We start from the raw sequence: 57,671 nt of genomic DNA, 5'->3' as shown, positions 1-57,671 counted from the left end.
AAGTTCATTTAGTATGTTTGGATTAAAGTACTGCTGCGTTAATGCCAGCGTCAAGTATTGCTTCTTTCATTGGCACTAATTCTTCTTCTGTGCCTTTTTTTACTGAGCACTTACCTTTATAATGGATAATTAGCGTGCATTGTTCTGCCTGATGCTTGCTATGTTTGCATACTTTAATGAGTGTGTCGATTACATGATCGAAGGTATTTACTTCATCATTAAATACAACTAGCTCTTTGTCATCAACCAGTTCAAGGGTTTCGGTGACTACTTCTTCCTGATATTTGGTTAATTCGATTATCATATGAACTATTTATTGGCAAAATTAAAGAAAAATGAACAATTTGGCCGCTTTCTAATTCGCAAATGAATCCACTCGTTACATTATCTATACTTGCAGCCTATTTTGGAGTATTACTCCTGATATCTTATTTCACTGGTAAAGGTGCTACAAATTTAACCTTTTTTACTGCCAATCGCCAAAGTCCTTGGTATTTGGTGGCATATGGGATGATTGGAGCATCACTTTCAGGAGTTACTTTTATCTCAGTGCCCGGCGAAGTTGGTGCTACAGCCTTTTCATATTTTCAAGTAGTGTTGGGCTACATGGTAGGCTATTTTGTAATAGCGACTGTATTGATGCCGCTGTATTACAGAATGAACACGCTCACAATTTATGGGTATTTGGAGCAGCGATTTGGTTTCTGGGCATATAAAACAGGTGCTTTCTTTTTTATTTTAAGTAGAGTTGTTGGTTCTTCTTTTCGATTGTTTTTAGTAGCAAGCGTATTGCAATTAGCTGTTTTCAATGCTTGGGAAGTTCCGTTTTGGGTTTCGGTTTTGGTTACGGTAATTCTTATTTGGCTTTACACCTTTCGTGGTGGCATCAAAACCATTGTGTGGACGGATACATTGCAGACCACTTTTATGCTTTTGGCCGTTCTGGCAAGTATTCGCTTAATTTCCAATGAGCTTGATTTCAGTTTTACAGAAATGATTTCCTCCGTAAGAGAAAGTGAATATTCTCAAATCTTCTTTTGGGATTGGAAGGATGGCAAGAGTTTTTTCAAGCAATTCACCTCTGGTGCTTTTATAGCTATTGTGATGACAGGATTGGATCAAGATATGATGCAAAAAAACTTGACCTGCCGCAATCTGAAAGATGCTCAGAAAAACATCTTCTGGTTTAGTCTCACACTAATTATTGTCAACTTATTTTTCCTAGTATTGGGTGTATTGCTATATCAATATGCATTTGCCAAAGGAATTGATATCCCCCTTCGCACGGACAATCTGTATCCAATGTTGGCATTAGATTATTTTCCTACGGCAATAGGTATTCTCTTTTTGTTGGGAATTACTGCTGCAGCATATTCTAGTGCTGATTCAGCTATGACTGCACTTACAACTAGTTTTTGTGTAGATATTCTGGGATTGGATGGAAAAGAGAATGAAAATGCAGGTCAGAAAACAAGGATGAAAGTACATGTTGGTTTTACTATTGTCATTTTTGCTGTGATAATCCTCTTCGAAATAATGAATGACGAAAGTGTAATCAATTCGATATTCAAAGCTGCCGGGTACACATATGGGCCACTATTGGGTTTGTATTCATTTGGCTTGATGATGAAGAGAAATATTAAAGATAAATGGGTGCCATTGGTTTGTATAATCTCGCCTATTATGAGCTTTATTATCAATCTTAATTCTGTAGAATGGCTAAATGGCTATCAATTTGGGTTTGAGATTTTAATCCTCAATGGCTTGCTCACATTTATAGGCTTGCTATTTATATCAAAAAAAGCGGGAGGTTGATAGGATTGGAATAATCTGACCCAATTACAACAGCTCAATGGCTGGATCCCAAAAATGCTTTTCGAAATCTACTACTTGGTCGTTTTCTACTTTCACACCTTCAGCTTCTAGTAATGCTTGCATTGCAGTGGGTGTTTGGAAAAAATGCTTGCCAGTAAGTAGACCAATTCTATTCACTACTCGTTGGGCTGGCACATCGGGATGTGGGTTTTTATTTAATGCCCAACCCACCATGCGAGATGAACTTTTGGCACCGAGATATGCTGCTATTGCTCCGTAGGTGGTTATCCTCCCGCTCGGGATGAGCTTGGCTACATCTAAAACAGCTTGATAAAACTCTTTACCTTTCATTCTCTATCTGTTCAGAATTTTTTATCACCGTTTGGATCACCTCTTTAATCTTTCTCAATATTTTTCCCTTAGCCTGATCATTTTTCTGACTTAGCTCCACCGAAAACTCATAAGCTATACCTTCCTTTTTTATTTCTTTTATTAAAAGGTTATCTGAATTTTCTACCAGTAAAGAATTGTGTTCAGAGATGCCTTCCAAAATGGCAGCGTTAAGAGCCTCATCCGTAATGGAATGATTACTTGGAAGCTCAAATCCGAAAGTGACTTTTCGAAGGCTCAATTCTGAATAACTTATTAATTGTCCTGTGATGATTGCACTATTGGGGATCAATATTTTGTCTCCATCGATATTTTCCAATACGATATTGAGGAAATTGATATCGATGATTTTCCCATTGTATTCACCTATTTTAATGTAATCGTTTAAAGCAAGCTGATCACCAAACATCATGATAAGTCCATTGATCATATTGTTAATGTAATCTTTCGAAAGGATTGCAATTGCTGCTGCTACAATAGTGATGGAGGTGAAAAATTTCTCTACATCCACCCCAGATGTAATCAATAATGCCAGTATTAAAATGAAATTGGTTAGGAAAGAAGCAATTCTATTGATGCCAAGTAGAAAAGTGTCTTTAAATTCTGAATTTCTGTTTTTGCGTTTCAGATAGAAATAAACCAATACAATACGCCCAATGGAGATAAGCAATGCACCAGAAAGATAAAATAGCAAGCCATCGATAAGACTTGATGGAATATTCCATTCTCGCAATTGATTTGAATAGCTATTTCTAAAATAAAGTAAGCTAAAAAGGATAATTAATTTCAGTATAAAAAAGCCTCTTCTTCTAAGCTCTTTTTTGTTAAAAAGGTCACTTTTGCTCTTCATAAGAGTATTAATTGATTTTGAATTCTGTACGAAATTGGTTCTTTGTTATAGCTATGAACCCTTTACATTATAATTGCTGTTAATCGTTATCATTAAAAGCAAAATGGACTTACTTTTGCAGTCTAATTTAACTCCAGCGTTCAGTCCGGTAAATATACTGAACAATAATAGAGCAAATGGCAAATACCCAATCCGCACTTATAAGAAAAACTGAAAAATTATTAGTAGAAGTTGGCCTTATCACGCGCTTTATTGGTCGCTACTTTAGGGAAGTTTTCACTGGGCCGTTCGAACTACGCGAAACGGTAAGACAATGCTATGAGGTTGGCTACAAAGCCCTCCCGCTCATTAGCGTTACTTCACTAATTGTAGGCTTGGTTTTTACAAGACAATCGAGACCATCACTTGAAGAATTCGGTGCAGCTAGTTGGTTGCCGGCTTTGATTTCTATTGCAATCGTAAGAGCATTAGGGCCGCTGATTACAGCCATTATTTGCGCAGGTAAGGTAGGTTCTCAAATAGGAGCAGAGCTTAGCTCGATGAAAGTAACTGAGCAAATAGACGCAATGGAAGTGAGTGGTTCTAAGCCATTTAGATATTTAGTGGTTACGAGAGTTACTGCTATGACATTGATGCTGCCAGTATTGGTTGCCTATGCAGATACAGTCGCTTTATTTGGCGGTTATTTGTCTGTAAGTGGGACAGAGCTCACTTCGATACAGTTATACTTTAATCAAGTATTTGAGGCAGTTAGTTTTTTGGATGTAGTGTCCTCATTTATTAAGTCTTTATTTTTTGGGATGTGTATTGGTTTAGTAGCCTCGTATAAAGGCTACAATTCTACTAAAGGCACCGAAGGAGTGGGTAAGGCTGCCAATACATCTGTTGTAGTCTCCATGTTTTTGATATTCATATTGGAGCTATTTGCTCTTCAAATCACTAATCTTTTCCGTTGATAATGACTCCAGCAGCAAAAGATACTAAAGAAACAGTAATTGAGATCAAAGGTCTAAAGAAGGCTTTTGGAGACTTAGTAATACTTAGGGATGTAAACTTGAGCCTAATGAAAGGTGAAAACCTTGTGGTGTTGGGTAGATCAGGACAAGGTAAATCTGTGTTGATCAAGTGTATTGTAGGTTTGTTGCAAGCAGATAGCGGTAGTATAAATGTATTAGGTAAAGAAGTAACTCAGCTTAATACCAATGAGTTGGATCAATTACGATTGAAAGTTGGATTCAATTTTCAGAATAGTGCGCTTTACGATTCAATGACAGTACGTGAAAATTTAGAATTTCCACTTGTACGAAATGGATTGCGAAAATCACGCAAAGAAATGGGCAAACTGGTGGAGAAATCATTGGAAGATGTAGGTATGCTACCAGCCATCGATCAAATGCCTTCGGAGCTTTCTGGTGGCATGAGAAAGCGGGTGGGTGTAGCACGAACACTAATTTTGCAACCAGAAATTATGCTTTATGATGAGCCTACTGCAGGCTTAGATCCTATTACGGCAAAGGAAATTAATGACCTGATATTAGAGGTGCAGGAGCGATTCCAAACCTCATCCATAATTATTACTCATGATATCACTTGTGCAAAAGACACAGGAAATAGAGTAAAAGTACTAATGGATGGTCTGTTTCAGGCGGAAGGTTCATTTGAAGAAGTTTCCAAAACCACAGACCCTAGAATAAAACCATTCTTCGATTACAACGCTTAAATTATATGGCAAACGAAAATAAAAATAGAGTTAAACTGGGCATATTCGTTACTGTAGCGATTATTTTCATCACCATTGGTGTGTTCAGTATTGGTAATAAAAGTAAGCTTTTCGTGTCCACAATTACAATTCATGCAGAATTCAACGATGCTGGTGGATTGATGGGAGGTAATAACGTTCAGTTTTCTGGAGTAAAAGTCGGTACTGTTAAAAAGGTGACTATAATTGCCGAAAACCAAGTGAGCGTAGAAATGGCAGTGGAAGAGCGCTTGAAAGATTTTATTAAAAAAGATGCAAATGCGAAAATTGGATCTGACGGTCTAATTGGTAATACTATAGTTGTAATTACTGGAGGATCCTCATCTAGTCCTGGTGTGGAAGAAGGAGATTTTCTTACTGCAATTCAAAGTGTAGATACAGAGGACATGATGGCCACTTTGCAAAAAAACAATGAAAATCTTGTTGGTATCACCGAGCAATTGGGCGTTTTACTAGAAGGCTTGAATAAGGGAGAAGGAACTTTGGGTAAACTATTTAAAGATACGACCTTATATACCAACCTTAATCAGACAGTAGAGGGCTTAGACGAAGTGCGTAGAAGTAGCTTGGTTGTAACAAACGAATTGCAAAAGTTAACTACCAAGCTTAATTCAGAGGACGGTTTAGTACATGCCTTGTTTGAAGATGAATCAATGGTAGTAAGCTTGAAAGCTACGTTGGCCAATTTGGAAAAAACTGCTAATCAAGCTGATGCAATTACAGCAGATGTGAAATTGCTTACAGAAAAACTCAACCAAGGAAATAATGCCTTAGACTTACTTACCAACGACCCTGAATTTGCAGAGTCTTTAAGGTCTATGATGCAATATTTGGAGTCAAGTTCTGTTAAACTTGATGAGAACATGAAGGCATTGCAATCGAATTTTCTATTCCGAGGCTATTTCAGAAGACAAGAGAAAGAAGCAGATAAGGAGAACAATTAATTTGAAATAGTGCGTTTGCCTTTCGTCTTTTAAAAAATGAAAACCATGAAAGCCATTTTCACATTTTGTCTAGTGCTTTTTTCAAGTACTTTGTTGTTTGCGCAAAACACAGAAAGTAGACCTCTTGCAGATTTTTTCGAAATAAGAGTAAATGATGGCATTGAGGTCGAACTTATAAAATCTGATAATCCCAGAATAGAAATTGAAACGGAAGGAGTAAGTACCGATAAGGTAGTCACAGATTTGTCTAGCGGGAGGTTAAGAGTAAGAATGCGTATTGGGGTATATCCTGGTGTGCAAGTGAAATGTAAGGTATATTATCAAGACTTGACTTTGATTCAGGCAATGGCTGCGGGCGAAATTACTAGCAAGGAAAATTTTGAAGTGGACAGATTGAGCATTACGGCAAATGCGGGAGGAATTGTAAATCTTCATGTAGAAGCTCGTCGATTATCGTTAGAGACAATGGCTGCAGGTAGAATTTCCTTAAGTGGTTCCGCCGATTTGGCCATGATAAATGCTGGTACAGGCGGTTTAATCGAAGCCTTTAGCCTTATGGCAAATGAAGCTGAAGTAAGAGCTAATACAGGTGCATCTGTAAATGTAAATGTAAAAGATGGCCTAAGCGGTAGGTCTAGCACAGGAGCGCAAGTGAATTATAAAGGTTCGCCTTCAAGTTTATCAGTAGAAACTCAATTGGGTGGTACAATTAATCGTGCTTATTAGTAAATTGAGAGATTAAACGCTGAAGCCATGAAAATCCTAAAGTCTATAATTCTAGCAACGCTCATTATTCTTGTTACTAATGTTTCTCAAGCACAATCATCAGATGCTGATCAAGTAAAGGAGCTAATTGAAAAACTATTCGATGCCATGCGAGCTTCAGATGCTGAGTCGCTTAGCAGTTGTTTTCATGAATCAGCCAAAATGCTCACTGCGATGGTTGATGAGCAAGGAAATACCCGATTGGCAGAGTCTATTGTAAGCGGATTTGCAGATGCAATTTCAAAAGCGGAAGAGGGAACTTTGGACGAACGAATTACGGGTTGGGATATCAAGGTAGATGGCCCAATGGCAATGGCTTGGACGAATTATGAGTTTTATAGAGGAGATACATTTAGCCACTGTGGAGTAAATAATTTCACGCTTTTCAAGGATAATGGTAATTGGAAAATCATCCAAATAATAGATACAAGAAATAGAACTGGCTGTAAATAATAGCTGGGATTAAATTAGAAGAACCAAAGCTTAATGGCCAATGTGAATACGGTTACCACTAGGAATCTCTTGATCCAAACATCGCCTTTGTTCACCGACCATCTTGAGGCCACCCAGCCACCACCTGCGCTTCCTCCCGCCAATATCAACCCCCAAATCCAGTTTACCTGATCTTCATAAATAAATACAACCAATGAGGATAATGTAAAAAATAAGGCTACGAAAACCTTAGCGCTGTTCGTTTTTACCAAGCTAAATCCATTGATCATAGTAAGCGCTGGAATCATTAAAAAGCCAACTCCTGCTTGAATAAAACCTCCATAGATTCCAATAAAGAAGAAGACAATAACTCCATAAGCCTGATGTTTGAAATCTAGTTTTTCCACTTGAGTTTTTACTGACTTACTGCTGAAAACGGTTAATAGAATTACTGCCACCATAATTACGGCGAGAATTCGGTTGAATACTTCTCCATCAATATTCACGGCGAACATTGCTCCCAATAACCCTCCAAAAAACGATGAAATACCCAGCCATATGCTATAAGGGTAAGCAGAAACGCCTTTACTTTGAAATCCGGCAACACTAAAAATATTTTGTATGAATACGGCAACTCTGTTGGTGGCATTTGCGACTGTAGGAGGCAAGCCAAGAAATATAAGTAGAGGTAAACTAAGGAGCGATCCTCCTCCGGCAATGGTATTGAGGAAGCCTGAAGCAAAGCCAACTACGAGCACCAAAAGAATTTCCCAAAGCTGCATGATTTACTTGCTTTGTATTTCTTCTAGCCTTTCAATTAATAGAGTGCAGTATTTTTCAACGTAATCTGCAAGCTGCTCAATTTGTGCTTCATCAAATGATGGGCCTTCTAATAATAATTTCCCATCCTCTAATTTGTCAGCTAACTCTGGTAAATCTAGCATGTCGATATTTGCTTTATGCTTATGTCTAATTTCGCGCAATCGAGTTAAATTATGTTCCCTTAAATACTGGTTATATAAGATTCTTAATTCATGCAGTGAGCTGATATAGAGCTTAGTGAGCTCTTCCATAAAGAAAGTATCGCCTTGAGTAAGCTGCGTAATTTTTTCTTTAATTTTATCCTTTGGTAATATAATCTTATTAAACTGAGACTCTTCATTTAGCACTTCTTTACCTTCAGAATATTTGGAAATAATATCCATTAGCTCAGTGGGACTGAAAGGCTTGGTAATGAATTCATTCATTCCAGCATTTGCTACTTTCTCTTTAATTTCGCCGTAAGAAGCTGCTGTAAGTGCAATAATTGGTATTTCAGCATAATGAGAATTTATTTGCCTAATAGATTTGGTGGCTTCATAACCATCCATTTCAGGCATTTGCAAATCCATTAAAATAATGTCGTATGTATTCGCTTGAGCTTTTTCTAAGGCGATTCTTCCATTATCAGCCAAATCTGGGTAGATTCCCCATTTTTGTAGATATTTAGAAGCTACCAGTTGATTGACTTCGTTGTCCTCTACTAATAGTACATTCAATGAAAAAGTTAAATTGCTAGTCAAGCTCAATTGATTGTTTATTTGATTTAAAACTTCTTTTGGGGTTGGTCTGCAAGATATAGTTTTTCTAATATTATTGGTCAATTGTTTTCTTCAAATTGTGGTTAATGGTAATTCTCCTCATTTTTCAAATCAAAAAAGCTGATATTGTTGTTTATACTTAAATTTATGATTGATAATTTTCAACTAGATTGAATGTGTCATTTAAGGTGAACTTTATTTTGGGTCAAATAAATCATGAAAAATATATTACCCCTTACAATGCAAAAAATTCTAATTGCGATTTCAATTATTATTTGTACAAGTTTGAACTCATCATTGAGTGCTCAACAAAAAGCTATAACAACTTTAACTGCAGGAGGTAATGTATCAATTTTTAAAATTCAAGACTCAGGAATGAGTCCTGTTCAATACAATGGAGTTATACCTGGTTTACAAATGAGTTTGGAAAGAATAAAACCAAATTCGATTTCAACGTTGCAGATAAGTGTTGCAAAGGGCGTGATAAATGCTAAAGGTAGGAGAGATGGAAAAGTCAGCCGTGTAAATCAAGATGGCTTCGAAGTGTATTATTCTTATTTGAGGAAATTACCAAATAGAGATCAAGACAGATGGAGAATTTTTGCGGGGTTGCAAATTGGAACAATGCTTAGATATCGAATTCATAATAAATTGGCAAACAGTGCTAGATTATATGAAAGTATAAGTTTTGTTGGGCCATCTGTAAAAGCAGAAAGAAGTCTCAGACTCTTAGGTCTGCCATTGTCATTTGGTGTACGACTTCAAGTGCCTGCTTTTGCGGCAGTTCTAAGGCCTTCTATTACCAATTTGTCTAATTATTTAGGTCAAGATAATGATGAATTTAAAAGTCGTTTTGAAGAACATGGTTTTACCTCCTTTAATAATTTGTTAATGATTCAGTCTGCATTATCATTGAAATACAAATTGAAAAACCTTGATGAAATTCAATTAAATTATAATTGGGAGTTTATTGATTATACTAAGCCAAATGAGATGCAAAGTGCTAATCATTTGATAGGTATTGGTTATGTCAAATTATTTGGAACTAGACTAAAAAAGGTTGGGAATGAATAAAATGAATCTTGTGATGATTTTTGAGCGGTTAACAAGAAAGTTGATATTAACAATATTTTGTTTTTATATATTATGTTTTTCTGCCTGTGAAATGGTGCTTTTTGATGAAACTGTGCCTAATGATCCCGTTTCAAATTTCGAAATACTTTGGAATACGATGAATGACCGATATGCTCTTTTTGAAGTCAAAAACATTGACTGGGATAGTGTATATCAGATTTACCGTCCCTTAGTCAATAGTAGTATGAGCAATAATGAATTGTTTGATGTCTGCTTCGAAATGCTCTCTACTTTAGAAGATGGGCACATTTACTTAAGAGGAGATAGTGACAGAAGAGAATATGTTTTTTTGCCAAATGTAGATCAAACTGTGTTCAACAAATCAGCTTTATTCGCCTACTATCTAAGCAATAAAAGTGAAACTGTAGATGGAATGATATATCGTGACTTTGAAGATATTGGCTACATTTTCTACGAAAGTTTCACAAGTAATCTTACTGATAAAGGGCTCGATGAGGTTTTTGAAAAGTTCAAGGATAAAAAGGGTTTGATAATAGATTTACGAAACAATTCTGGCGGCAATCCTGATAATGCTTTCAAACTTGCAGAAAGGCTTGTTACTGAAAGACGAGAGGTAATCCATTCTAAAGTGAAAATTGGATCCGGTAGGAGTGATTTTTCAGCGACGGAGATTTTTAATGTGGCTCCTAAGCCAATTGGATTTGATGGTCCCGTAATTATTCTCACAAGTGGCATCACTTTCAGTGCGGCTAATTTGTTTGTAGCGATTATGCATAATTACGATCATGTTGACTTAATTGGAAGAACGTCTGGAGGAGGTGGAGGCATACCTGCTGTTTATGAATTACCAAATGGCTGGACATTCTCTTACAGTGCATCACTTATTACTATGCCTGATGGATATGTAATTGAAAATGGCTTCAATCCTGATATTTTCGTCCAAATTAGCTCTGGCTTTATTTTGATAGGCAGAGATACAATTCTTGAATATTCAATCAATAATTTGCGCAACAGATCCAATTGAAATTAGCATTTTACATATCTATAATCACTTGTTTATTAGTGTCTTGTTCAAAGTCAGAGAACTTGAGGATAGAGCTGCGAAATGTGGATTTTGATAGATTTGGAACCTATTGGTATCAGGGAAAAGCCGAGCTTAATTCTTATGAGCTTACTCAATATCGATATGGTGAATCAGTGCAAGGAGAGGCAGTGCTCATTTTTGTGACTGAAGATTTTTCTCGTAGCAAAAAGGTGAAAGTAGATAAAATTGATGCTGAGGATGAAGGTCAGGTAAAGGTGATGAAGCTAAATTCCACCCGCGATTTTCTTACAGGAATTTATCCTTATCATATGATGTCCTCTACTTTCACACCTATTTATAATGATGAGCAAAGTCTTAAAATCACTGCTTCGTCGCAGGAATGGTGTGGACAATCCTTTACATTGCTAGAGCGGGAGGATATTGGGTTCGAAGCGACCCTTCATTCTTATTTCGAATCAGAAGCAAATTTTACATCTACTGTTTCTGGCGTGTTAGAAGATGAGTTATGGAATCTTATTCGATTAAATCCTAATTTATTGCCAGAAGGAGAATTTATGGCTGTGCCAGGGGCCTTATCCCAACGAATGTCCCATGCCGAATTGAAAGCCTATAACGCCAATGCAGAGTTAGTAGATTCAAAAATTGAATTTATGAATGTGGATCGCCTAACGAAGAAATACAGTATCAATTATCCCGAAATTGGCCGAGAGTTAATGATCTATTTTGATGCGGAATTTCCTTTCGAAATTCTGGCTTGGGAGGAAAAATCATCCTCCCGCGATCAAGGATATACCCGAGCTATTCGCAAAGGTAATTTGATGCTGGATTATTGGAAACGCAACTCACCAGCAGATACCGTTTGGCGAGATTCTTTGAATTTGAGGTGATTTATTTTTCCACCTCTAATACGGATTTAATCAAATTGTAGTCATCCAATAGATCTTGTTCCTTGATTACCACATCGGTCATGGTGATGCCTAGAAACTGGGCTACTTTTCGCATACTTTCAGGTATATTATTCAAATCCATGTTTAGTAAACTAGAAAGCATCATATTTCCATAATCGTTATAGTCATTTTGTAATGTGTAAAGCTGGTTATTTCATTTTCTGGTGTCAGCCCAGTTTGAAACTACAAACCCGAGATAAACGCCGATCATTACAGGAATAATTTGGATGAAAATATCACCTATTTTCCGCTTCATTGTATTTGTCCTTTTAGGGCTTTTGGCCACAACTAGTAATTTTGAATTACTCCTAAATGATATATTACCTTTTGATTATAAGGGTAATGGGAAAGCAATAGCTATTACAAATTAATAAACCAACAGCAATTCTTTGAGCTAATAAATAGAGATTTTTCTTTCTGAACCACTGATTTGTTTAAGAAGATTAATCTTTGCCTAAAGAAGAGTCTAAAAACCTTGAGCTAGCAGGAAGTAAATAGGCATTCCAATAGTAATGTTGATAGGGAAGGTAACGGCTAAAGCCATAGGCAAAAATAGCCCTGGGTTCGCTTTTGGTACTGATATTTTCATTGCGGCTGGCACGGCAATGTAGGATGCGCTAGCGGCTAGGATAGCAAACATAAATCTATTGCTGACATCTGAGGTTATTGCAGAACTTAATATTGCAATGACACTACCATTTACTAACGGTAAGATAATAGCGAATAGAAGCGGAAACCAGCCAAAAGAAAAGAAGGCTTTCAACTTTTTGCCACTAGTTATACCCATATCCAAAAGGAAAATGGCAAGGAAACCTTTGAATAGATCATTGGTAAAAGGCTCTATACCCTCTGCTTGTTTGGCATCGGCAAAGTACCCAATGACTAAACTACCCATTATGAGTAATACGCTTCCATTGGTAAATGAGTGTTTGAGAACAGATCGTTTGTTAATGCTATTCACCTTGTCCTTATTGAAAACTGTGAGAAGCACTAGACCAATAATGATTGCCGGAGACTCCATTAAAGCCATAATTGCAACCATATGCCCATGTGCTACCATTTGTTGTGATTCCAAAAAGGATACTGCCGTAACAAAAGTAACTGCGCTAACTGAGCCATAAGCGGCAGCAACAGCAGCAGCATCATACACATTCAGTTTGATCTTAAGTATAAAAAAAGTGTATAATGGAATTAAGGCTGCGATTGCAATACCAAACAACATAGACCAGCCGATTTCGCTGGTGATGGTTTCATGTGATAATTCTTGACCTCCCCTAAAACCAATTGCAAAAAGTAGGTAAAGCGAAATAAATTTTGAGGAGTTTGGTGGAATTTCTAAATCACTTTTCAAATAAACTGCAATAATACCTAACACAAAAAACAGTAAAGCCGGATTGGTTAGGTTTTCGATAAGTAAGTTGAAATTCATTTATTTTTGTAGAGGGTAAAGAAGTCTATTTGAAAAGTGATTTGGAGAAAAGGCTATGACAATGAAATGTTTATTTCAGAGTTTATAGTGATTTGCTTGTTGGTAGCTCTAGCTTCTGCCAATATTTTCGTAAGCTTTTCTACCTCTCGCTTCAGATCGGGAATTCTTTTCTGAGCAGTGGCATCAACCTCACCAAATCGCTCTATGGAGCTGAAGTTTTTCACTTCATGAAAATTGACTTTAGTAGAGAAAATATTCATCAAAATTTCTTTGGCTTCTTCATCAGAAAAAGTGCCTTCAATCAGTGTTAACTTTTCTGTTTTATTCATTTTAATCTTGATTTTGATTGTTTAAAGAACGAGTTGACATTGCTGCAAAAATTATTGAAACCGCTACAAACAGTTGGCTATTTGCCGGGTTTTCAACTATGAATGCAACGCAAAGAGAGATTAACAGTAGTCCTAAATGAATGGCAGCTCCAATAGATAAAGCCTGTTTCTTTTTTGAATGAGCCTTTATAAAATCTACCGTTTCACGAGTCTGATTTTCATTTTCGCTGAAGCCGTCTATTTGCAGATTTTTTAGTACGGAATCCACATATTGTGAATTTGCTTCATGTTGGCCATTACCAATATTTTGCTCTTTTCTGATTTGACTTTTGCTTGGTTTCGACTCAAGTATATTTCTCGAATCATTTCGGGTGTTGTTAATTTTCTCTTTCATGATTTTTGATTTATTGTCCTTGTCCTAATGAAAAGCCGGTTTTGCCATCAAATCGATAAAGATTTTCAGTTTTGATAGTATCCACATTTTCTTCGATGGCTTTATTTAATAGATCGGTAATGCGAGCTTTATTGACCGCCGCACCATTGGATTGAGTGAATCGACAACGCCAATGATCGGTACAGAAGGTTTCTTTAAATCCATTTGGCCATACTTTAATGCCTCTATTGGTGATCATCGAAAGTTTGATTTCCTCATTTTCGATGTTTTTCAGTTTGTCGGCAAGCTCATTTGGGTTTAGTCCATTCCAATGCACAAATACATCTACTCCCACCAATTCTTTAGTCGCAGATTGTCTTCTTTCATATTTTGGAAGTTTGATCACCGAATTGCCAGCAAAAGAGACAGGTTTTAAGATTTTTGGCTTTTTGTCAAGATTATTAATTACCATATTGGCAAATTCCATTGTCCCTACTTTCAAGGTGCTCCAGCGCTCTTTGTAAATATCTGCGGTATGAATTCCTTGCTCTAAAGTGAGTAGCCATGCATTTTGGATCGTTTCGGCAATGTCCGTTTGGCCGATGTGATTCAGCATCATAATTGCCCCTTGCAATAAGCCTGATGGATTTGCTATGTTTTTACCTCCTATATCAGGTGCTGTGCCATGGATAGCTTCGAACATTGCGCACTCTTCGCCAATATTGGCCGATCCGCCTAAGCCTACCGAGCCAGTAATTTCTGCTGCGATGTCTGAGATGATGTCCCCGTAGAGGTTAGGCATTACAAGCACATCGAAACTCTCAGGTGACTCTGCCACTTTTGCAGCGCCGATATCTACAATCCAATGTTCATTTTTGATTTCAGGATATTCTTTTGCGATTTCATCGAATACTTGATGAAACAAACCATCGGTCTGTTTCATGATATTATCCTTGGTAAAGCAGGTCACCTTTTTGCGGTTATGCTGCTTAGCATATTCGAATGCATATCGGATAATTTTCTCGCAGCCTGGGCGACTTATCAATTTAAGGCATTGTACTACCTCATCGGTTTGTTGATGTTCAATTCCCGCGTATAAATCTTCTTCATTCTCCCTCACAATCACCATGTCCATTTTGGGATGTTTCGTTTGAATGATGGGATGCAAACTCATGCAAGGTCTTACATTCGCATACAATCCGAGAGATTTGCGGGTGGTTACGTTTAAGCTTTTATAACCTCCACCTTGTGGAGTAGTAATTGGCGCCTTCAAGAAAATTTTATTGCGCCTGATAATGTCCCAAGACTCAGCACTAATGCCGGAAGTGTTTCCGCTTAGATATACCTTTTCTCCGACCTCAATCTCATCAATTTCAATTTTTGCTCCTGCGGCAAATAAGATTTTTAATGTGGCGTCCATGATTTCAGGACCTATTCCATCTCCTTTTGCTATTGTGATTTTTGTCATTCGTTTTGCTTATTTGGAAATTAACTGACGCAAATTTGGGTAGTTTCAAACATTAATTTTTATTTATAGTTATAATGAAAAGCATAAAATAAATTAATGAATTACACACTCAATCAGCTTAGAGTTTTCCTTAAGATCGTTCAAACACAAAGTGTTACGAAGGCCTCTGAGGAGTTACATTTGACCCAACCTGCGGTGTCAATACAGTTGAAAAATTTTCAAGAGCAGTTTGAAATACCACTTACTGAGGTGGTGGGAAGGAAAATTTATATTACCGAATTTGGGAAAGAGATTGCAGAAGCGGCAGAACGCATCATCAACCAAGTGCATGAAATCAATTACAAAACCTTAGCCTACAAAGGTCAAATGATTGGTCGCATGAAGTTTTCGGTGGTCTCTACAGGCAAATATGTAATGCCATATTTTTTGACTGATTTTATGCGTAAGCACGAAGGAATAGAATTGGTGATGGATGTGACTAACAAAAATATGGTAGTAGAGAGCTTAGAAAATAATGAAGTTGACTTTGCCCTTGTTTCTATTTTGCCAAGCAGCCCGCAGGTGGATAAGTTAGACTTGCTTCAAAACAAACTGTATTTGGTAGGCAATACTAAGACTAAGCTCAAAAAGCGATTGAGTGTAAGTGAGGCTTTTCAAACCCTCCCGCTGATTTTTCGAGAAAAGGGCTCTGGTACGAGGCAAACCATGGAAAATTTTATTCAACGAAATGATTTCAAGGTTATGAAGAAAATGGAGCTAACCTCAAATGAAGCGGTAAAACAAGCATTGCTGGCTGGTTTGGGATATTCAATAATGCCTTTAATTGGGATTAAAAATGAGTTGCATAACAATGAACTCCAGATCATTCCGGTCAAAGGATTGCCTATTACAACTACATGGAGTTTGATTTGGCTGAAAGGCAAAAAGCATTCGCCAGTTTCACTTTCCTTTTTATCTTATTTGGAAGCGCAGAAAGAACAAATAGTGCATGATACCTTCCATTGGTATGAGCAGTATTAAATGGCTTGCCTAAGCTTATGTATCTACAACCTGTAAAATAACATTGCCTGTTTTCTTGCCTGATTCTACATATTTATACGCTTCTACAATTTCATCAAGACGATAACTCCTGTCAATCACAGGTCTGAATTTCCCTTGTTCTACGAGAGATTTCAAGAAATTCACATCTTCTTTGCTGATGCTTGGCAGTGGAAAAAGTACCCGTTTCCCGCCAAATATTGGTGTAATAAGCGCATAGAAAATGTTTTCCGCATTTTTGCCTAATTCAGTGGAAACATAAATGCCTTTATCCGTAAGCAATGGCTTGCATTGGCCGAATGAACTCTTACCAACAGCATCGAATATAAATGGAAATTTTGTGGAGGTTTTGGTGAAATCTTGGGTTTGGTAATCGATGACGATATCTGCACCAAGAGATTTCACTAGTGCTACATTTTTAGTGTTGCATACTGCGGTAACATGCGCTTTATAGTATTTCAGCAGTTGTACTGCTGCCGAACCTATGGCTCCTGTAGCTCCATAAACTAGCACCTCTTGATTGAGCTGAATATTCAAGGCTTTGATATAATTGAGTGCATAATGTCCGCCTTCGGAAATAGCTGTCGCTTCGTAGAAATCGATATTATTCGGTAGGGTTGTGATGGCGTCATTTTCTGCAATGGTCATATACTCAGCATGCCCTCCAAAATGCACATCATTAAAGCCAAAAACTTTATCGCCAATGTTAAAATTTTGAACATCTGCTCCAATTGCTTCAATTATTCCGGCGAATTCACATCCAAGGGTTTGCTGTTTAGGTCGAAATAGACCACTCCAAAATCTTGATATAAAATAATTCGCACTGCGAAAACCCGAGTCTGTTCGGTTAACAGTGCCGGCATATACTTTTACCAAAACCTCATGTACTTTGGGTGTGGGCTTGGGTATTTCCCTTATTTGCACTACCTCAGGAGGTCCATATTTGGTGTGAACAGCGGCTTTCATGGGTGTCAATTTCTTTTCATCAAATTTGTTACCATCAATAATATAGGGATAAAATTGATGAGGAAATGAAGGATGAAAGTCAATAAATTTTAAATGGCAAATATCAAACTCTTAACGCTCCACGAAAGCCGCGAGCGCCATAGTAAGATTCGGCTCCATTGTGATAAACAAATACAGACCCGTAGCGCCAATCGCCGAAAATGGCTCCACCCAGTTTGCGCATGGCGGGAGGTGTCTTGAGCCAACTAGAAGTCTTGGTGTCGAAAGGGCCTAATTGCTGTAATTGATGATATTGCTCTGCAGAAAGTAATTCTATGCCCATTTCATCAGCCATACCTACTGCACTATGCTCAGGTTTGAATTTCTTGCGGGACTCCAAGGCCTCCGGATCGTAGCAAATACTCCTTCTTCCACTAGGGCTTTCAGCCGAGCAGTCGCAAAAGAGATATTCATCAGACTCTTCGTAGTAAGCCACTACATCAGGCTCGCCGCCTGTTTCTTCCATTTGCTGTAGAGCCCAGAGCTTTTCAGGCATTTTTTCAAGCTTGGCTTTTATCTCAATCCACTCCATATCAGGGTGGCGTTTTAAATTCCTATCAAATCGATCTTCTAATATCTTGAGTAGACTTTCTTTTTGATTTTGGCTTAGGTTTTTGGAGAGCATTTTTTTATTGGAAATTTAGCAATATTTTTTTTGTTCACAGATTCTAGCTGCTCACGTTACGTGAACAAAAAAAATGTGAACATATTTATTGTAATCAAAAGTCTTTTTTAAAGGCTTTATTGAATTTGTTTGCTTTTATGGGTGCATTTCAAGATATCGGATTGCAAATCCTTTTTATCAGGCTTTGAGATTTAATAGTGTCTCAGAAATGTCCTCCCGCAGTTTTGGGCTGATGCCTACTTCATTGGCAAATGTCTTCCATTGATTTACTGTGTCGTTAATTTCATCTATGATTTCAGCTGCTTTTTTACAACGTATGGATTTTCCAACGATCAGCAAATCTTCTTTGGTAATTTCTTTCCGCTTACCATTTATACTCAATGCATGTTGACTCACCCACTCGCTGCCTGGACGATAGGCATGGCATATATCATAGGCAGGAGCCAATTCCCAATTCCCATTTTCTTTAAGCAAAAAGGAGAAATTCTTAGTGTGGTCGTCACAATTACGTGCGATTACATTAAAAACCATCCTTCGAAACATCTGTTCTGCATCTGTATAGCTCAGTTTGAGTTCGCGCATACATTGGAATAATTGCTCATAACTGAAGCTATTTACAAGGTTAAAATCGAAATGCTTTAATGCACAAAAAGTTTGCACATGATGCTTGGTATCTCCACCCGCTCTATCGAAACGCTTGGTCATAAAATGCGCCCGACCATTTTCTTCCAATAGCCGAGAGGGCATCATCTTTATCCCGCATTTGATAGCCATATTGTAATAAGCCATTTCTACTTTTCCGTATCCTTTGCTTGCGCCCAGTTGTACATCGCTCACACCATCTAGTTTGATTAACCAATGCTCAAACTCCTTAGGAGCTTTGGTTTGGCCAGATTTTACTACGCCAGTTTTTTCATTAAATGCAATTACAGCTTTGGGTCTTGCACCTCCAGCCGAAGTGCCTATTTTTAAAATTTCTCTTATAGCATCTTCCTCGTTCTTATTCAGATTAGTAGAAAATTGCTCTCTTTGGTTAAGCAGTCTTTGGGCAGTATTCACCAAGCTGTCAATCTCTACAGAAAAAGTATTTTTGTTTTCTTTAAATATTGTGGGTTCAAATTCGAGGGCTCCCATGCCACGAGTGCCAATAAAGCAAAGCATTTCTACAGGGTTCATGCTGCCCTGCGGGCGACCTTGCTGAGCCAGCCATAGATTAATAAGCTGATTTCCGTATTTGTCGGGAAGGGTGTCGGCAAGTAAGCCGGGCAAGCCTTTGAATGTGTCGAATTCTGCGTTTTTATCTTGTCTAAGTTCGGGAAAGGAAAATATCTTTTTTGAGTCTTCAATAGGCATTTTTAGTGGGGATAGCTGCCAGCCTAATTCCTTAAACCGCGGGTGGTATTCAAAAGTAGCATAGCCCGACTTTTCATCCCACGCGACTGCGCCTACTAATTTGCCCCATATTTTTACTTCAGCTACTTGCATGTCTTACCAATCTATTTCGTCCGATTCTTTCGTTTTCTTTGCCGACTTTCCTCTCGCTCTTTGGCGTTTATCTTTTTGTAATTTAGCCAATGCTAAAGGGCTTATACTCTCTCTGATAGCAAATGCATTCATCACCTGCAATTGATCCAATACCCGTAGCACTTGTATTAGCGTACTAATGGTGACCGTCTCTCCGCGTTCGAGCAAACTTAATGTAGAGCGACTAATACCAGCAGCTGTGGCAAGTTCATCCTGCGTTTTGTTTTGCTCCATCCGCTGATACTTTACAAATTCACCAATATGCGCAATCAAAGCCTTATCGCTCATTGATGTCCAATCATTAAATGATTTATCAGTCATAAAGTGTTTTTTTGCTTATAGTGAATTAAATATCATGCAAATATAACGTGAATAATGATAAAATAATTAGGTATGAATGATTATTCATTCATAAAATCTCTTTTTGGCTTTTAGTGAATGATATTTCATTCGGAATGACTGAGAAATTTAATATTTCTGTTTGTTTGGAATTAGCCCTTTAGAAAATTGATTTTATTCACTTTGGAGGATTACAATTAAGCGGATTGCAAATCCTTTTTATCAGGCTTCGAGATTGTAAATCTCGAAGAGTGGGAGCGTGGGGTTTGATAAATAAATTTTGTTTATGACTGGATGGCAGTTTTTAAGTTACATTATGAAAATAACCATTTGATTGGTTGAATTAGAGATTTCAGATTGGTCAATATTTTCTTTCTCCAAAATTTCAAGTTTGCAAAAGATCCTTTTCTCATGTTCTTTTCTAGGTGCGTGCATTTTTTTTCATTTAGCAAACATTGTAAATTCAAATTTTAAGTATTATGTTTATAAATAAACATTGATTAATAATAACAATACACATCCCTGTAAATCCAAATTAGAGCCAGTATCTAGCGAATAATCTTGCAGGAATTCAATCTAAAAAAGATGTTACCAAGCGAATGAGTCGATTTGAAAGGTCTATTAAACTAGCATTTGACAAAACTTCTGGGGAAATACTCGAAGCTGATAAGGAATTCAGCGAAACTAAGGATGCTTTTCAAATAAGACGCAAATACCATGAAAATAAACTCAATTTATCTTGTTGCGAATGCGAGCAAGACTTAATTGTATCTGGTAGCAAATTTGACAGAATACATTTTAAGCATAAGCCAGGCCATACATTCTGCATACTTTCTGACGGTCAACTTTCTCCAAAGGAGCAGGATGTATTTAACAAAATTTTTAAAAGTAAAGAAAGTGAACGCCACATTGAGTTAAAAAACAAAATCGGTAAGCTTCTAAGAAATATTGAAGGAGTAGATCTAGAAAGCATTGCTATTGACAATAAGTTCATTTTAAGGAATGGAGAAAAAAGACGACCTGATGTTTTTTGCAAATACAAGGGGCATGAAATTGTTTTTGAAATCCAGTTATCAGAATTGTCTTTAGGTTATATTCTAAGCAGATACGAATTTTATAAAAAGAACCAAATGTTTCTGATTTGGATCCTTGATAATTATGATATCTATAGCCAAGGGACACTGGAAAGAGACATCAAATATCTCACTGAGTATCAGAATTTTTTTAAACTTGATGAAAATTCTGATTCACTAAAACTTCTTTGTAGATATAAAATACCAATCTTAACAGACGATAATTCATTTTTGACAAAATGGCTCGCAAAATCAGTATCTCTTGCTCAGCTTCAATTTGATACAAATTGTTACCAAGTGTACTACTATGACTTTGGCAGTAATAAAACCAAAGTTGAGAAAAAACGAAAAGTTCGTGAAGCGGAGTTACGTGAAATTGAGCGCCAGAAACAAGAAGAGCAAAGAAAGAAGGAAGCTCAAGAAAAAGCTAAATCAATAATATCTGAAATAAAGTTTCTTAGAAAAGAAACCCATCCTTCATTTGAAGGTTTGCGACGGAAAATAGAAGAACTTAGCCCTATTGAACTTGAAATATTGAATGGAGCCCTTGGTCTTAAAAAAAGAAACGAACCCGTAATCAGATGGATTGCATCAGCAAAAAGAGTAGATTTTCAATTTATTGAATTTTTAATCACTTGTGAGAGGATAGAAAAGGACCTAAATGAAATAAACTCTAAAGGCACAACAGCTTTTCAAACTTTAATAAACAACCAAGACTTCCATGAATATGAAAAGAAATTGCTTTTAAGAAAAATGATTGAATACGGCTACAAGCTTAAATCAAGTGACTTACTTAATCTCAATAAACTAATAAATAACCCTGAAGATTTATTTCTCTACGAGTTGAGCGATAAACTTGAAAACAAGAGGTTAACCTCCAAAGTATTTGAACATTTTAAAGCCATTTTCATAATTGAGTCTGCCAAAAGACATGAGTTAGTGGGGTATAAATATCCAAATAATATATGGATTCAATTAGCAAATACAGCAATTGAGTATTACAAAGAATATTGGGATTACATCGAATCTGCGTTTAAACATTACCAAATTTGGGAGTTGGTTGAGAAGGCAGATGTCAAAGGTAAATTTAGCAAGAAGCTGCAAAATTACTATTTATCAATGCCTGAACAGAATTATGAGCTTGATGAAGTAATAAATGAATTGTATCCTGAAATCTTTAATACATAAAGTATCTGAAAAATTGAGCTAATTATGAAAAAGTATTGGTGGCTTTATCGCTAAAAATGATTAATTTGTATCTATAAACTTTTGATCGTCTGACTTTAAAGTGTGTCGAGATATCTCCTTCAAGTCGCATGTAAAATGTTGTGAGAAGGCTAAAATGGGCCAACCCAAACCACAAAAACTCACAGAGGAGAAATTAGTATATTTGCCGAATGCCTGACCTGAATAAAAAATATCTGTACAGAATGATTCATATAGAGAATATTCCGCATATTCTAGAATACGGCATTACACATTCAACTTCGAGAAATGCTAATCCTAATTTTGTGCCAATTGGAGATAAAAGTTTAATTACAACTCGAAATGATTTTAAATTAAACAACAGCAGACAATTGGGTGAATACATTCCGTTTTATTTTGGCGTTAGAACGCCAATGCTATATGTGGTGCAAAATGGATTTAATATGGTAGCTCCCACACCTGCTGAAAATATTGTTTATTGTGTTAGTTCGGTTCAAAAAATAATTAATATGCAATTAGAATTTGTATTCACTGATGGTCATGCTGTTGATAGTTTCAGCTCACAATATACCGTTGGAGATATTCAAAACATCGATACCATTTTGGATATGAATGCAATAAATGCAAAGTATTGGCGTGATGAAAACGATTTGGATAAAAAGCGAAGAAAGGAAGCGGAGTTTTTAGTTTTGGGAGATATTAATAAAGAAGCTATTTTGGGTTTTTATACCTATAACGAAAAAGCGAAAAACTGCTTAATTAAATTTGGTGCAAATAGTGATAACATTCATATTAGACCAATATATTATTTTTAAAATATGATACACTACCAAACAGGCAATTTATTAGATAGTAAAGCAGAAGCTTTAGTCAACACTGTTAACACGGTGGGTGTAATGGGAAAAGGAATTGCTTTGCAGTTTAAAAACATGTTTCCCAATAATTTTAAAATCTATGCCAAGGCATGCAAGGATAATGAAGTCAAAGTAGGAAAATTATTGGTTACTGAGGAGGAATCACTATTGGCAGGAAAAAAAATCATCATCAATTTTCCCACGAAAACAAATTGGCGTTTGCCTTCTGAATATCAATTCATCGAGACAGGCTTAATTGAACTTAAAAAAGTAATAAAGGAAAGAAATATTAAATCAATTGCTATTCCTCCTTTGGGTTCTGGAAATGGTGGGTTGGATTGGAATAGGGTGAAGCCAATATTGGAAAAGCATTTGACTAACGTGGATTGTCATGTTTTCATATATGAGCCTAGTGCAGCAATTCAGGAAGTCTTAAAAAAGGAACGAGTTAAGTTAACACCTGCAAGGGCTATGTTGCTTTCTGTTTTGTATGAATTGGTTCGAAACGGTGAATTTGTATCAGAGTTTTCTTCTGAAAAAATTGCTTACTTCCTACAACGTTTCGGAGCCAAGGATTCTTTCAAGTTGGAATTTCAACCCAATTTTTATGGACCATATTCTGGAAAGGTGAAGCACGTTTTGTATTATCTTAATGGGAGCTATATAATGGGTTATAGCTCCAAGGACAAAAAGCCATTTGAAGAATTAGGTTTAATAATAGATGCTGAAAAGGAAGTGAATGAATTTTTGGCAAAATCTGAGAACAGTTCTTACAAAACTACTGTAGAAAAAACAAAAACATTCTTAGCTGGATTTTATTCTCCCTTTGCTTTGGAATTGCTTTCAACAATTGATTTTGTTTCCTCTGAAATGAATGCAAGTACCCAAGATGAAATTACAAAGGAGTTGGAAAAATGGAGCGACCGCAAGAAGACCTTATTTACGAACCCTAAGTTTATTCAAATAGCAATCAAAAATTTAAATTTACACCTCAACTGAGGTAATGGCACAGCTGCACCGAAATAGCTGGCATGGTTAGAACCGTAGTATCCACTAATACCAATTTGAAAAACTTAATATTTGAATCCGTTCTCAATGATGCGAAAAACGTAACTTTTTCGCCTAACGACTCTTATAGCGTATCATATCCTGAATTTGTAAAATATTTTGAAAATATAAGGGCAGGGGAGATCAATGAACATAACTTGATTGTAGCAAGTCACTTTGTGTATGGTTGGATGCCAACCATAATTTATTTGGATTTAAGCCAAAAGAATGAAGTTATCTTATATCTAAATGCAGTAAAAAGTGGCCTCATTTTATCACCATCTGAATTAAAAATTCTTAAGAAAGCCATAAACAATTCATTAGTTGGACTTTCAAAACTTTTGCATTTTATAAATCCTAGGGATTATGCGATTTGGGATAGTAATATTTTCAAATATTTAACCCAAAAGAAAAGTACTTATGGAATAGATAAACCCGAATTATATCTAGAATACTTAGACGAACTTAAAAAATTATCTGAGCACAAAAATTATAAAGAGTTACACAATCTGATATCAAGTTATTTTCCCTATCGAATTTATCCGACTAGGGCTATAGAGTTAGTAATGTTTGAAACTGAACGAAACAAAAATAAATCATAAAAATAGATTTTAGTTGAGCTAGATTTAAGGGCTAGTCTAGCTTTACAATGGCACAATCGACTATAATAATTTTCACTAATTTTTTTAGACCCTCAATTTCAACCCAAATCAAAGTAAGATATTGAGCTAGTAACCTAAATTACGATAATACGACCCGTCTATACCCTCCAATCAAATTTCTTGACCCACTAGGAACTAACTGATTTATTTAAGTTAATTCACCTTTTTGCAAGAGGGATTTTTAATACTTTCACGGATAAATGAATAATAATTTAACGAAATATAACTAAATTGGAGAACTCCTGAAGATATTCAAATAGCGAAAACCTTTAAGAGTGTTAATTACCAATTTTAGGATTGTTCACCTTAGCTTTGAGTATCAAAGATGATTTTCATGACTTATTCTAAATACGAGCTTTCCTTTACAGCGGCTTCTCTGCAAGTACAGGAAATGGTGAATTTACTTAAAATTGAAAGAGGGATCCTCCCAGAGGACCGTTCAGGAAAGATTTCCTCTAAACGAAGAAAAGGGAAAGAGTATAAAAAGAGATTGGCAACCTTAACTGAAGAGCAAATTGAGGTTCTTTTGGAAGGAAATTCTTTGGTACAGAAACAGATTGCCTTTCTAGCTTCCTGTAAATTGTATGAATTCTTAAGGGAGTTTGTAACGGAGGTATTGAGGGAGAAAATGGTTCTCATGGACTATCAAATCACAGATGGCGAATACTTATCATTTTTTAGAAGAAAACAACAAGACCATCCTGAGCTTGAGGAAATTACTGACCTCACGTCGGATAAGATAAAACAAGTAACTTTTCGCATTTTGGAACAAGCTGGAATTATCAATTCTACAAAAGAGAGGGTGCTCCAATATCAAATTTTAGAACCTGAAACAGTGAGAGCGATTAAAAGTGATAATATTAAATGGTTGGAAATTTTTCTTTTGAGTGATGAGGAAATCAACAATTACAATTTTTAAAAATTGATGGATACACTAGGAAGAAAATTTAATCATATATACAACATTGCATCTACCAAGAGTTTTCTACAGAAAGAAGCCTTGGGTGGTGAAATTCCCTTTTTCATATCTTCTTATTCAGCGAAGGATGAGATCCGTGTTCGTGAAGAAATAAAAAGGCTAAAAAATAAACTTAGTACGCAAGGGATCAATGTATTGGAAATCAATTTATTTGATATTGCTTGCCAAATACTTGAAGATAAGGGTGGTATTGATCGTCTGTTTAAGGTAGAGAAGACCAAAGGTTCTGAGAAGTTTTTGCGTGCCTTACAGTCTGCCCTAAATATCCATGAAGTATTATTACCAAGAATAAAAACGCTCATAATGGAATCAGATGCTCAAATCTATTTCATTACTGGTGTAGGCTTGGTTTTTCCTTATATCCGCTCTCACAACATCCTAAACAATCTACAATCTGTAGCTAAGGATGCGCCTACAATTACCTTTTTCCCTGGCGAGTACAATGGGCATTCACTTAATTTATTTGGCTTACTAAAGGACGATAATTACTACCGAGCTTTCAACATTGAATCAATCAAAGCATGATAATCAAGGACATTTTCGAAAAAGACATTGACCGTACCATTGAAACTGTAATAAAAGCAGACGATGAAGCGAATATATCAAATGAAGTAGTCGAATATGTGATTACAAATGAGATTAAAAATAAAATCCGAGGGTTCTTTAGTGCATATAATGATTATACTGTTGCCAATGGAGTTTGGATTTCAGGGTTCTTTGGTAGTGGTAAATCTCACTTGCTCAAAATCTTATCTTTCGTATTGGAAAACAAAGCAGTGGATGATTACCATGTAGGTGAACTGTTTTCTGAGAATATCGAAAAAGATGATATCCTAAAAGGAGATGTACTTAAATCTACCCGCATACCATCCGAATCCATTCTGTTTAATATCGATCAGCAAGCTCAAATTACTTCTAAAACAGATGCTAATGCCATATTAAGCGTATTTTATAAAGTTTTCTATGATCACCTTGGTCTCTATGGATACCAGCCTCATGTGGCAGAATTTGAATTGTGGCTACAGCGGAACAATCAATTAGAAGACTTTACCTCCCGCTTCAATTCCAAAAGTGATAAGGTATGGAAAGAAGCTCGTATTGATTATTATGATCCACTGGTTACAGATACAATAGCGGAAGTATTGGCTGAGATAAATGGTAAAAAAGCAGAAAGCTACGAGGATATTTTAGATGAAATTGAAGATAGAAACAAACAGTCCATAGAGCACTTTTGTGAGCGAGTTTTAGAATACATTGAATCTAAAGGTCCACATTTCAGGCTCAATTTTTTTGTAGATGAAGTAGGCCAATACATCAGCGACAATACTAGACTGATGCTAAATCTACAAACCATTGCAGAGACCTTGGCTACCAAAACTAAGGGTAGATCGTGGGTCTTGGTTACTTCTCAAGAGGACATGGAGAAGATACTGGGTGATATGACCAAGAGTCAGCAGAGCGATTTTTCACGTATCCAAGACCGATTTGCCATCAAAATCCCACTCACTTCGGCCAATGTGGATGAGGTGATCGAAAAGAGGCTACTTAAAAAGAAAGAAACCGCTGAACCTACACTTGCAGAACTATACGAGATTGAAAAAACTCATTTAGGTACACTTATCTCATTTTCGGATGCAGGTGTCCAATTCAAGGGATTTAAGGGAAGTGATGATTTTGTGAGGAAGTATCCTTTCTTGCCTTATCAGTTCGATTTGTTTCAGCAGTGCCGCAGAGCCCTTTCTAGTCACAACGCATTTCAAGGAAAACATGCATCCGTCGGGGAAAGATCCATGCTGAGTGTTTTCCAGCAGGTAATCAAAAAGGTATCGGAAAAAAAAGGAAAAGCTCTTGTGAGTTTTGACTTAATGTTTGAGGGTATTCGAAGTGAGTTGAGAGGTGAAATTCAGAGCTCCATTCAATTGGCTGAGAACAACCTGAGCGATCTCTTTGCTATACAGGTGCTGAAAACCCTTTTTATGATCAAGTATTATGGAAGTTTCAAAGCTACCAAACGGAACATTTCTGTTCTGCTAATTGATCATTTGGATATCGATATCAAAGCACATGAAGATAAGGTAGAGAAAGCATTGAATATCCTTGAAAACCAAAACTATATTCAAAGAAACAGTGATTTCTACGAATTCATGACCAATGAGGAAAAGGACGTAGAGACAGAAATTAAGGATATGGATATTGATGATTCCGCAGTCACTTTGCAGCTGAAGGAACTCTTCTTTGATGAAATTATCAAAGACAATAAGATCCAATTTACGGACAACAAACAGCACTATGATTTTATGCCAATCATAGACGATGCCACCGTAGGTAGGGAAAAGGAACTAGGGATAGAAATCATTACTGAGCGTAATCCCATTTACAAAGAGACACTTTCCTTGCAATCGCAAACGATGGGTACCACGGTAATGAGAATGGTATTACCGCCAAACCCTGTTTTTATTAAAGATCTGAATACCTTTCTCAAAACCAATAAATACGTAAAACAAAGCCAGACATCTACCTTAAAAGCAGAGCGCAGACGTATTTTGCACGAGCGACAAGTACAAAATGGCGAGAGAAGACGAAACCTAATTACACTTGCGAGCAAGCTCCTATCCGAGTCGGATGTGTATATCAATGGGAGCAAACAGGAGTTAAATCCAACTACAGATGGTCGTGCTAGAGTGCACGTAGCCTTCCAGATATTGGTAAAAAATGTGTACCCTAATCTCAGGATGTTGGGACATACTACCTACACCGAGTCCTCCATCAATGAAATACTTCTTTCCACACAAGCAGAACTCTTTAAAATAGAGCAAACCATTACAGAGGCTGAGAGTGAAATCTTAAACCAAATCAATAGAAGGAAGGCACGTTCTGAACGTACCAGCTTGGGCGAACTTAAAGACGTACTTGGTAGGAGACCTTATGGATGGTATCCCAATGCGGTATGGGCTAATGTAGCCAAACTATACCGACGTGGACAGATAGAACTAAAGCAAGACAGCAATTTGCTAGATACCACAGAAGCATCTCGTGCATTGATCAACAGTTCACATCATCATAATACCCTAGCACAAGTGCAGGAGCCAGAGGATCCTTCCAAAGTGAGAGCGCTTAAAGAACTATACTCTGAGTTTTTCGATCAATCCTCAGGGTTATCCTTAGGAAAAGATATCGCTAGTGACTTTAAAGAAAAGCTTAAAATTACTCGATCAGAGATTGATGATCTACTGAGACAAAAAGGTAGCTATCCTTTCTTAGTTTCATTAGAGGAGACAAGAGAACAAATACACAACCTCATAAGCAAAGACTATAGTCATATATTGAGAGAGGTAAAAAACTATGAGGATCTCTTGCTAGATTTTAAGGAAGATGCATTGGATCCTGTACGCAGGTTTATGAATAGTGGACAGAAAAGTATCTACGATGGCATTAGAACCACCGCCACGGGTGATACTTCTAATTTTCACTATGTAGACAGCGAGGAACTGAAAGTTCTCCAGGATGTCCTCAATCACCCTAAACCATACTTTGGTAATCTGCTGCAAGAAGCCAAGCACGCAATGGATACCCTCTCCGAAAAGGTAATTCAAAAGATTGATGTCGAGCGAAAAGCCACCTTACAATGTATAGAGGATGCTATTTCCACTTTAACGAATAATGAAAATTTTGAAGAGCTAGATTCGCTACAACAACAGGCAATACTGTCACCTTTTAAACAGGAAAAAAGTAAGGTGGACACTCAGCGTTTTATTAGTTCACTAAGGGAAATTGGCCGAAGAGTAAATGATGAATTACTGGTAAGCCAGCTTACCGAACTACACCGATTGGCAAATAAAGTGAGAGAAAGCGATGGTGGTAAAGTAGCAGAACCCACGGTTCATTATATTAAAGCAAACAACCTAAAAGTACCCTTTGAGCAGCGAGAATTGAGAACAGAGGAAGATGTGGACGCCTACCTAGAAAAAATGCGGGAGGTATTTAAAAAACAAATTAAGGAAAACCGAAGAATTAGCCTCTAATGAACACCAACCACCTCAAAAAATTTGCTCAAGCTGCAAGACGTAAACTACTTACCCAAGTACAAGCAAGGCTAGAATATGTATTGAAGACCGACTCAGCAGAGCTCAGGGAAAAGCAAGCTCAGATTCTAAAACTCAAGGAAGAGATACAAAGAAGTTCCAAAAATCAAGTAATTGATAAAGTAGCCTACACGTGGTTTAACCGACTTATGGCACTAAGGTTTATGGATGTGAATGACTTCCAGCCATTGGGCTTGGGAGTACTATCTCCTAAGGAAGGATTCACCACACCAGAGATTGTAGAAGATGCCAAGCAAGGACATATATCGGAAGAATTGCGGGTGGATAGACAGAGAATATTCGACCTGTTGGATGGAAAAGTACCAAGTCCAAATCCTCAAAATGAGGTTTTCAAGCTCCTACTCATTGCAGTTTGTAATCACTTACATAGAATTCTACCCTTCCTTTTTGAGGAAATCAATGACTATACTGACCTGCTATTGCCAGACGACCTAAGCTCTGAGTACTCTATTGTGCACGATATCTTAGAAGGTATGCAGATAGAAGATTGCAAAGAAGTGGAAATCATTGGATGGTTGTATCAGTTTTATGTGTCGGAATGGAACGATGAGCTGATTAGGTCTAAAAAAGTATATAAGAAAAATGAATTAGCTCCTGCATCACAATTATTTACTCCTAGGTGGATTGTTCAGTACATGGTGGACAATACACTTGGACAGTTGTGGACGGAAATGCAACCCAACACAAAGATTACTAATGAATTGGAGTTTTATATAAAACCTGCCTACAAAGAGCAACTCCAAACAAGAACTAAAAAAAGCATTGAAGAAATAACCTTTTTTGAGCCTTGTACAGGTTCAGGGCATATTTTATCCTATGCCTTTGATGTGTTTTACAAAATGTATGAGGAGGAAGGATACAACCCTTCAGAAATTCCTGAACTTATCATTACCAAAAACCTATTTGGAGTAGACATAGACCAACGTGCGGCACAATTAGCATCCTTCGTCTTAATAATGAAGGGGAGACAAAAGAATAGAAGGTTTTTACGTACAGTTGAAAGTAAAAATATAACACCAAATATCCACTTTTATCAAGACTTTGAATTTGATGAAAAGTTTAAAAATGCAACTGCTCTAGGTTCATTAATTAGGGTTGAACCCAAAGATTTGAATGTGTTAAAATTGGATAAAGGGACACTATTTGGAGAACGTCAGGAACTGGTTAACAACCTATACCAATTACTAGGGCAGCGGTATGATGTGGTAGTAACCAATCCGCCATACATATCTTCTTCAAGGATGGAAGGAAGTTTGAAGCAATATGTTGAAGCAACTTATTCAGAAACGAAATCAGATTTATTCGCCACCTTTATTTTACGTTGTTTAGAATTGTGCAATGAAGATGGATTGACAGGGTATATGACCCCGTTTGTGTGGATGTTTATTTCTTCCTATGAAAAACTGAGAACTAACCTTATTGATCATCATTTTATCAATAACCTGATCCAACTGGAATATTCAGGTTTTGATGGAGCTACTGTTCCGATCTGTACCTTTACTTTAAGAAATAAAGTCATTCCAGAGGGAAAAGGAAGCTATATCCGATTAAGTGATTTCAAAGGGTCACAAAATCAAGCTCCCAAAACCCTTGAAGCCATCCAGAACCCTTCCTGCGGATGGTTCTATACTGCTTATCAAAAAGACTATGCAAAGATGCCAGGAAGTCCGATTGGATATTGGATTGGCGAAATTACTTTGAATGTAATAAATAAAGTAAAAACGCTAAAGACTTTTTCTGAAGCAAGAATGGGATTAGCAACAGGTAATAATTCAAAATTTATAAGAAGATGGCAGGAAATGTCATTTGTTTCAATTGGATTGAATTTTACAAATAGAATTGATGCAAATGATAGTGGTATTAAATGGTTCCCATATGCAAAAGGAGGTAAGTTTAGAAGGTGGTATGGAAATAACGAATATGTTGTTAATTGGCATTTAGATGGGAATGAGCTTCAGAATACTATGCATCCCTCTGGTAAAAGGGTTTGGGCACATAATTTTAATTTGGACAATATATTTAAACCGAGTATCACATGGTCAGATATTACATCAGGCTTGTTATCTGCAAGGATTAACAATGAAGGGTTTCTTTTTGATGGTTCTGGCACTTGTGCATTCTTTAAAGAAGAAAAATTCAGATTACCAGTTCTTGGGCTATTAAATACATCATTTGTAAAGGATTATTCAAAAATATTAAACCCAACACTTCATTTTCAACCTGGGGATTTTAGAAAATTACCTTTTAAAAATGAATTGATTAATGAAGAATTTGTTCGGACAGTAAAGAATTGCATTGTGGTTTCAAAATTTGATTGGGATTCATATGAAATCTCTTGGAACTACTTAAGTAATTGGATTGCAAATAATAATTCAAATGAGCTTGAAGAATCATTCGATTTATATAAACAATACTGGACCAATAAATTCTTCCAACTCCACAAAAACGAAGAAGAACTCAACCGTCAGTTTATAGAAATCTATGGCTTGCAAGAGGAACTAACTCCCGATGTTCCCCTAGAGGAGATTACCATTCTGCAAGAGGAACTTAACAGAGGTTCTCTCAAAGCACAAAACACCCAACTAGAAAGAGATCCAGCTACAGGCCTTGTCACTAGTTATGATGATATTCAATTGTCTTTCGATGCACAGGAAGTCATGGCACAGTTTATCAGCTATGCCGTTGGCTGTATGTTTGGTCGTTATTCTTTAGATCAAGAAGGGCTGATATTGGCAAACCAAGGAGAGACCTTGGAGGATTACCTCAGGATACTCTCCGAAAGTGGCAAGCAAGCATCCTTTCTGCCAGATGATGACAATATCATCCCTATCCTCGACGATGAGTGGTTTGAAGATGATATCGTCAATCGATTCAAAGAGTTCCTTAAGGTAAGTTTTGGTGAGAAATACTTCGACAGGAATCTGGAGTTTTTAGAATCCTGCATTGGCAAAGATATCCGTAAATACTTTTTGAAGGATTTCTACAAGGATCACATTAGCAGGTACAAGAAACGTCCCATCTATTGGATGTTCTCTTCACCTAAGGGTAGTTTCAATGTACTTATTTACTTACACCGCTACACATCGGATACGCTCAGCCAAATCCTCAGTCAATACCTCAATCCTTTTCAAGAAAAAATCAAGGCGCATGTAAATCATCTTGATCACATTATAGAAACTGGGAACTCCACCGAGCAAGTGAGAGCCCAAAAAGAGAAGGAAAAACTTCGAGTAATATTGCTTGAGTTACAAGAATATGAACGAGACATCTTTTATCCACTAGCCTCCAAGCGTATTTCTATCGATTTGGACGATGGAGTTTTGGTGAATTATAATAAATTCGGCAATGCCATAAAGGAAGTAGCAGGTCTCAATGATAAAAAAACAAAGACAAAAGTGAGGGGATTTGATTGGATAGATGTGAGTGAGATAATTTAGTGAGTAATATATAAAATCAGCCAAAATTATGAGAAAGTATTTTTATTCAAATGGTCAAGAGAAGCAAGGCCCAGTAACATTCGATGAGCTGAAAAATTTGGACATTAATCCCGAAACATTGATTTGGCATGAAGGAATGGATGAATGGAAAGCAGCAAAATTTATTTTTGAACTACAAGAAATTCTTGAATTAAAGCCGCCAGCAATTGAACCTGCTACCGCTAATTATCAAGGTAATTACTCTTCAAATAGACCAGTAGTCACAGCAAATCCATTTGGTCCACGACCTATGTTTTCCGCACCATTTTCATTTAAAGGTCGGATTAGAAGGCTAGAATATGGGTTGAGTTTGCTAATATTTTATTTTGGCTCATTCTGTCTTGGGTATTTCCTAGGGTACCTAGGTGTAACTGACGGAGAAACATATGGGCTGGAGTTTATATACATTTCACTCACACCCTTTTGGATTTTTCTTTTGGCTCAAGGAGCAAAAAGATGCCACGACCGAGGAAATAGCGGTTGGTTCCAGATTATACCATTTTACGGTTTATGGATGCTTTTTGCAGATGGTGAAAGAGGTGAAAATGATTACGGAAAAAATCCAAAGGGTCGCCTATGAAAAATCTATTCTTATTAATTTTTCTATTCTACTCTGAGCTTTCGTTTTCGCAAGTGTTATCAGAGGATGACATCAAAATGATGGCAAGTAGGGTGAATTCTGAGTTGAGAGATATTGAATTGGAAAATGGAGTTTCCTTAAGAAGGTGTCTATCATTTAAGAGGACTTTGATCTATCAATATAATGTGCCAAGTAATTGGGTTGCTGGAAATAATCTGAAAGAAGAACTAATAAATAATTTAAAGGAAGCGGGTTATGCTGAGGTCTATTTTAATAATGACATCAATATTGACTTTTATTATTTTTATGGAAAAAGTCTTCAGAAATGGGTAAGTATTAAGTCAAAAGAATTGGCTACGTCTAATAGTATAAGAAAACCAAACCCTCCAAGATTACAGTTGGGGGAATATCTTATTCTTGATGGAAAGCCAAAAGCGAAAGGTGTAAATATTAAAGTAAAACCACCTATTGGATGGAAAGTTGAAGAAGGCGATCGTCCAAATGTGGTTGTAAAGTTTGTAGACGGAGTAAATAATTATATTATACAAATAAAAGAGAACTTAACTTTTTTTTCCAGAAATCAATCTAAGGAGCTTCTATCCGATTCAGAATTTAAAAAACAAGTAATTGATGAATACAGCGCATTAATAAATAATCCTTTAATATTAAGTGACAGGATAACGACAGTTGATAATTATCCAAGCTTAGAGATAGAAATAAAAGGCTCCGTTGATAGATTTAGTACATTATTCGGGTTTAGACTGAAAATTTGGATTATCATTTATGAGGATAAAATAATTACCCTACAAGGTTTTGCTCAAAATGGTAACAGTTATCAAGCTTTAAGTTCTTTTTATAATTCGATTACAAATTCAGTCATATTAACAGATCAATATGATTAGTCTATGAGAAAGTATTTTTATACAGATGGGAAAACTAAGTTTGGTCCTTTCTTATTAGATGATTTAAAGAATAAGGATTTGACGAGGGATACCTTAGTGTGGTATTACGGATTACCTACTTGGACTCCGATATCGGAAATAATCGAGTTAAAAGAAGTGCTTAGAGCAATTCCACCACCAATAATTAAATCAACTGATACCTTTGTGGGTTACCAGATGAATCCAGACATTCCTGCTGGAGTTATAAATAAACCTGAGGTTAAAAAAAGAAAAATTTCGCGAAATGTAAAAGTGGTTACCATTATACTAACGATTATGTTCTTTTTGTCAACGACTGTTTTGTACCTACATTATTATAAAAATGAGGATGAAAAGCTATATGACGAAATAGTAGCTAATTCCTACAGCGGAAACGAAGATTTTAATTTTTACCTTGAAAAATTTTACCGTGATCTTGAGGTTTATGGGTTATTTCCAAAAAGAGCTTCTACTATTATTATAAAGTTTTCGCCACTTGATCAAATATCAAATGCTACTCATTTTCATGCTGTGTCTTATGGAATATACAATGATGACTTAATTGAAATATATATTAATCCTTCATCGTGGAAAAAATTTAATAAACCTAAAAGGTATTACCTAATGTATCATGAGCTGGCACACGATATTCTAAATGTAGATGACTTGTCTGATAATGAATTAAATACAGGTAAATTAATGTTTCCTGCCATCTTTTCTTATGAGCGAATTACAATGGATGACTTCATAGAAGCATACCATGAGTTATTTGAAGAATTATCTAACCAATAAAATTTAATCCTTTAAATGACTATGAGTAAAATAGAGGAAGTATTACAAAAATTTTTTGAATTGCAGCGAGTTATTTTCTGGTACGATGAAAAGGGTGAGAGCAAAGATGATTTCGAGAATTTGCACCTTGATGGAGTAGAAAAGGTACTTGTTGAGCAGAATCCATTTGAAATCAAATATTTGGTTAATCGTCAACACTCAGATAGAAAATTCCTTTTGTATTTTAACTCTCCAAAACCTGCCAACGAGGATAATTGGCTGTTGGATATGGAGCTTTCTTATCAAGTATTCCACAACGATAGACAGGCAATGTTCCTGCAAGAAATGGAGCTGGGTTTCCATCTCAAAGATTTGGTAGAACAGCACCTAGAGTTTTTTAAATCGAAGGAACGACGTCTTAAACTTAAAGATCTCACTACAAAAGACGATGGTCATAGGGATATCCGATACAAGATGTTGTCTATCATTTTTGGAGTCGATAATCTTAGCCTTTCCACCTTTATTCTATCCCATATCCATAGTTTCGTTGAGAATGAAAGTAAGCTAGATAAAGATCTAGTGAAATATGGTCTTCATGAGTTTTATTGGAATGAAATAGAAAACCAGTTTGGTTATCAATCAAAAGAACCTGGGATATTTGAGTTTTTCTTATTGGTGTTTGAGGGAAACTTTCCATTAGGGAAGGGTATTGTTTTGCGCAAAGAAACCAAGCTAGTGCTGGCTCAATGGCGTGATTCATTGCAGTTTAGAGAGAGTTACCAAGTAATATCCTCCCGCCTTGAATCAGACTTAAAAATTTCTTCATTGCTCGATGGATCCACAATGGAGGTGATCATGGAGGATGAACTTTTTCAAGAATCAGACAAAAAGCTCATACATGAAATGCATAATCTTTTACTCGAAGACGCCATTTCAGCAGATCGAGTAAAGAAAATCATTAAGACCAGAGAAAGTAAATTTTGGTTTGCTTTTCATAAGGATCTCTACATGAGCTTATGGTATGGAGCAGAGCTTATTTCTTTAGTAAAACAACATTCCAACACTACCTATAAGACTTTAGAAGAGGGCGTAAAGGACTATAAAACCAACCTCTATATTATAGATCAAAATTACCGCAAATTCATTTGGCACTATAGGTTGGCAAGTCACAATAGAGTATTGGCTGGACTTTACGAGCGTGTAAAGAAAGTTTACTCAAATGATTGGTTGCTTGAATACAACAATAATTGGCAAAAGATCATAGATTCTCTCAACGATTGGCCAACACATGAGCGATACAGTCAACAGAGATTTTTCACTTCCCATGTGAAACCAATTCTGGAAAAAAAGCAAAGACTCTTTGTAGTCATTTCTGATGCACTACGCTATGAATGTGGTGAAGAACTACACGCCCGTCTCCTTGCAGAAAATCGATATCAAGCCAATCTGGAATATATGGTAGCCTCTGTACCTACCTATACTCAGTTGGGCATGGCATCATTGCTTCCTACAAATAAAAGGATGTTGATTAATCCCAATTCTGATACAGTATGGGTAGATGAGTTTTCTGCAACAGGCCTAACAGGTAGAACCAAAATATTGGAAACCAATGCAGGTGTAAGAGCTACAGGGGTAATGGCTGAGGATTTTATGGCGATGAATTCGAGTACGGAGGGAAGAAACTTTGTGAAGAACTACGATCTCATTTACATATATCATAATGTGATCGATAAGCGAGGAGATGATAAAACCTCTCAAGAAACAGTATTTGAGGGAGTAGAAGATGAAATCAAGTTTTTGATAGACTTGGTGAAGAAAATAGGTAATATGAATGGGAATAACATTTTCATCACCAGTGATCATGGATTTATATACCAACATCATATCCTAGAAGAGAGTGATTTTACCAGCCCTGAATACGTAGGTGAAATATGGAAAGAAAACCGTCGCTTTGTAATGGGTAGAGAACTTACTCATGACACCAAAGTCAAGAAGTTCACTGGTGCCCAACTCAATCTAAATAGTGATTTGGATGTTCTAATTCCTAAATCAATCAACCGTATTCGAATAAAGGGTTCAGGTTCCAGGTTTGTGCATGGAGGGACGACGCCTCAGGAAATCATCATCCCTTTACTGAAGGTGAATCGAAAAAGAGAGGATACCACTAAGCAGGTGGATATTGACATTATCCAGACTACGGATCGTATTACAACCAACACCTTGTCTGTTTCATTTATCCAATCGGAAATTGTGAATGAATCGGTGCTACCGAGACAAATTAGAGCAGGACTTTATGCAGAAGATGGCACATTACTGAGTGATCATTTCAAGTTCAATTTTGATATATCAGAAGGGAGTGAGCGTCAGCGGGTGGTAAAACATGGGTTTTTACTTAGCTCCAAAGCAAGTGAAATGTATAAAAATCAGCGAATTAAGCTGAAATTAGAAGAGCCAATAGATGGTACAACTAGGTGGAAGGAATATAAGGTACATAACTATACCTTAAGCACTTCTTATTCTTCAGATTTTGATGACTTTTAAGTATGAAGGCACTTGACCAAAAAATAAATCAATACTTCGGTGGCAGAGTGGTTCGAAAGGACTTGACTAAGCTCGTGAAGGGAAATGCAATTGTACCAACTTATGTCTTAGAATACTTACTGGGGCAATATTGTGCTACGGATGATGAAGATACTATCGTAAAAGGAATTGAAACGGTAAAGAATGTGATTGCTAATCACTTTGTCCATCGTGATCAGGCTCAGATCATCAAGTCAAATATTCGTGAACGAGGAACGCATCGGATTATCGATAAAATATCAGTAACCCTCAATGATAAAGATGATCAGTATGAAGCAATATTTGCCAACTTAGGGCTTAAGAAAGTTCCTGTTTCAGATGATATTATAAAGATATATCCCAAGCTACTAACTGAGGGAGTATGGTGTATCCTCACCATGGGATACATAAGAACCGATGAAAAAGCATCCACACCTTGGATAATTGAGAGTTTGAAACCCATTCAAATCTCAAATGTGGATGTAGACGAATATAAAACTGCTAGGACTCATTTTACCAAGGAGGAATGGATTGACTTACTTATCCAAACGATGGGGTTGAACCCTGAAGAGTTTTCATTCCGATCCAAACTATTGCAGCTTACGAGATTGGTTCCGTTCGTTGAAAACAACTATAACCTCATAGAGCTTGGACCAAAGGGAACGGGTAAATCACACGTATTCTCAGAACTGTCCCCACATGGAATTTTACTTTCTGGTGGCGAAGTGACAAAAGCTAAGTTGTTTGTCAATAACAGTAATGGCAATATTGGCTTGGTTGGTTTTTGGGACGTAATTACCTACGATGAATTTGCAGGAGTTACAAAAAGAGTAGATAGAGGCTTAGTAGATATAATGAAAAACTACATGGCCAACAAATCCTTTTCTAGAGGCACATCTATCTATGGTGCCACCGCTTCTATGGTGTTTGTTGGTAATACCGATCATTCTGTTCAGTATATGCTCAAACATACGAACCTGTTTGATGCACTCCCTAAAGATTATCAAGATACCGCTTTTCTTGATCGTGTTCATGCTTATCTACCTGGCTGGGAGATTCAAAAGCTACGAAATGAGATGTTTTCATCGGAGTACGGGTTTATTGTGGATTATCTTGCAGAAATCCTGAAAGACCTACGCAAAGAAGACCATACGGCAACGTACAAGCAATATTTCGATATTTCATCCACTATTACAACCAGAGATAAGGATGCAATTGCTAAAACCTATGCAGGCTTATACAAGGTGATCTATCCTCATGGGAAAATCACCAAAGATGATGCAAAAGAGCTACTTGAGTTTGCTATAGAGTGTAGAAAAAGGGTGAAACTTCAGTTAGAAAAAATGGATGAGACCTTTATGGAAGATAAAGTAGAATTTAGCTATATCGACCGTGAAACAGGAAAATCTACCTTAGTAGAGACACTGGAAAAGGCTCAATATCTGAAACCAAGTCCAAAATCCCTTCAGCAAGAAATAGCTTTTCAAGAAACTAATAATGAGAATTTTATAGATTCATCTTCAATAAAACCAGTAAAAGAATTAGAAGAAGGACAAATCATAATAAGAGATAATGAGAAGGGACATTCTTATGAGAGTCTGTTTGGAGATTATCTAGAAGGTTCAACTGAAATAATAATTACCGATCCCTATATCCGTCTTGCCTATCAATTTCGGAATTTGATGGAGTTCATTGAATTGATTATCAAAAGAGTTGATTTAGATCAAAAGATTAAAATTCACTTGGTCACAATCAATGCAACAGATTACATCGAGGGCTTTAAAGATAAATTAGAACAACTAGAGTTTGACCTAGAAGCTATGGGCATAACTTTCAGTTTTGAATTTGATGAAGCTATCCACGACAGATCCATCATATTAAATAATGGGTGGAAGATTATCCCCGGCCGTGGCTTGGATATCTGGCAAAAGACCAATGGATGGTTCGATCTCAGTGAGTTTGTTCAAGAGCAACGTCAATGTAAATCCTGTGAAATCACTTACCTAAAAAAATAAAAATAATGAAAAAGAAAGTTTTTGTTTTGCGAGCTGATTATGGAACATATACAAATGCATTTAAGCAATATGGATATATAGGAATTGGTTGGTTTGGGTATAACCCTGAAGGAATTATTGATATTACAGATCGGGAATCTATAAGAAAGATATACAAGAAAGATTATTCGGATGAAGCAGAAATGACGGTAAATCAAAATGTCGGTCAGATTTATAGGTTTCTTAATGATATTAAAATTGGAGATATCGTGATTACTCCATTTAACAATAATGAATTATTGATAGGATCAGTTACGAGTGATTTTTACTTTGAAAAAGATGATACTTCTCGATATTGTTGGCGTAAAAAAGTTGAATGGCGAAAGGAACATTTGGATCGCCATGAATTTTCTGTGCCATTACAAAATACCTTAAAATCATCCTTGACTTGTTTTTCTGTTTCTTCTTTCGAAGAAGTTTTTATGGCAATTGGATTGCTTGATGGGGGTAAAAAATCTACTGACACTACTATGATTGTAACGACAACAATAAGTAGCATAGAGCTAATTAGAAAGAAGTTTCTAGAGTTAGGTCACACGGAATTTGAATTGCTTGTTGCCCATATATTAAAGTCTCTCGGATTTGAAGCAACACAAGATACTGGTAGAGTTGGTGACGGAGGAATAGACTTTGAAGGTGTGTTAGATGTAATGGGTGTTGCTTCTATAAATCTTCAAGTACAAGTGAAGCGATATGATAAAGGTTTAATAGGCGAAAAGGATATTCGAAACTTTAGAGGAGCATTAAAAAAGGATTATCAAGGCTGTTTTGTTACACTGTCGAAATTTAATAAGAAAGCTTCTGAGAGTGCCAACGACAAAGAAAGAGAATCTATCAACCTTATAGATGGTGAGCAATTGATTGAAATCTTCATTGAAAAATATGATAAGGTAATAGATTCAATGTATAATGATGACTTAGATGATCTTGCTGACAAGTTAAAATTCAAGAAATCCCTACTTCCAATATGAGTCGTTTATAAATAATTCTTATATCGAATTCAGTTATTCTTTTACTAACTTATAATACCATGCATGGAATATTTTGCTTGGAGGGGATGTGGTTTGGAGACCACAGAGATTTATATAGTGTCTCACCCATTTTAGATCTTGTTCATCGTTTGGGGAAAATACCCTTCATCCATCACAGGTGCGGTACTTATGAGGAGTTTGAATTTTCGATCAAAAGGTGGAGAGTAAAATCTTTTCACAGAAAATTTCCAATTCTTAATATTGCTTTTCATGGTGATAAGGGAGAGTTTAAGGTTGGGAAAGAATTAGTTACCCTTGATGATTTGGCTGAATTACTAGGGGGAAAATGCGAAGGCTGTGTGATCTATTTTGGGAGTTGTGATACAATGAGGGTGGATAGAAGACTTCTTCAAAAGTTCATGGAGCAAACAAAAATTATAGCTGTACTCGGCTATAAATCTTCCGTCAGTTGGCTACAATCAGCTGCATTTGAAATCCAAATGCTTTATCATTTTTCTCAGGAGAATCTAGATGCCAAGGGCTTGGGTAAAATTAAATCTTCCATATTTGATGATACCAAGCATCTTGCTAAAGAGCTAGAGTTTAGGATGGAGATTAATGAACGTACGAATTTCAAGTAGTAAATTAATTCTGCAAAATCAATTATGGCTTCAATTCGGCGGACATGGTTATATAGAGCAGATAGTGCATTCAAGAGAGAACCATTAAGTTTTCATTGGACTCCCAGAAAAGAAATTGAACAAATTTTTAGAGAGCAAGAATTTTTAAGGAAATTATCTGAAGAAAAACATCTCAAAGACACACTTACTTTTTTGAAGACCGATTTTACTGAAAGTGCATTCTGTAGAATGACCTTGACAAGGTTAAAAAGATACTACGACCGCCATTCTTTGAATAAGAGACAAATAGAGGATATAAAAAGCATATACATCGCTGCTAAAGAGTTAGGCGCAGATGGAGTTAAATTAGAGTTTATCAATTCGGTTTTGGAAGTCTATTATCAGATCAAAGTCTATTTACCAGATGATGTAAAGGATCGAGTAGAAACTTGTTATCAATATTGGGTGGACTTTAGCATCGATATCAAGAAGTACTACCCTTCAAATTTAAGGTTGTTGAAAAATTAGGTAAACCAAATAGATATAAAGTATGGTATTCCAACAGGCAGTGATGAGGATGGGAATTTGAATAATTGAGGTTTGAAAATTAACGAATGCAAATTCAATAAAAATAAAGTAATATGTTAAATTTTAAGGAATTCTCAAGAATGTTCGCTTTTAAAAAAAAACCCTACTGAAATCTAGTAGGGTTTTTCATTGGTGCAGAGGAGGAGGGATTCGAACCCCCGGTACCTTGCGGTACAACGGTTTTCAAGACCGCCGCATTCGACCACTCTGCCACTCCTCTGTGTTTTGCAGAATTTCGAGCTGCAAATGTAGTAGAAATTTTAAAGAAGACAATACTAAATCGTAATAATTTCTTGATCATCTCCATCGCTATTGTTGCTGATCACTTTAGCGCGGTCTAGAGTGGCATTTAATTCAAAGCCCAGCAGGATTATCACTGCAACTATATAGAACCAGACCATCACCGCTATTAAGGCACCAATGGAGCCATACAGCTTGTTGTAAGTGCCGAAATTGTTGATGTAAAGTGAGAACCCTAATGAAGCAAGAACACTCAATAGCGCTGCTAATACAGCTCCCCAGCTAAAGAAATGCCATCTGTCGTGAATGGCAGGAGCAAAATAATATAGGGTGGCAATGGCAAATAAGAATACCACAAAAATGACAATAAAGCGCAATAGATAAATCAAGTATATGATATAGCTTGTGTCAAACAAGTTTTCTGGATATACATAATTAATTACAGCTTCACCCACTGTAAGTAGGATAATAGCCAAAAACAAGGTGAATGCTAACACGCCGGTAAGGCCAGCAGCCATCAGCCGTGTTTTCAAAAAGCCCCTAACCTCCCGCGTTTGATAGCAGGCGTTGAATGCTTTGATAATGGACATGGTGCCATTTGTAGCCAAGAATGTAGAAGTCAAAAAACCAATCGTCAATAAATCACCACGCGAGTTTGCCACAATATCTTCTATTGTCTGACTGGTAAATTCATATACACTTGCCGGAAATACTTCTTTCAAGAAATCTAAAATTGCTTGCTGACTTAATGGCTCATAGAAATACTGGATATAAGGAATAAGCGTGAACAAGAAAATGATTGCCGGAAATAGGGAAAGCGTGAAATTGAACGCAATAGCATTAGCCTTTTCCCAAATATCGTCTTTGCTGAGTTTGCGAATAAAAAGCTTTAGAAATTGATACATCGAGAAGGTATCTTTCACCACCTCGATCCTCTCCAAGTAGCTGATGCTATTGGTTATGATTTTTGATGATTTTATCTTCTCGATTAAATTAGTCATTATATAATGGCTTCAGTACCTCTACCAATTTGGCAGGTGGCCGGCATGGTTTCCCTGTTTCTTTGCTAATAAAGGCCAAAGTCGTTTCGCCCTCGTGTATTAGCTCCTGATTTTCATTGTAAAATAGGTATTTAAACACAGACTTTACGCCTGGCATCTTGGGCACGGAAACTTTTATGGTAATAAGCTCATCGTAGCGAGCGGGTAAATGAAACTTCGAATAGTTTTCCAACACCGGCATCAGGATTCCTTCATCCTCAATTTCCTTGTACGAATAGCCCATAGCTCGTAAAGCTTCCACTCGCGCTACTTCATAGTAGGTGGCATAGTTGCCATAATAGGCAAATCCCATCTGGTCCGTTTCTGCATAGCGAATTCTTAACGTTACTGTAGCTTCAAACATGCCGTTGGTTTATTGGTAAATTCGAGAGCGGTTCAATGCCGCCTGATAGCGTTGTGCATTGCGGAGATGTTCTCCTAAGTTGTTGGTAAAATTATGATAACCCGAAAAATCTTCTTTGGCGCACATATAAATATAATTATGCTCTTCGGGATTCAAAACCGCATCGATCGCATATACAGGTGGGAGGTTGATAGGCCCCGGAGGCAAACCAGCATATTTATAGGTATTGTATGGCGAGTCTATCTCTTTATGCACATTGAGTACACGCCTAATTTCAAAATCGCCATGTGCAAATACCAACGTAGGGTCAGCTTGCAACGGAATTCCTCTTTTTAGTCTATTCAAATACAAGCCTGCAATCGTTGGGCTCTCGTCACGTTTTTGTGATTCGGCATTTACTATGGAAGCTAGGGTAATTACTTCATTTGGCTCCATATCTAATGCCTTGGCTTTGGCTATTCGGTTTTCGGTCCAGAAATTCTTGTATTCACGATGCATCCTGTCGAGCAGCTCATCACTAGTGGTGGTCCAATACACTTCGTAGGTATTTGGGATAAACATGCTGATAAAATCCTCCTCTTCAAAATCGTACTTCTGCCAAACTTCGGGTTGCTTGATTCGGGTCAAAAAAGAAAGACTATCGACTTCTATACCTTTGGTGATTTTACCGGCAAGTTCTTCTAATGTGCGGATATTGTTGAAAGTGATGCGGGTGGGTATTTGTGCCCCCGATCTTAGCAATCGTACCGTTTCGATATTAGTCATGTTGCTTTCCAGCTGATAAAGGCCGGGCTTCACCAATTGGTCATAATCCATCCATTTGGCAACGAGGCTAAAGGTGACCAAGTCCTGCACGATGTCTTCATCATAGAGCAAGTTTTGCACTTGCTTGAAGTCAGCACCGCTTGGAATCAAAATTACTTGAGGCTGCTTATCTACCAATACATTGGGCGTTTTTACGATTTGGTAGCCGTAGAATAGGCCTGTGGTCATAATCATCGAAAAGATGATGAGGCCAACTACAAAAATTTTACGTCTTAGAGAAGGTTCTTTGTCTGGTGCTTTCACAGGAAATATGTCGATCTAATCAGCAAAAATAAACAATTTACCCATGTGGTAAGGTTCATTTTGTTTTGTATTGATTTTTTCGGAACCGCAATGAGCGCAGAGATTTACGCAAAGTGCCGCAAAGGTGTTTTTTTTTGCGGCCTCAGCGTCTTCACTTTGCGGATCTCTGCGTTTAAATTCTTCATTTTTTAGAACCGCAATGAGCGCAGAGATTTACGCAGAGAGCCGTAAAGGTTTTTTTCTGCGGTCTTTGCGTCTTCACTTTGCGGATCTCCGCGTTTAAATTCTTCATTTTTTAGAACCGCAATGAGCAAAAAGATTTACGCAAAGGGCTTCTAATGCTGACGCACGTGTACCGGCCGGCGACAGCTTTTGGATTAAATTTTTCGTTTTTAAAGACTCTGACCTGTTAATAGAATCGCTTTTTACGATAGAGGCTTTGGAAAATATAATCTATTGTAAACAAGCCTGCTATGGCAAGCATCGCAAAGCTGAGAACGGAGACATCTAAGCCGAGGTCTATATGTTGGAAGAATGATTGTAACGAATCAGTGAAATCAAATTGATCTGGAATAGTAAAGGAGTAGTCAGAATTGGTTGAAAATGAAATCAGCCAAAGTATTGCAGTCAACACAGAAATACCTCCCGCAAAAAGCAAAGGTAAATTTAAGGACCTACGTTTGATTTTAACATTGGAATTGGCCGCTGTTGGTAGTTTGTCCATAATGCCATCTTCCAAGTGAGAGGGTGCATTTTTTCTAATTGAGCTTTTTAGCAAATCATCCCATTGTTCCATTTCTATATTTTCTTTCTTACTCATACATGCAATCCTTTTTTCTCAAATAATTCCTTCAAGATTTGCCCAAGTCGTTTTCTGGCTCTAAAAATACTCACTTTAGCATTGCTAGGGCTCAAGTCCATTATCACTCCAATTTCTTCTAAGCTCATTTCATCCATATAATAGAGTGTGATGATTCCCGCGTCCTTTGGATTGAGCATTCCAATCGCTTGATTTACCAAAATTTCTTTTTCACTTTTTTCAGAATCTGGAATGAAGTCCTCAAATTCCAAATGCTGCAATTCTAAGGAAGTCGTACTGAGTATATTTTTTCTTTTTCTACTCAATGCGAAGTTCATCACTATTCGATAAAGCCAGGTAGAAAATTTCGAATCGCCACGGAATTTCAATAAGGATTGATGCGCTTTCAAAAACGAATCTTGCACCACTTCTTCAGCTTCCATAGCGTCGCCTGTTACTCTCACGGCGATAGTAAATGCAAAGTTTTGATAACGCTTAATTAGTATTCTAAAAGCCTCATTATCTCCACTACATATTTTTTCGATTATCTCTTGGTCACTAATGATCATGGAATTACCCATGTGATGCAGTTATTTTTGAAAAGTTACAAAATTGTGCCGAAATAAATATTTTGAACACTTGTGTAACCATTAAGAGAAACTTGCATCCTAGCAGTACAACAAATTTAAAATTATGAGCCCGCTATTTATTCCCATTATTCTTGGTATCGCTGTGTTTACGATGGTTATTTTTCTACGCAAGTACGAAAATGACGAACGCATGGCAATGATTGATAAAGGCCTTGACCCGAACGTGCCTAAGCCGGAGAAATCTTCTGGGGTCTTACGTTTTGCTTTGTTAGCTATTGGTGTAGGTTTTGGTATTTTGATAGGATACCTTATAGTTGAAACTACTGATTTAGATGAACAAGTGACAGTAGCAACAACCATTATTTTTGGCGGTTTAGGTTTATTGCTTGCTTATTTCTTAGAGCAAAAACAGAATAAAGAGTAAAAAACAAAAGCCCTGACAAATTTGCCAGGGCTTTCTCTCCTCATCATCTTCAATCAACTCCAATCACGAACCATCGAGGAGGTTTTTCTTATTATCTGATTAGTTGCCTAATACATCGCCTTGAGCAAGGATTACATTCAACTCATCCATGCTTTTGTGTACGTTCACATAGCCATCGAATGATTGTAATGCACTGTAAGTAATAGGTGTTCCGTTTGCTTCAGTTACATTAATTTTAACCATGCCTGTAGCTCCGTTTACCATACCCAAGTCAATAGCAATTGAGCCGGGCTGTGTAGCTAGTGAGCCATTGTGTACGTGTGCAGGATGCATTCCTCCCGCCATAGTACCAGTCAAAGTGATGTTGGCTAGTGTTTCGCCGCTTTTACGCTCTGAGAAGGTTACTGTGCCACTTACTCCAGAGCTGCCAACAGTACCTAAGTTAAACTCAACTCTATTACCTGTTAAGGCATTTCTACCAATATCTACTTGGCTTAATAATGTTCCTAGATCGTCAATGCTATTGTGCACATTGATATATCCGTCAAAGTCAAGTAAATCTGCATAGCTTATAGCTGTACCATCAGTAAGCATTTTTACAGAAGTTTTACTCAAGCCAGTTGCGCCATCTACATCTGCAAGCATTACTGCAATATCACCACCTTCAGCAGCTGTATTGAAGTGAATGTGTGATGGGTGCATGCCGCCATTCATAGTACCATCAACCATTAAGGTAACAAGTGCATTGCCGTTCTTTCTTTCTTCAAACTTAGCAGTACCGCTTACCATACTATTGCCAACTGCGGCTAGGTTGTATGATGTAGAGCTACCTGTTAGCTCATTCTGTCCGATGTCTACTTGACTCAAAAGAGTACCTAAATCGTCTATACTATTATGGACATTGATATAGCCATTGAAATTCAATAATTCGGCATAGCTAATCGCTGTTCCATCAGTAAGCATTTTTACGGAAGTTTTACTCAAACCAGTTGCTCCATTTACATCTGCAAGAGGAATTGCAATATCACCACCTTCAGCCGCAGTATTGAAATGTATGTGCGATGGGTGCATTCCGCCATCCATAGTGCCATTAAGCATTAGGGTTACAAGGGCATTACCATTTTTTCTTTCAGCAAACTTGGCTGTTCCGCTTACCATACTTTCACCAACTTGTGCAAGGTTATATGTTATTTCATTTCCAGTAAGCTCATTCATTCCGATATCACCTTGGGCTACAATTACGCCTAACTGCTCAGCACTAAGGTGCACATTGATATAGCCATTGTAATCCAATAATTCACTGTAGCTAATTGCCTCACCTGAGTTTAATTCGCTAACTGAAGTTTTACTCATTCCTGTTGCGCCATTTACATTTGTTAGAGAGATGGCAATTCCACCACCTTCTGCAGCCGTATTGAAGTGAATATGCGCTGGGTGCATTCCATTTTGTGGAGTTCCTGTGATTTTAAGCGTTACAAGTGCTTCACCATTTTTACGTTGGTCGAATCTAGCAATACCTGAAATCCCATTTACATCCACTGTATTCAGTTTGTATATTTTTGAAGCTCCTGTTAGAGCATTTTCACCAATATCACCTTGAGAAACTAATTTGTCTAATTGCTCCATGCTCAAGTGAACATTGATATAACCATCAAATTCAAGTAGTTGAGAATAGCTAATAGCTGTGCCATTATCCAATTCACTGACCGATACTTTGTGCTCGCCCATTCCACCAGGCACGGCTCCTAAGCTCACGGCAATATCACCACCTTCGGCAGCAGTATTTAAGTGAATATGCGCAGGGTACATTTCACCTTCTTCGGTGCCCATCAGTCTTAAGCTTACAAGTGATTCGCCATTTGCACGCTCGCTAATTGTTGCTACTCCACTCACTCTTGGGAAATCTACACTTGCCAATGCATAAGTGGTTTGATTGCCTGTAAGTACATTTTGACCAATATCACCTTGTGCTATAAGTGTAGCCAAATCAGCCATACTTGCATGCACATTTACATAGCCATCATAAGTTAGCAATTGCTGAAAACTTAGTGTTTGGCCATTTTCATCCGCAGTTACTATAGTTTCACTACGACCTGTAGCAGGATCTACTGGTTCCAAGCTCACAGCAATATCGCCACCTTCGGCAGCAGTATTAAAGTGAATATGCGCAGGATGGGCAGTGCTTCCTGTAGTACCATTTAGTTGGACGATAATTTTTGTTGAATTATCATCTTGCTCCAAAAAAGTAACCATACCTGAAATGCCATCATTACTCACTGGCATCAATGGAAACTCTTTAGTGTCACCCGTCAATGCAGGATCATCTTCTACGATCGGCATTACATCGTCTTCTTCGTTATTACACGAAACTAAAATAGCCGCGAAAAACAGCAGTGCTAGCGGCATTCCTTTAAAAAATTGTGTGATTGTTTTGAAATTCATGATATTATGATTTTAGTTTAATTCTGTTTCATGGTCATCTACGACCGGCCGAAAGGGATTGGATTTTTGAGAATGAAAAAAAATCAGATTGATGAATTATTTATAGCAAAATGGAATGTAGGATCAGTATGCCAAATGGGTGAAAAAGCGGGAGGTTAAAAATGATTTATGAGCTGTAAAGGCTTCTTTATCATAATTTAAGCATTATTTTAATGCAGACTTTCGTTTTTATCTGCGTTCATCAGCGTAATCTGCGGGAGAAATTAGTGCCCGCAGATAGCGCAGATTTGCGCAGATGGTTTTTTTTATAATTCAAGCTTTTTTTCAACCGCATTGAGCGCAAAGATTTACGCGAAGGGATTAAATTGGATTTAATTTTATTGCTTATTATCATTGAAAATCAGTTTCCTAACCGTATTTCAATTGAAAAAGCTTCTATACATACCTACTCTACTTAGCCTGATAGTTGGGCTAGTGGCTTGTGAAGCAGAGCGAGCTGAGCCGCTTCTTGGGAATTATAAATTAAGTGTTCAAGATGAGTTGTCTTTAACTGCTAATAATAGGTTTTCTTATCGTGCAGGGAACGTTCAATTTGAATACTTGCCATTTGCAGTGAATCATATTGCTGTGATGCAAACCCGCAGAAACAAAATTGAGATTTATGATATAGCAAATGATAGTTTAGTACATTCTATTAGCTTCGCACTCGATGGGCCAAATCGAATAACTTCAGCACCAACAGCTTTTCATTTTATTTCTGCCGATAGCTTATTAGTTGCGAGTATAGAGAGTAGTACTTTGCATTTATTCAATCGCGATGGAGAAAAGCTCAAGCAATTCCAACTCAATACTTATAATGAAACCGAGAATAGTGTGTTAGTTCCCTACATTACTGGCACTCCGCTGAGCATACACAAAATGGGTAATAAAGTGTATTTACCTGGCCTCACGATCCAAGGAGCGAATTTGGAAGGAGCTAATCAATTGTTTGAGATTGATTTGGCCACTGAGGAAATAAAGGAAATACTGCCAAGACCTAAACCTTATGCAGATGTATATTATGTAGTGAATGATTTCACAGCAGTACATTTAGCCAAAAGAAATAATACTTTGGTTTTGAGTCCTGTGGTTTCCAACTATTTGGAATCTGTAAATAATGGGAAATCTGCATATCAATATGCAGGCAGTAATTACTTTGATAGCATTCCTTTTTACTCTGCCAACCCTCCAGAAGGATTGAATTGGGATATCGTAAATAAGGCAACATCGACTTCTCCAAGGTTTTCAGCAATCTATTACGATCTGTTTCGAGATGTATTTTATAGAGTAGCTATTACTCCGCCCTCTCTAGATCAATATCTGATTGAGAAAAAAGCGGTAAAACATTTTTCGATTATTGTCCTAAATAGTGATTTTGAAAAAATTGGTGAGACTATTATTGATCATGAAAAATATGACCTCACAGGGCTGTTTATTACTCCAGAAGGCTTGTGTATTTTCAATAAAGAAAAGTACGGGCAAAATGAAGATCGATTAAGTTTTGATGTTTTTGCACTCGAAGAAATTGAAGAAGGTCAAATGCAATAATCAATATTTACTTCTTCTCTGCCCAAATCCTCGTTATCTGCGGGCAAATTACTTTTTATTGTGCCATTTGATCTCTTAGCGTCCTCGCGACCTTGCGTGATTTTTTCTCGCTAAGCTGCCAAGCCGCGAAGTTTTTATCTTGGAGTTAAATGAGGGTGCACAAAAAAAGGCCGAATTTTTATTCAGCCTTTTAAATTATTTTGATTTAATATTCCTGCTAAGAAACATTCCCGAGCGCACACATCTGATCTAAAGTTGGGCTTGGTAATCCACCTTTAGGCTCAATGGTGACAGCGAAAGCTACGGCATTGCTAATATCATTCATTTTCAAGAATGAACCTTGATCAGGGTCAGATAATACACCCATATCCACAGGTTGCCCATCCACAATCGCCCAAAGTTGATAATCCTTATCGCTTGGGAGTGGAGCCAAGTTGTTTACCATTAAGAATGTTTCGCTCGATTGCTGATTCCACCAAACTGATAAGCTCGCGCCGGGCTGTATTTCCAAACCTTCAAGTCCCACTTTCTGATACCTTGGATCTGAAGTGATAGTAAATGCAACTTCTAGTTCGCTTAATCTCACATTATTGAATTGCAGGTCTTCTGCCATTTGGGTGTTTTCAGTTAGCAATGCACGCAATTCATCGTCTGTTTGGTAATACATATTGCCAAAATACACTGCTGCAGCAAAACTCACTATGGCTAATACGATACTAGCAGCCGCTAGATTCCTCCAAAAAACGAATTTTGTATTATCAGCTTTAGGAGTTACTGAATGAATAGTATCGCTACTGTCAGCGAATATATCATTCATAATCCCTTCTTTCAGATGTGCGGGAGGATTAATAGAAAGTGATTGATCAATCGATTCCATATCCATTGCAATTCTATCTATCTCCTGCTGAACTTCAGGATAAGCTTTTGCGGCATTCATTACCTGCCGCTCTTCATCCGGACTAAGCATGCCAAGAACAAAGGCTTCCAGTTGGCCAGATTCTATTATTTCTTTTACTTCCTCTTTCATGAGAGTTTCTTTCTTAATTTTTGTAAGGCCGACCGCAGTCGAGTTTTCACGGTACCCAAAGGAATATCGAATTCTTCGGCAACTTCCGAATGAGTGAATCCCTCAAAATATATCTGCTTCAAGACGAACCTTTGGTTCTCATCGAGCTCATTAATAAGCTTATCTAACCCAATGTGATCCGAAGCAGTATCTTCGGCAGAAAGCCTGATATTTTCATATACGAAGTCTTCTATCTGATCAGTCTTACTTCGCTGTGAAAATTCTTTCGTGCGAGTACGATCGATGGCAGAATTGCGGCAGAGATTGACCATCCAAGTATATAGTTTTCCTTTGGATCGGTCGTATTTCTCTATTTTGCTGCAGATTTTTACAAATGCATCGTGAAATACTTCCTCCGCAATTTCTTTTTCTCGAACTATCCTGAGTATTACGCCAAAGAGAGCACCTGAGTATTGCCTATACAAATAATCAACGGCTGGCTTGTCTTTGACAAGCAGCCGCTGGATTAGTTCTTCTTCTGAAAGGTGAGTAAGTTTCAAAATATTATAAGTGAATTACTTCATCGTAAGCAGCTGCTGCGGCTTCCATTACCGCTTCCGACATGGTAGGGTGTGGATGTACTGCTTTGATGATTTCATGGCCGGTAGTTTCTAGTTTTCTAGCAACTACGATTTCCGCAATCATTTCAGTAACATTAGCACCTAACATATGTGCTCCTAGTAGCTCACCATATTTTGCATCGAATACCAACTTCACAAAGCCATCAGATGCTCCTCCCGCTTTGGCTTTACCAGATGCTGAGAATGGAAATTTACCAACTTTGATTTCAAACCCAGCTTCCTTAGCTGCTTTTTCTGTATATCCCACAGAAGCAACTTCTGGTACGCAATAAGTACAACCTGGAATATTATTATAGTTTAATGGCTCCGGATTGTGACCAGCAATTTTTTCTACACATATAATTCCCTCAGCAGAAGCCACGTGTGCCAAAGATTGACCTTTTACGATATCGCCGATAGCATACACGCCTTCTACATTTGTTTTGTAAAAGTCATCTACGACTACTTTTCCTTTTTCGGTTTTTACACCTGCGGCTTCCAAGCCTATGCCTTTGATATTGGTAGCAATACCTACAGCAGAAAGAACGATTTCACATTCTAGTGTTTCTTCGCCTTTTGGTGTTTTCACTGTTACTTTACAGCCTTTGCCTTTAGTATCGACTTTGGTTACTTCAGAGCTAGTCATGAATTTCATGCCTGCTTTTTTGTAAATTCTTTCAAGTCCTTTTGATACTTCTTCGTCTTCTACTGGAAGGATTCTGTCCATGTATTCTACCACGGTCACTTCTGTGCCAATGGTGCTGTACATGTAGGCAAACTCCATCCCGATAGCACCTGAACCTACTACAACCATTGAAGCAGGCTGTTTTTCCAAGGTCATGGCTTTGCGGTATTCAATGATTTTTTTACCGTCGATAGGTAGGTTAGGCAATTCTCTTGCCCTCCCGCCTGTCGCCAAAATGATATGGTTGGCAGTGTATTCTGTGGTTTTGCCACTATCGTCTTTTACATCTACTTTCTTTCCTTTTTTCAAAGTGCCGAAACCAGCTATATGATCTATTTTATTCTTTTTGAAAAGGAATTGAATGCCTTTGCTCATGCCTCCAGCTACATCGCGGCTGCGCTTAACCATGCCTGTGAAATCTGGACTTGCATTTTCTACATTGATGCCATAATCTTTGGCATGTTTGATATATTCAAATACTTGAGCACTTTTAAGTAGCGCTTTGGTAGGAATACAACCCCAATTAAGACAAACTCCACCGAGCTCGGCTTTTTCTACTACGCCTACTTTCATTCCTAGCTGTGAAGCTCTGATAGCGGCAACATATCCACCCGGCCCACTGCCTATTACAATCAAATCGTATTTTGCTGACATATTATGAATTATAGAGATTAATTATCGATGAAAATTGAGATACCAAAGTTACGCTTTATCCATAAAGTAAAAAAACCACTTATAGAGCATATGGGAATTGATTCGGCTTAATAAGTTAATTTAATCCTCAATTAAGCATTTATGTTTAATATTGTTGTTGAGAATCATTTTTTAGAATTTAAAACTAGAACCATGAAGTTATTAGAAGGCAAAACCGTTTTGGTGACGGGTGCATCCAAAGGAATAGGAAAAGCTGTAGCTGAAAAATGCGCTCAAGCCGGAGCGAATATAGCATTTACGTATCTGTCTAGCGTGGAGAAAGGGCAGGCATTGGAAGAAGAGTTAAAGACATTTGGAGTGAAAGCGAAAGGGTATCGTTCGGACGCATCCAATTTTGCAGCTGCCGAAACATTGATTAATGATGTTGTAGCTGACTTTGGGAGCTTAGATGTACTGGTGAATAATGCAGGAATTACCAAAGATAATTTGCTAATGCGCCTAACAGAAGAAGCTTGGGATGAGGTGATTAATGTGAATTTGAAATCTTGCTTTAATACGGTGAAAGCTGCAACTCGCACCTTTATGAAGCAAAGAAGCGGCTCGATTATAAATATGACTTCAGTGGTTGGTATAAAGGGAAATGCAGGACAAGCCAATTATGCTGCTTCTAAAGCTGGAATTATTGGTTTCACCAAATCTGTGGCATTGGAGCTTGGCTCAAGAAATATCCGTTGTAATGCAATAGCGCCAGGGTTTATCGAGACTGAAATGACTGCTGCCTTGGATGAGAAAACAGTACAAGGATGGAGAGATGCTATTCCACTTAAGCGTGGCGGTTCGCCTGAAGATGTAGCCGATTGCGTAGTGTTTCTGGGCTCCGATATGTCGTCCTACATAAGTGGGCAAGTGCTGCAAGTAGATGGTGGGATGCTTACTTAATTTTAAGGCATAATTATACCACATAAATAAATTTTGAAACCAAAGTCCTATACCTCCGCTTAAGCTATCATGACCAAAATACTATTTGAGTATTCACCGTGGTTGTTAATTCCTGCCGCGGGTATAGGCTTTTTGCTTGCTTGGCTACTTTATGCCAAAAAAGGTCCTTGGCCGGTAAACGTACACAAATTACTTTTTGGTCTTCGTGTATTAGTTTTCACCCTCATCGCATTTCTTTTGCTTGGGCCACTATTAAGGCAAATCGAAAATTATTTTGAAAAGCCTGAAATTATTATCGCTTGGGATAATAGCCTTTCTGTAAATGCTGGGACGGATTCTTTAGCTTTGAATACGTTAAAGGAGCGATTGATTTCAGATGCCAATGCATGGAGAGATAATGGTTTTGAGGTGAATATTCAAACTTTTGATGGGGAGAAGAATACTTTCGATCGTTTTCCAGATTTTACCTCCCGCCAAACTAATCTGCATGAGCAGTTAAAGAAGATTGAAGAGCAAGGTCAAGGCAAGAATTTACGCCAAGTACTGCTTGTTTCTGATGGCATTAACAATGCGGGTCTTAATCCATCCTTTCAACTTTATGGCTTTAATCTGAGCACCGTCGGCCTTGGTGATACTATTCCAAAAAAGGATGTTCTCATTAGTTCCTTGCGGTTTAATAAAATCAGCTACAAAGGTTCGATGTTTCCAATTGTGGCAGAAATTGTGCAAAACGGATATGATGGAGTTTCAACTCAAGTGAGAGTATTAAAAGACGGGCAGACTATTGCAAGCCAAATAGTTTCCTTTAATGCAGGTGAGAACTTCAAATCAGTTGAATTTTTAATTGAGGCGCAGGGGGAAGGTTTGCAAACTTACCAAATTGCCATTGACCCTGTGGATGGAGAGTTCACAAGAGAGAATAATCAGAAGTCCGCCTTTGTCGAAGTAATTGAAGCAAAACAGCAAATTTTATTAGTAGCCGCTACACCACATCCGGATATCAAAGCCCTACGAAGTGTATTGGAGCAAAGCGAGGCTTATGAGCTTACAATCCATATCCATGGCATCGACGAATGGGAATATACGGATGAATTTGACTTAGCTATTTTGCATCAATTGCCAAGTAGAATTGGAGATGCTAATTCTTTGCTCGACCGAATCCCATCTACTACACCAAGATGGTATATTTTGGGTAGTCAAACGGATCTGAATCTATTCAGTCAAATGAATGGCTTGATGGAATTACGTCGCAATTCTCCACAGCCTGATAGAGTTTTTCCAGCTTACAATGATAATTATGATCGATTTGTTTTCGAAACAGAGCAAAGGGATTTCCTAAGAAACCTCCCGCCAGTTGCCGTGCCTTTTGGTGAATATTCCATTTACCCAAATGCGGAAATTATGCTATTCCAAAGAGTGGGAAATGTGCTTACAGATAGGCCGCTTTTAATGACAGGAATGGTCGGTGACGCTAAAACTGCGGTGATGATAGGCGAAGGTTTATGGAATTGGAGATTGGATAATGTAAAGCGGGAGGGAACTGAATTTGATGAGCTATTTTCAAAGCTTGTGCAATATTTGGCAGCTCGAGAAGACAATCGGAAGTTCCGTTTTTATCCCATAAAAAATGAATGGGATGAAGGTGAAACGATCATCTTCGAAAGTGAAGGTTATAACGACATCTTAGAGAAAATTTACAATTACCAAGTAGATATTAAGATTACGAACGAAGTAGATAGTGTGATGGAATACACTTATGAGCCAACAGCTAGTTCGGCTAGATATAGGGTATCCGGCTTGAAACCGGGTATTTATCGCTATGAAGGTAGAACAAGTCTACAAGGAAATACTGAAGTTGATAGAGGTGAATTTTTGGTGACTAGGCGGGAGGTTGAGCTAAGCAACCTTACAGCCGACCACGGACTCATGCGTACGATGGCTACTAATCATGCAGGTAATTTCTATCATATTAATGATTTTGATGCCCTCAGTTCCGACTTCGAAAACCTTGACCCAACACAACGAATTATTAGTGAAGAAGCCTTCTTGCCCGCCAATAGATTGTTTTGGCTGTTTTTGCTACTTGTATTGATAGCAGGTACTGAATGGTTTCTAAGAAAATATTATGGTTCTTATTAATTAGTTTTGAGATTAGAAACTAAATAATTAATTTCGTCCTATGAGGACAATTTTTCTTCTATTATCTCTTGCGACTTTGCTTGGCTGCACCGATCACAAAAAATCGGGTGATGAGTTATTTGCTGAAGGGAAATACAAGCAAGCCATCAAGCATTTTGACTACACTATAGAATATAGCCCATATGATGAGCATACGCTATTCAAGCGGGCTAGAGCCAAGCAAGAGTTGGAGATGTATGAAGAGGCTATAGTAGATTTGGATAGAGCTATTTCAATTAATAAAGGAAATTATAGTTATTATTTCACGCGTGGAATGTGCTACTGGGGTTTAGAAAATATAGAAGGTGCTTCCATTGATTTTAAAAATGCTTCCAGTATCAATATAAAGGACTTCGATTCTTATTTGATGCTTGGACGAGCTTACATAAAATTGGGCGAAAGGGAAGATGCTTACGTTGCAATGGAAAATGCTGTAGAGCTGGACGAAGACAATTTGAGCGGGAGGTATTTTCGTGGAATAGCTCGTGCAAGATATGGCGATATATTGGGAGCAGTAATTGACCTAAGCTATTATTTGAAAGAAAATGAGGATGATACCAATGCTCTCTATAATAGAGCGATCTGTTATATTGGAGAAGGCTTTTATGCTGGAAGTATCAGAGATTTTACCCGCTTGCTAGAACTTGAGCCAGACAATGATAGAGCAGCTGTACACCGTGCAATATCCTACGCACGTACAGGAAACACAAATACAGCCTGCCAAGAATTAAGTAGATTGGCCAAAAAAGGTGATGAAACTAGTATTCGCTTGTTGGAGGAGTATTGTAGGTAGTTTTTTTAAGTTGAATTCAATTGGATT

Annotated in this window: 55 protein-coding genes and 1 tRNA gene (1 of these 56 running past the window's edge); 31 read left to right on the top strand and 25 right to left on the bottom strand. The window is 37.3% G+C overall.

Features of this window, described 5'->3' with window-relative positions; all coding sequences use genetic code 11:
• Positions 1–8, bottom strand: the beginning of a protein-coding gene (recR, locus tag ACOXY8_RS05545) for a recombination mediator RecR (protein WP_458330554.1). The gene continues 604 nt to the left of window position 1, outside the view; the window shows 8 of its 612 coding nt (coding positions 1–8); its start codon is at positions 6–8; its stop codon lies beyond the left edge, outside the window.
• A gap of 14 nt (positions 9–22) precedes the next feature.
• Positions 23–304, bottom strand: a complete 282-nt coding sequence (locus ACOXY8_RS05540; RefSeq protein ID WP_458330553.1) for an ATP-dependent Clp protease adaptor ClpS — start codon at positions 302–304, stop codon at positions 23–25.
• A 62-nt stretch (positions 305–366) separates the two neighbouring features.
• Here ACOXY8_RS05540 and ACOXY8_RS05535 point away from each other — a divergent pair, with 62 nt between their 5' ends.
• Entirely contained in the window at positions 367–1,815 is a 1,449-nt protein-coding gene (locus ACOXY8_RS05535; protein ID WP_458330552.1) for a sodium:solute symporter, read from the top strand.
• 24 nt (positions 1,816–1,839) lie between these two features.
• Here ACOXY8_RS05535 and ACOXY8_RS05530 read toward each other — a convergent pair whose 3' ends face one another.
• Together ACOXY8_RS05530 and ACOXY8_RS05525 are read right to left on the bottom strand one after the other, a co-directional pair.
• Positions 1,840–2,166, bottom strand: a complete 327-nt coding sequence (locus ACOXY8_RS05530) for an MGMT family protein (RefSeq protein ID WP_458330551.1) — start codon at positions 2,164–2,166, stop codon at positions 1,840–1,842.
• A complete protein-coding gene (locus ACOXY8_RS05525) occupies positions 2,156–3,055 on the bottom strand; it encodes a mechanosensitive ion channel family protein (RefSeq protein ID WP_458330550.1) in 900 nt (299 codons plus the stop codon). The genes ACOXY8_RS05530 and ACOXY8_RS05525 overlap by 11 nt, the downstream gene beginning before the upstream one ends.
• 176 nt (positions 3,056–3,231) lie before the next feature.
• Between ACOXY8_RS05525 and ACOXY8_RS05520 the strand changes: the two genes are divergently transcribed.
• From ACOXY8_RS05520 to ACOXY8_RS05500, 5 genes are read left to right on the top strand one after another with little or no spacing between them, the layout of a single operon-like run.
• Complete coding sequence (locus ACOXY8_RS05520) at positions 3,232–4,011, top strand: MlaE family ABC transporter permease (protein WP_458330549.1); 780 nt, start codon at positions 3,232–3,234, stop codon at positions 4,009–4,011.
• Between the two features lie 2 nt (positions 4,012–4,013).
• On the top strand, positions 4,014–4,775 hold the full coding sequence (locus ACOXY8_RS05515; RefSeq protein WP_458330548.1) for an ABC transporter ATP-binding protein: 762 nt from the start codon (positions 4,014–4,016) through the stop codon (positions 4,773–4,775).
• Between the two features lie 5 nt (positions 4,776–4,780).
• Entirely contained in the window at positions 4,781–5,758 is a 978-nt protein-coding gene (locus ACOXY8_RS05510) for an MlaD family protein (RefSeq protein ID WP_458330547.1), read from the top strand.
• A 36-nt stretch (positions 5,759–5,794) separates the two neighbouring features.
• Positions 5,795–6,484, top strand: a complete 690-nt coding sequence (locus tag ACOXY8_RS05505) for a head GIN domain-containing protein (protein ID WP_458330546.1) — start codon at positions 5,795–5,797, stop codon at positions 6,482–6,484.
• 27 nt (positions 6,485–6,511) lie between these two features.
• Complete coding sequence (locus tag ACOXY8_RS05500) at positions 6,512–6,976, top strand: nuclear transport factor 2 family protein (protein ID WP_458330545.1); 465 nt, start codon at positions 6,512–6,514, stop codon at positions 6,974–6,976.
• A gap of 14 nt (positions 6,977–6,990) precedes the next feature.
• Here the strand turns inward: ACOXY8_RS05500 and ACOXY8_RS05495 are convergent, their stop codons facing one another.
• On the bottom strand, positions 6,991–7,737 hold the full coding sequence (locus ACOXY8_RS05495) for a sulfite exporter TauE/SafE family protein (protein ID WP_458330544.1): 747 nt from the start codon (positions 7,735–7,737) through the stop codon (positions 6,991–6,993).
• A 3-nt stretch (positions 7,738–7,740) separates the two neighbouring features.
• The gene (locus tag ACOXY8_RS05490) at positions 7,741–8,517 is read right to left on the bottom strand and encodes a response regulator (RefSeq protein WP_458330543.1); all 777 of its coding nucleotides are present in this window, start codon (positions 8,515–8,517) and stop codon (positions 7,741–7,743) included.
• Positions 8,518–8,751: 234 nt separating this feature from the next.
• Between ACOXY8_RS05490 and ACOXY8_RS05485 the strand changes: the two genes are divergently transcribed.
• From ACOXY8_RS05485 to ACOXY8_RS05475, 3 genes are all read left to right on the top strand, one after another.
• Positions 8,752–9,609: a hypothetical protein gene (locus tag ACOXY8_RS05485; RefSeq protein WP_458330542.1), complete on the top strand. Its 858-nt coding sequence runs from the start codon at positions 8,752–8,754 to the stop codon at positions 9,607–9,609.
• Entirely contained in the window at positions 9,602–10,654 is a 1,053-nt protein-coding gene (locus ACOXY8_RS05480; protein WP_458330541.1) for a S41 family peptidase, read from the top strand. The genes ACOXY8_RS05485 and ACOXY8_RS05480 overlap by 8 nt, the downstream gene beginning before the upstream one ends.
• A 62-nt stretch (positions 10,655–10,716) precedes the next feature.
• Entirely contained in the window at positions 10,717–11,562 is an 846-nt protein-coding gene (locus tag ACOXY8_RS05475) for a hypothetical protein (protein ID WP_458330540.1), read from the top strand.
• Between the two features lies 1 nt (position 11,563).
• Here ACOXY8_RS05475 and ACOXY8_RS05470 read toward each other — a convergent pair whose 3' ends face one another.
• From ACOXY8_RS05470 to ACOXY8_RS05450, 5 genes are all read right to left on the bottom strand, one after another.
• On the bottom strand, positions 11,564–11,704 hold the full coding sequence (locus ACOXY8_RS05470; protein ID WP_458330539.1) for a hypothetical protein: 141 nt from the start codon (positions 11,702–11,704) through the stop codon (positions 11,564–11,566).
• Positions 11,705–12,088: 384 nt separating this feature from the next.
• Positions 12,089–13,051 carry a sodium-dependent bicarbonate transport family permease gene (locus ACOXY8_RS05465; protein WP_458330538.1) on the bottom strand — a complete coding sequence of 321 codons (963 nt, stop codon included), beginning with the start codon at positions 13,049–13,051 and terminating at the stop codon, positions 12,089–12,091.
• A gap of 53 nt (positions 13,052–13,104) precedes the next feature.
• Positions 13,105–13,380 (bottom strand): hypothetical protein, encoded by a 276-nt coding sequence (locus ACOXY8_RS05460; RefSeq protein WP_458330537.1) that lies wholly within the window; start codon positions 13,378–13,380, stop codon positions 13,105–13,107.
• A gap of 1 nt (position 13,381) precedes the next feature.
• Positions 13,382–13,774, bottom strand: a complete 393-nt coding sequence (locus ACOXY8_RS05455) for a hypothetical protein (protein WP_458330536.1) — start codon at positions 13,772–13,774, stop codon at positions 13,382–13,384.
• A 10-nt stretch (positions 13,775–13,784) separates the two neighbouring features.
• The gene (locus tag ACOXY8_RS05450) at positions 13,785–15,221 is read right to left on the bottom strand and encodes an NADP-dependent isocitrate dehydrogenase (protein WP_458330535.1); all 1,437 of its coding nucleotides are present in this window, start codon (positions 15,219–15,221) and stop codon (positions 13,785–13,787) included.
• A gap of 96 nt (positions 15,222–15,317) precedes the next feature.
• Here ACOXY8_RS05450 and ACOXY8_RS05445 point away from each other — a divergent pair, with 96 nt between their 5' ends.
• Positions 15,318–16,241 (top strand): LysR family transcriptional regulator, encoded by a 924-nt coding sequence (locus tag ACOXY8_RS05445; RefSeq protein WP_458330534.1) that lies wholly within the window; start codon positions 15,318–15,320, stop codon positions 16,239–16,241.
• Positions 16,242–16,256: 15 nt separating this feature from the next.
• Here the strand turns inward: ACOXY8_RS05445 and ACOXY8_RS05440 are convergent, their stop codons facing one another.
• The 4 genes from ACOXY8_RS05440 to ACOXY8_RS05425 all read right to left on the bottom strand — a co-directional run bounded on the left by ACOXY8_RS05440 (position 16,257) and on the right by ACOXY8_RS05425 (position 19,734).
• Positions 16,257–17,225, bottom strand: a complete 969-nt coding sequence (locus ACOXY8_RS05440; RefSeq protein WP_458330533.1) for an NAD(P)-dependent alcohol dehydrogenase — start codon at positions 17,223–17,225, stop codon at positions 16,257–16,259.
• Positions 17,226–17,328: 103 nt separating this feature from the next.
• Positions 17,329–17,889, bottom strand: a complete 561-nt coding sequence (locus tag ACOXY8_RS05435; RefSeq protein ID WP_458330532.1) for a DUF4256 domain-containing protein — start codon at positions 17,887–17,889, stop codon at positions 17,329–17,331.
• 177 nt (positions 17,890–18,066) lie between these two features.
• Positions 18,067–19,374, bottom strand: a complete 1,308-nt coding sequence (locus tag ACOXY8_RS05430) for a type II toxin-antitoxin system HipA family toxin (RefSeq protein ID WP_458330531.1) — start codon at positions 19,372–19,374, stop codon at positions 18,067–18,069.
• A 3-nt stretch (positions 19,375–19,377) separates the two neighbouring features.
• A complete protein-coding gene (locus ACOXY8_RS05425) occupies positions 19,378–19,734 on the bottom strand; it encodes a helix-turn-helix domain-containing protein (protein WP_458330530.1) in 357 nt (118 codons plus the stop codon).
• A 617-nt stretch (positions 19,735–20,351) separates the two neighbouring features.
• Here ACOXY8_RS05425 and ACOXY8_RS05420 point away from each other — a divergent pair.
• From ACOXY8_RS05420 to ACOXY8_RS05345, 16 genes are all read left to right on the top strand, one after another.
• Positions 20,352–22,013 carry a DUF6035 family protein gene (locus ACOXY8_RS05420; protein WP_458330529.1) on the top strand — a complete coding sequence of 554 codons (1,662 nt, stop codon included), beginning with the start codon at positions 20,352–20,354 and terminating at the stop codon, positions 22,011–22,013.
• Between the two features lie 242 nt (positions 22,014–22,255).
• A complete protein-coding gene (darT, locus tag ACOXY8_RS05415; RefSeq protein ID WP_458330528.1) occupies positions 22,256–22,846 on the top strand; it encodes a type II toxin-antitoxin system toxin DNA ADP-ribosyl transferase DarT in 591 nt (196 codons plus the stop codon).
• Between the two features lie 3 nt (positions 22,847–22,849).
• Positions 22,850–23,884 (top strand): type II toxin-antitoxin system antitoxin DNA ADP-ribosyl glycohydrolase DarG, encoded by a 1,035-nt coding sequence (gene darG / locus ACOXY8_RS05410; protein ID WP_458330527.1) that lies wholly within the window; start codon positions 22,850–22,852, stop codon positions 23,882–23,884.
• A gap of 32 nt (positions 23,885–23,916) precedes the next feature.
• Positions 23,917–24,534 carry a hypothetical protein gene (locus tag ACOXY8_RS05405; protein ID WP_458330526.1) on the top strand — a complete coding sequence of 206 codons (618 nt, stop codon included), beginning with the start codon at positions 23,917–23,919 and terminating at the stop codon, positions 24,532–24,534.
• A 394-nt stretch (positions 24,535–24,928) separates the two neighbouring features.
• The gene (locus ACOXY8_RS05400) at positions 24,929–25,513 is read left to right on the top strand and encodes a BrxA family protein (RefSeq protein WP_458330525.1); all 585 of its coding nucleotides are present in this window, start codon (positions 24,929–24,931) and stop codon (positions 25,511–25,513) included.
• A 6-nt stretch (positions 25,514–25,519) separates the two neighbouring features.
• A complete protein-coding gene (locus ACOXY8_RS05395) occupies positions 25,520–26,098 on the top strand; it encodes a DUF1788 domain-containing protein (protein ID WP_458330524.1) in 579 nt (192 codons plus the stop codon).
• Positions 26,095–29,595: a BREX system P-loop protein BrxC gene (gene brxC / locus ACOXY8_RS05390; protein WP_458330523.1), complete on the top strand. Its 3,501-nt coding sequence runs from the start codon at positions 26,095–26,097 to the stop codon at positions 29,593–29,595. The genes ACOXY8_RS05395 and brxC overlap by 4 nt, the downstream gene beginning before the upstream one ends.
• Complete coding sequence (gene pglX / locus ACOXY8_RS05385) at positions 29,595–33,113, top strand: BREX-1 system adenine-specific DNA-methyltransferase PglX (RefSeq protein WP_458330522.1); 3,519 nt, start codon at positions 29,595–29,597, stop codon at positions 33,111–33,113. Before brxC ends, pglX begins: the two co-directional genes overlap by 1 nt.
• A 28-nt stretch (positions 33,114–33,141) precedes the next feature.
• Positions 33,142–33,732: a GYF domain-containing protein gene (locus ACOXY8_RS05380; RefSeq protein ID WP_458330521.1), complete on the top strand. Its 591-nt coding sequence runs from the start codon at positions 33,142–33,144 to the stop codon at positions 33,730–33,732.
• A complete protein-coding gene (locus tag ACOXY8_RS05375; RefSeq protein ID WP_458330520.1) occupies positions 33,729–34,634 on the top strand; it encodes a hypothetical protein in 906 nt (301 codons plus the stop codon). Before ACOXY8_RS05380 ends, ACOXY8_RS05375 begins: the two co-directional genes overlap by 4 nt.
• Positions 34,635–34,637: 3 nt before the next feature.
• Positions 34,638–35,444, top strand: a complete 807-nt coding sequence (locus ACOXY8_RS05370; RefSeq protein WP_458330519.1) for a DUF4339 domain-containing protein — start codon at positions 34,638–34,640, stop codon at positions 35,442–35,444.
• Between the two features lie 21 nt (positions 35,445–35,465).
• Complete coding sequence (gene pglZ, locus ACOXY8_RS05365; RefSeq protein ID WP_458330518.1) at positions 35,466–37,964, top strand: BREX-1 system phosphatase PglZ type A; 2,499 nt, start codon at positions 35,466–35,468, stop codon at positions 37,962–37,964.
• 2 nt (positions 37,965–37,966) lie between these two features.
• Positions 37,967–39,997 carry a BREX system Lon protease-like protein BrxL gene (gene brxL / locus ACOXY8_RS05360; RefSeq protein WP_458330517.1) on the top strand — a complete coding sequence of 677 codons (2,031 nt, stop codon included), beginning with the start codon at positions 37,967–37,969 and terminating at the stop codon, positions 39,995–39,997.
• A 5-nt stretch (positions 39,998–40,002) separates the two neighbouring features.
• Complete coding sequence (locus tag ACOXY8_RS05355) at positions 40,003–41,007, top strand: restriction endonuclease (protein WP_458330516.1); 1,005 nt, start codon at positions 40,003–40,005, stop codon at positions 41,005–41,007.
• Between the two features lie 59 nt (positions 41,008–41,066).
• Positions 41,067–41,648: a DUF6642 family protein gene (locus ACOXY8_RS05350; RefSeq protein WP_458330515.1), complete on the top strand. Its 582-nt coding sequence runs from the start codon at positions 41,067–41,069 to the stop codon at positions 41,646–41,648.
• A gap of 24 nt (positions 41,649–41,672) precedes the next feature.
• Positions 41,673–42,155: a hypothetical protein gene (locus ACOXY8_RS05345; protein ID WP_458330514.1), complete on the top strand. Its 483-nt coding sequence runs from the start codon at positions 41,673–41,675 to the stop codon at positions 42,153–42,155.
• Between the two features lie 195 nt (positions 42,156–42,350).
• Here ACOXY8_RS05345 and ACOXY8_RS05340 read toward each other — a convergent pair.
• The 6 genes from ACOXY8_RS05340 to ACOXY8_RS05315 form a co-directional block, all read right to left on the bottom strand.
• Positions 42,351–42,435: transfer RNA gene (locus ACOXY8_RS05340), tRNA-Ser, on the bottom strand.
• A 55-nt stretch (positions 42,436–42,490) separates the two neighbouring features.
• Entirely contained in the window at positions 42,491–43,456 is a 966-nt protein-coding gene (locus tag ACOXY8_RS05335; RefSeq protein ID WP_458330513.1) for a YihY/virulence factor BrkB family protein, read from the bottom strand.
• Positions 43,449–43,859 (bottom strand): acyl-CoA thioesterase, encoded by a 411-nt coding sequence (locus ACOXY8_RS05330; RefSeq protein ID WP_458330512.1) that lies wholly within the window; start codon positions 43,857–43,859, stop codon positions 43,449–43,451. The genes ACOXY8_RS05335 and ACOXY8_RS05330 overlap by 8 nt, the downstream gene beginning before the upstream one ends.
• A gap of 9 nt (positions 43,860–43,868) precedes the next feature.
• Positions 43,869–44,927, bottom strand: coding sequence for an endolytic transglycosylase MltG (mltG, locus tag ACOXY8_RS05325; protein WP_458330511.1), 1,059 nt, complete (start codon positions 44,925–44,927; stop codon positions 43,869–43,871).
• 409 nt (positions 44,928–45,336) lie between these two features.
• Positions 45,337–45,747, bottom strand: coding sequence for a hypothetical protein (locus tag ACOXY8_RS05320; RefSeq protein WP_458330510.1), 411 nt, complete (start codon positions 45,745–45,747; stop codon positions 45,337–45,339).
• Positions 45,744–46,307: an RNA polymerase sigma factor gene (locus tag ACOXY8_RS05315; RefSeq protein WP_458330509.1), complete on the bottom strand. Its 564-nt coding sequence runs from the start codon at positions 46,305–46,307 to the stop codon at positions 45,744–45,746. Before ACOXY8_RS05315 ends, ACOXY8_RS05320 begins: the two co-directional genes overlap by 4 nt.
• A 112-nt stretch (positions 46,308–46,419) precedes the next feature.
• Here ACOXY8_RS05315 and ACOXY8_RS05310 point away from each other — a divergent pair, with 112 nt between their 5' ends.
• The gene (locus tag ACOXY8_RS05310) at positions 46,420–46,740 is read left to right on the top strand and encodes a DUF6249 domain-containing protein (RefSeq protein ID WP_458330508.1); all 321 of its coding nucleotides are present in this window, start codon (positions 46,420–46,422) and stop codon (positions 46,738–46,740) included.
• Between the two features lie 99 nt (positions 46,741–46,839).
• Here ACOXY8_RS05310 and ACOXY8_RS05305 read toward each other — a convergent pair whose 3' ends face one another.
• A complete protein-coding gene (locus ACOXY8_RS05305; protein WP_458330507.1) occupies positions 46,840–49,182 on the bottom strand; it encodes a CHRD domain-containing protein in 2,343 nt (780 codons plus the stop codon).
• Between the two features lie 423 nt (positions 49,183–49,605).
• Between ACOXY8_RS05305 and ACOXY8_RS05300 the strand changes: the two genes are divergently transcribed.
• On the top strand, positions 49,606–50,769 hold the full coding sequence (locus ACOXY8_RS05300; RefSeq protein WP_458330506.1) for a DUF4221 family protein: 1,164 nt from the start codon (positions 49,606–49,608) through the stop codon (positions 50,767–50,769).
• A gap of 217 nt (positions 50,770–50,986) precedes the next feature.
• Here the strand turns inward: ACOXY8_RS05300 and ACOXY8_RS05295 are convergent, their stop codons facing one another.
• The 3 genes from ACOXY8_RS05295 to lpdA are packed head-to-tail and all read right to left on the bottom strand — an operon-like array spanning position 50,987 to position 53,734.
• Positions 50,987–51,796 (bottom strand): anti-sigma factor, encoded by an 810-nt coding sequence (locus tag ACOXY8_RS05295; protein ID WP_458330505.1) that lies wholly within the window; start codon positions 51,794–51,796, stop codon positions 50,987–50,989.
• On the bottom strand, positions 51,793–52,335 hold the full coding sequence (locus tag ACOXY8_RS05290) for an RNA polymerase sigma factor (protein WP_458330504.1): 543 nt from the start codon (positions 52,333–52,335) through the stop codon (positions 51,793–51,795). Before ACOXY8_RS05290 ends, ACOXY8_RS05295 begins: the two co-directional genes overlap by 4 nt.
• A gap of 4 nt (positions 52,336–52,339) precedes the next feature.
• Positions 52,340–53,734, bottom strand: coding sequence for a dihydrolipoyl dehydrogenase (gene lpdA / locus ACOXY8_RS05285; protein WP_458330503.1), 1,395 nt, complete (start codon positions 53,732–53,734; stop codon positions 52,340–52,342).
• A 192-nt stretch (positions 53,735–53,926) separates the two neighbouring features.
• Here lpdA and fabG point away from each other — a divergent pair, with 192 nt between their 5' ends.
• The 3 genes from fabG to ACOXY8_RS05270 all read left to right on the top strand — a co-directional run bounded on the left by fabG (position 53,927) and on the right by ACOXY8_RS05270 (position 57,644).
• Entirely contained in the window at positions 53,927–54,673 is a 747-nt protein-coding gene (fabG, locus tag ACOXY8_RS05280; protein WP_458330502.1) for a 3-oxoacyl-[acyl-carrier-protein] reductase, read from the top strand.
• Positions 54,674–54,742: 69 nt separating this feature from the next.
• Positions 54,743–56,812 carry a hypothetical protein gene (locus ACOXY8_RS05275; RefSeq protein WP_458330501.1) on the top strand — a complete coding sequence of 690 codons (2,070 nt, stop codon included), beginning with the start codon at positions 54,743–54,745 and terminating at the stop codon, positions 56,810–56,812.
• A 40-nt stretch (positions 56,813–56,852) separates the two neighbouring features.
• Positions 56,853–57,644 (top strand): tetratricopeptide repeat protein, encoded by a 792-nt coding sequence (locus tag ACOXY8_RS05270; protein ID WP_458330500.1) that lies wholly within the window; start codon positions 56,853–56,855, stop codon positions 57,642–57,644.
• Positions 57,645–57,671 lie beyond the last annotated feature (27 nt).

It is taken from the genome of Peijinzhouia sedimentorum (genome assembly GCF_049340005.1).
GTDB lineage: Bacteria > Bacteroidota > Bacteroidia > Cytophagales > Cyclobacteriaceae > CAXBDP01.
This window is presented reverse-complemented; position numbering and strand designations above follow the sequence as displayed.

What these genes read in the sequence shown, in the direction of transcription:
- ACOXY8_RS05505 (WP_458330546.1), top strand. Translation starts at nt 5,795, where the DNA reads ATGAAAACCATGAAAGCCATTTTCACATTTTGTCTAGTGCTTTTTTCA.
- ACOXY8_RS05275 (WP_458330501.1), top strand. Translation starts at nt 54,743, where the DNA reads ATGACCAAAATACTATTTGAGTATTCACCGTGGTTGTTAATTCCTGCC.
- ACOXY8_RS05530 (WP_458330551.1), bottom strand. Translation starts at nt 2,166, where the DNA reads ATGAAAGGTAAAGAGTTTTATCAAGCTGTTTTAGATGTAGCCAAGCTC.
- ACOXY8_RS05375 (WP_458330520.1), top strand. Translation starts at nt 33,729, where the DNA reads ATGAAAAATCTATTCTTATTAATTTTTCTATTCTACTCTGAGCTTTCG.
- fabG (WP_458330502.1), top strand. Translation starts at nt 53,927, where the DNA reads ATGAAGTTATTAGAAGGCAAAACCGTTTTGGTGACGGGTGCATCCAAA.
- ACOXY8_RS05525 (WP_458330550.1), bottom strand. Translation starts at nt 3,055, where the DNA reads ATGAAGAGCAAAAGTGACCTTTTTAACAAAAAAGAGCTTAGAAGAAGA.
- ACOXY8_RS05330 (WP_458330512.1), bottom strand. Translation starts at nt 43,859, where the DNA reads ATGTTTGAAGCTACAGTAACGTTAAGAATTCGCTATGCAGAAACGGAC.
- ACOXY8_RS05335 (WP_458330513.1), bottom strand. Translation starts at nt 43,456, where the DNA reads ATGACTAATTTAATCGAGAAGATAAAATCATCAAAAATCATAACCAAT.
- ACOXY8_RS05510 (WP_458330547.1), top strand. Translation starts at nt 4,781, where the DNA reads ATGGCAAACGAAAATAAAAATAGAGTTAAACTGGGCATATTCGTTACT.
- ACOXY8_RS05455 (WP_458330536.1), bottom strand. Translation starts at nt 13,774, where the DNA reads ATGAAAGAGAAAATTAACAACACCCGAAATGATTCGAGAAATATACTT.
- ACOXY8_RS05515 (WP_458330548.1), top strand. Translation starts at nt 4,014, where the DNA reads ATGACTCCAGCAGCAAAAGATACTAAAGAAACAGTAATTGAGATCAAA.
- ACOXY8_RS05350 (WP_458330515.1), top strand. Translation starts at nt 41,067, where the DNA reads ATGCATGGAATATTTTGCTTGGAGGGGATGTGGTTTGGAGACCACAGA.
- ACOXY8_RS05370 (WP_458330519.1), top strand. Translation starts at nt 34,638, where the DNA reads ATGAGAAAGTATTTTTATACAGATGGGAAAACTAAGTTTGGTCCTTTC.
- ACOXY8_RS05520 (WP_458330549.1), top strand. Translation starts at nt 3,232, where the DNA reads ATGGCAAATACCCAATCCGCACTTATAAGAAAAACTGAAAAATTATTA.
- ACOXY8_RS05270 (WP_458330500.1), top strand. Translation starts at nt 56,853, where the DNA reads ATGAGGACAATTTTTCTTCTATTATCTCTTGCGACTTTGCTTGGCTGC.
- ACOXY8_RS05485 (WP_458330542.1), top strand. Translation starts at nt 8,752, where the DNA reads ATGAAAAATATATTACCCCTTACAATGCAAAAAATTCTAATTGCGATT.
- ACOXY8_RS05400 (WP_458330525.1), top strand. Translation starts at nt 24,929, where the DNA reads ATGACTTATTCTAAATACGAGCTTTCCTTTACAGCGGCTTCTCTGCAA.
- ACOXY8_RS05495 (WP_458330544.1), bottom strand. Translation starts at nt 7,737, where the DNA reads ATGCAGCTTTGGGAAATTCTTTTGGTGCTCGTAGTTGGCTTTGCTTCA.
- ACOXY8_RS05425 (WP_458330530.1), bottom strand. Translation starts at nt 19,734, where the DNA reads ATGACTGATAAATCATTTAATGATTGGACATCAATGAGCGATAAGGCT.
- ACOXY8_RS05460 (WP_458330537.1), bottom strand. Translation starts at nt 13,380, where the DNA reads ATGAATAAAACAGAAAAGTTAACACTGATTGAAGGCACTTTTTCTGAT.
- ACOXY8_RS05305 (WP_458330507.1), bottom strand. Translation starts at nt 49,182, where the DNA reads ATGAATTTCAAAACAATCACACAATTTTTTAAAGGAATGCCGCTAGCA.
- darG (WP_458330527.1), top strand. Translation starts at nt 22,850, where the DNA reads ATGATACACTACCAAACAGGCAATTTATTAGATAGTAAAGCAGAAGCT.
- pglX (WP_458330522.1), top strand. Translation starts at nt 29,595, where the DNA reads ATGAACACCAACCACCTCAAAAAATTTGCTCAAGCTGCAAGACGTAAA.
- ACOXY8_RS05435 (WP_458330532.1), bottom strand. Translation starts at nt 17,889, where the DNA reads ATGCTCTCCAAAAACCTAAGCCAAAATCAAAAAGAAAGTCTACTCAAG.
- lpdA (WP_458330503.1), bottom strand. Translation starts at nt 53,734, where the DNA reads ATGTCAGCAAAATACGATTTGATTGTAATAGGCAGTGGGCCGGGTGGA.
- ACOXY8_RS05430 (WP_458330531.1), bottom strand. Translation starts at nt 19,374, where the DNA reads ATGCAAGTAGCTGAAGTAAAAATATGGGGCAAATTAGTAGGCGCAGTC.
- brxL (WP_458330517.1), top strand. Translation starts at nt 37,967, where the DNA reads ATGAAGGCACTTGACCAAAAAATAAATCAATACTTCGGTGGCAGAGTG.
- ACOXY8_RS05540 (WP_458330553.1), bottom strand. Translation starts at nt 304, where the DNA reads ATGATAATCGAATTAACCAAATATCAGGAAGAAGTAGTCACCGAAACC.
- darT (WP_458330528.1), top strand. Translation starts at nt 22,256, where the DNA reads ATGATTCATATAGAGAATATTCCGCATATTCTAGAATACGGCATTACA.
- ACOXY8_RS05395 (WP_458330524.1), top strand. Translation starts at nt 25,520, where the DNA reads ATGGATACACTAGGAAGAAAATTTAATCATATATACAACATTGCATCT.
- ACOXY8_RS05295 (WP_458330505.1), bottom strand. Translation starts at nt 51,796, where the DNA reads ATGAAAGAGGAAGTAAAAGAAATAATAGAATCTGGCCAACTGGAAGCC.
- pglZ (WP_458330518.1), top strand. Translation starts at nt 35,466, where the DNA reads ATGAGTAAAATAGAGGAAGTATTACAAAAATTTTTTGAATTGCAGCGA.
- brxC (WP_458330523.1), top strand. Translation starts at nt 26,095, where the DNA reads ATGATAATCAAGGACATTTTCGAAAAAGACATTGACCGTACCATTGAA.
- ACOXY8_RS05470 (WP_458330539.1), bottom strand. Translation starts at nt 11,704, where the DNA reads ATGGATTTGAATAATATACCTGAAAGTATGCGAAAAGTAGCCCAGTTT.
- ACOXY8_RS05310 (WP_458330508.1), top strand. Translation starts at nt 46,420, where the DNA reads ATGAGCCCGCTATTTATTCCCATTATTCTTGGTATCGCTGTGTTTACG.
- ACOXY8_RS05465 (WP_458330538.1), bottom strand. Translation starts at nt 13,051, where the DNA reads ATGAATTTCAACTTACTTATCGAAAACCTAACCAATCCGGCTTTACTG.
- ACOXY8_RS05405 (WP_458330526.1), top strand. Translation starts at nt 23,917, where the DNA reads ATGGTTAGAACCGTAGTATCCACTAATACCAATTTGAAAAACTTAATA.
- ACOXY8_RS05380 (WP_458330521.1), top strand. Translation starts at nt 33,142, where the DNA reads ATGAGAAAGTATTTTTATTCAAATGGTCAAGAGAAGCAAGGCCCAGTA.
- ACOXY8_RS05535 (WP_458330552.1), top strand. Translation starts at nt 367, where the DNA reads ATGAATCCACTCGTTACATTATCTATACTTGCAGCCTATTTTGGAGTA.
- ACOXY8_RS05420 (WP_458330529.1), top strand. Translation starts at nt 20,352, where the DNA reads ATGAGTCGATTTGAAAGGTCTATTAAACTAGCATTTGACAAAACTTCT.
- ACOXY8_RS05480 (WP_458330541.1), top strand. Translation starts at nt 9,602, where the DNA reads ATGAATAAAATGAATCTTGTGATGATTTTTGAGCGGTTAACAAGAAAG.
- ACOXY8_RS05355 (WP_458330516.1), top strand. Translation starts at nt 40,003, where the DNA reads ATGAAAAAGAAAGTTTTTGTTTTGCGAGCTGATTATGGAACATATACA.
- ACOXY8_RS05500 (WP_458330545.1), top strand. Translation starts at nt 6,512, where the DNA reads ATGAAAATCCTAAAGTCTATAATTCTAGCAACGCTCATTATTCTTGTT.
- ACOXY8_RS05440 (WP_458330533.1), bottom strand. Translation starts at nt 17,225, where the DNA reads ATGAAAGCCGCTGTTCACACCAAATATGGACCTCCTGAGGTAGTGCAA.
- ACOXY8_RS05450 (WP_458330535.1), bottom strand. Translation starts at nt 15,221, where the DNA reads ATGACAAAAATCACAATAGCAAAAGGAGATGGAATAGGTCCTGAAATC.
- ACOXY8_RS05315 (WP_458330509.1), bottom strand. Translation starts at nt 46,307, where the DNA reads ATGGGTAATTCCATGATCATTAGTGACCAAGAGATAATCGAAAAAATA.
- ACOXY8_RS05345 (WP_458330514.1), top strand. Translation starts at nt 41,673, where the DNA reads ATGGCTTCAATTCGGCGGACATGGTTATATAGAGCAGATAGTGCATTC.
- ACOXY8_RS05445 (WP_458330534.1), top strand. Translation starts at nt 15,318, where the DNA reads ATGAATTACACACTCAATCAGCTTAGAGTTTTCCTTAAGATCGTTCAA.
- ACOXY8_RS05320 (WP_458330510.1), bottom strand. Translation starts at nt 45,747, where the DNA reads ATGAGTAAGAAAGAAAATATAGAAATGGAACAATGGGATGATTTGCTA.